The organism is Virgibacillus senegalensis, from assembly GCF_000821245.2.
In the GTDB taxonomy this organism is placed as follows: Bacteria; Bacillota; Bacilli; order Bacillales; family Amphibacillaceae; genus Sediminibacillus; species Sediminibacillus senegalensis.
The window spans coordinates 794,800-838,738 of the sequence record NZ_LN611425.1 but is presented as its reverse complement, the minus strand read 5'-3'; the positions used below and the strand labels follow the sequence as shown (position 1 = coordinate 838,738).

Below are 43,939 nucleotides of genomic sequence, written 5' to 3'. Positions count from 1 at the left end.
CACCTATCATCGATTTACGCAGACGGTTTGGATTAGACGAAGCCGAATTTACAGATAGCACCCGGATGATCATTGTCTATATGGATGAAATGGAAGTAGGATTGATCGTGGATGCAGCTTATGATGTAATCGATATACCTAAGGAAGCGGTCGAGCCTGCCCCGGAAGTAGTAGGCGCTGTTGACGTGGATTATATAGAAGGGGTTGCTAAACTGGAAGATCGATTGCTCATATTATTGAACTTGAATAATGTATTAACCGATGAAGAAGTTCAGACTTTGAAGACTGTAGAAGGATAATTTCCGATGTCTTTTATCGAAAAGCTATCAACTTATCAACTTGATACGTTAAAAGAAATCGGCAATATCGGGGCAGGGAATGCAGCAACAGCTTTGTCAAAGCTGCTTAACCGGAAAATTGAGATGCAGACGCCATCCGTTAGGATCGCCAGTTTTGATGAAACGATGGAAATAGTAGGAGGGGCAGAAAAAGTTATTGTTTCTGTTTTCCTGCGCATTGAAGGAGAAGCCCCTGGCAGTATGTTTTACTTGTTGTCTCCTGAGCAAGCAGAGCGATTTGTCCATCATATTACCGGTAGTGATGATTTCTCTTTTGCAAATCCTCCTTATCCAGAAATGGGGTTATCGATATTGCATGAAATTGGCAACATACTTTCCGGTTCCTATTTGACCGCCTTGTCTGATTTCACGCAGCTGAACATGCAGCCATCGGTTCCGTCCTTGTCGATGGATATGGCCGGGGCGATTATTTCGGAAGGGCTGATAGAACTATCGCGGGAAAGTGATTATGCCATCATAATCGATACGATGATACAGGTACCAGAAAGTGAAACAGAGGAAATAGAAGGGCATTTCTTTTTGCTTCCTGATCCGGAATCATTTGAAAAAATTTTTACGGTTTTGGGAGTAAATGATCAATGAATGCGACCAATCAAATTGTAAAAGTAGGCATTGCGGATTTGAAAATTGCCAGTGCGCCAGATTCCCTTCGGACTACCGGACTAGGGTCTTGTGTAGGGGTAGTCATCTATGACCCTTCACAAAGAATGGCGGGGATGGCACATGTCATGCTCCCCGATTCCACTATGGCCAGAAACGGTGAACTGAATAAGATGAAGTTTGCCGATACAGCAATCGACCTGCTGATGGAAGAGCTTTTGGACAGGGGGGCCCGCCGTTATGCCCTGAAATCAAAAATTGCTGGTGGTGCCCAAATGTTCACCTTCAGCACCTCTACCGATATGATGCGAGTTGGAGATCGCAACGTGGAAGCTGTCATCGGAAGGTTAAGAGATCACCGGGTACCAATAGCAGCCCAGGACGTCGGAGGAAACAATGGAAGGACGATAGAATTTTCTCCGGCAAACGGTATTTTGAAGATTAGAACCGTCAATTTGGGAGAATCAGAGATATAAGACACATTACAGTAATTCTTTCCGGAAATAGAATGATAATGTGAGGAGGATAACCATGTCCAAACAAACATCTCCTCTTGAAGAGCAATTGTGGGACACATGGATGAAAACAAAAAGTAACGAAACGGCAGACAAATTGATGAACAAATATATTTATCTGGTCAACTTCCATGTCAGCAGGATATCCACCCATCTACCAGGAAGTGTCAGCAAAGATGACTTGAAAAGCCTCGGTATGATGGGGCTGTTTGACGCCCTGAAAAAATTTGAACCTGATCGGGATTTAAAATTCGACACGTACGCTTCCTTCAGGATAAGAGGTGCGATACTGGATGGCTTGCGTAAAGAAGATTGGCTGCCGCGGTCGGTAAGGGATAAAGCAAAACAGGTTGAACAAGCCGCGCAGGTATTGGAGCAATCTCTTCAACGTCCGCCAAGTGCAGAGGAAATCGCTGATTATGTAGGGCTGTCTGTTCAGGAAGTGGAAGAATCGGTAAAAGACGCTTTGTTTGCAAATGTTTTATCCATGGAAGAAAAGCCGAAGGACGGTTCTAGCGATACCAAAGAAGGGATTGGCTACACATTGCCGGATAATCATTCATCCACTCCTGAACAGCACCTTATCCAACAGGAAGATTTCGGAGAATTGGAAGCCGGAATCAGCCAGTTAAACGAAAACGAACAAATGGTGATCAGCTTATTTTATAAGGAAGAATTAACTCTGACAGAAATCGGCCAGGTTCTTGGCTTGACCACTTCGAGAATCTCTCAGATTCACCGCAAGGCAATTTTTAAGTTAAAAAATTCCTTGAGCAAGCTTATGCAGTGAAACTAAAATGATATAGTCAGCTCTCTAAAGGGTTCGGTGGCAGGAATTTCTCCTTGAGAAGGAGAATAAGTAAATCGATGGTAATGACGATACCTGTCACCAATAAGCAATAATTGCCCGTAGAAAAAGTATCTTCCGGGAAAGCAAAGGGCAGGACAGGTTCGTTAGATCCCGGAAGAGGCTAAAGGATGCGGTGAGGATGAGCTGGAAATCTGTAGAGATGCAAGTGGCGCTTCCAAGAGTTCAGGATGCGGGGAAAATACAGGAACAATTACAACAGCGAGGTCAGCAAACGCAGGAAATGCTTGCGGCAGCACAACAAAGCCGGGAAGAAGTGAAGCGGAAGCAAGTCAATCAGTTCGAACACAAAGCGGACGTGCAAAACAAAGAGAAACGGGACACCGAGTATAATGCAAGGGATAGACAACAAAAGAAGAACAACGACGAGGGCAAGATGGAAAACGAACACCCTTACCTCGGTCGGAAAATCGATTTCAGTGGTTAGAAGGGATATACATGCTGACTTTTTTAATATTCATCAGTTTGCTATTACACATTGTTACATTCGTGGCCATCCGGTTATTGTTTCAACAAATGCAGCGAAACAGCGGCAATCAGGACTCCGGAGATTCACTTCGACAAACTGAGGAACTGCTCAGCGCTTATTTACAGGAGATAAGGGAAGAAAATGATCGCCTGCTGAAAGAATGGGACCATGCTACCCCGAAAAATGAGCAGGACGTCCAGAAGGAACAAAAAGAGGAGGAGGGGCTGGGGATGGTAAAGCCGGAACGGGTCAAACCATATGAACAAGAAGCCAATAGTCCCTCCCTAAACGAGACAGCCGGTGAATCAGGATACATGCCACCTCTTCCCCAGGTACAGCAGGATACCGTAGAGAAATCTATGACAGCAGAGGTATATTCCATGTATGATCAAGGGTATACAATAGATGAAATTGCCAAGAAGCTTGATAAAGGCAAAACTGAAGTCGAACTGATGATAAAATTTCATCGAAAAAACTGATATTATGCTTGATTGAAGAAAAACCATGTGGTATATTTACTTTTGGTGTTAATACACACGCTTGTAGATTTGAACGGGAGGTGCTGACCAATCGGTTAGTTCTTGTTCAAAGAGGATACGGGCGGAGGACCAAAAACCAATTAGGAGGAATTTTTCATGGCAGTTATTTCAATGAAACAACTACTTGAAGCTGGTGTACATTTTGGACATCAGACTCGCCGTTGGAACCCTAAGATGAAGAAATATATCTTCACAGAGCGCAACGGCATTTACATTATCGACTTGCAAAAAACCGTTAAAAAGGTCGATGAAGCATATCAATACGTAAAAGATATCGCTGCAGACGGCGGCTCTATTCTTTTTGTAGGTACAAAAAAACAAGCGCAAGAGTCTGTTCGCGACGAGGCTATTCGTTCTGGCATGTACTTTGTCAACCAACGTTGGTTGGGCGGCACACTGACTAACTTCCAGACTATCCGTAAACGGATCAATCGTCTGAAGGACATCGAACGTATGGAAGAAGACGGTACATTCGATGTACTTCCTAAAAAAGAAGTAGTCGGCTTGCTTAAAGAAAAAGAACGTTTGGTTAAATTCCTTGGTGGAATCAAAGAGATGAACAAACTTCCGGATGCTCTGTTCATTATTGACCCTCGCAAAGAGCGTATCGCTGTTGCAGAGGCTCATAAATTGAACATTCCTATTATCGGAATTGTTGATACAAACTGTGATCCTGATGAAATTGACTATGTTATTCCGGCTAACGATGATGCTATCCGTGCTGTGAAACTTTTAACTTCTAAAATGGCAGATGCTATTCTGGAAGCGAAGCAGGGAGAAGCTGAAGAAGAAGCGGAAGTAGAAACCGAAGAAACTGCAACAGAAGAAACTGAAGCAGTACAAGAGTAAGAAAAGGTTTGTTGGGTGATAAGGGGGGGACCTTTTATCACCTTTTTTTAAGAGTCTGGATAAATACCAGGGTTAGTTGAATCCTGGTCTATCATAAGGAGGAATTTGTAATGGCTGTAACTGCAAAAATGGTAAAAGAACTGCGCGAAAAAACTGGCGCAGGAATGATGGACTGTAAAAAAGCATTGCAGGAAACGGACGGCGATCTCGACAAAGCAGTTGATTACCTTCGTGAAAAAGGAATTTCCAAGGCTGCGAAAAAAGCTGACCGCATCGCTGCAGAAGGCTCTGCACATATTGAAGTACAAGGCAACCAGGCGGTAATTCTTGAAGTGAACTGTGAAACAGATTTTGTTACGAAGAATGATCAGTTTAAAAACATGCTCTCTGAGTTGGCGAAGCATCTATTGGAGCAAAAACCAGCTTCTGTTGAAGCTGCATTAGAGCAAAAATTACACGGAGAAGGCGAAACAGTTCAAGAATATATCAATTCCAATATCGCTAAAATTGGTGAAAAACTTTCCTTGCGTCGTTTTACAATAGCAGAGAAAACAGATAACGATGCCTTCGGTGCCTATTTGCATATGGGTGGAAGTATTGGTGTATTAGTAGTTGCTGAAGGAACTACTGATGATACAGTCGCTAAAGATGTAGCAATGCATATTGCAGCAGTAAACCCGCGTTATGTATCTAGAGACGAAGTTTCTGCTGAAGAAGTAGAAAAAGAGCGTGAAGTATTAAAGACACAAGCACTTAACGAAGGAAAACCAGAGCACATTGTGGAAAAAATGGTAGAAGGTCGTCTTGGAAAATTCTTCGAGGAAATCTGCCTGCTTGAACAAAGCTTTGTAAAAGATCCTGATCAAAAAGTGAAGCAATATGTCGAGAGTAAAGGTGCATCCGTTAAAGGATTTATCCGTTATCAAGTTGGCGAAGGTATGGAAAAACGTGAAGATAACTTTGCCGAAGAAGTTATGAGCCAAGTGAAAAAATAATGATGGAAGGGATGGGGGGACACATTGTGTTCCCTCTTTCCGCATCAGGTTTACAGGACATGTTTCTGTAACTTGCGCTGGGCGCTTGTTGCTTGTTTTCAAAAAACTTTCATTTTAAAATAAATACATATTACTGGAGGTAACTTATGACTACAGCTCGCTACCGTAGAATTGTTTTGAAACTAAGCGGAGAGGCTCTCAGCGGCGAACAAGGATACGGCATCGAACCAAAAATAATCCAATCCATTGCAGATCAAGTAAAAGAAGTCGCAGAACTTGGTGTGGAAGTTGCCGTTGTTGTCGGAGGAGGCAACATTTGGCGTGGCAAAGTAGGCAGCGAAATGGGAATGGACCGTGCAAATGCTGATTATATGGGAATGCTGGCCACTGTGATGAATTCTCTTGCATTACAGGACAGCCTGGAGAATTTCGGTATTCCGACGCGAGTTCAAACCTCCATCGAAATGAGGCAGGTAGCCGAACCGTATATCCGCAGAAAAGCTATTCGCCATCTTGAGAAAAAGCGGGTTGTCATTTTTGCTGCCGGTACAGGAAATCCATACTTCTCCACAGATACTACAGCTGCATTAAGAGCTGCTGAAGTAGAGGCGGATGTGATTTTAATGGCAAAAAACAATGTGGACGGAGTTTATACAGCCGATCCAAAAATTGATCAAACAGCACGTAAGTATGAAGAGCTTTCCTATTTAGAAATCCTTAATGAGGGATTGGCTGTGATGGATTCGACCGCCTCTACTCTGTGCATGGATAATGATATTCCGCTGCTGGTCTTTTCCATCATGGAAGAAGGCAATATCAAAAAAGCCGTACTAGGCGAAAAAATCGGAACGATTATAAGGGGGAAATAGCATGACACAAGCAATTATTAAAGACACAAATGATAAAATGACGCAAGCGGTTCAAGCATTTTCCAAGAACCTGGCGACTGTTCGGGCCGGTAGAGCAAATCCTTCTCTTTTGGACAGTGTCTATGTAGATTATTACGGAGCAAATACACCGCTCAACCAGCTTGCTACGATTTCGGCTCCTGAAGCCCGTCTGTTAGTGATTACACCTTTTGACAAATCTGCTACTGCCAATATCGAAAAAGGGATTCAGAAAGCAGATTTAGGTCTATCCCCTTCTAGTGACGGGAATGTCATCCGGATTAACATTCCTGCCTTGACGGAAGAACGCCGAAAAGATTTGGTAAAGGTTGTCGGAAAGTATAGCGAAGAGGCAAAGGTCCAGGTTCGAAACATACGCCGGGAATCCAATGACCAATTAAAGAAGGCTGAAAAGAATGGCGATTTAACGGAAGATGATTTAAGAGGCTTTCAGGATGAAGTGCAAAAGGCCACTGACAAACACATCGCTGACATTGACTCCCTTGCGAAGGAAAAAGAAAAAGAAATTATGGAAGTTTGATCGCATAACATGTAAAATAATAATTGAAAAGACCCTCTTTACTTAAGGGGGTTTTTGCTCGTTAAGGAAAATAAGAAGATACCTTATCGTCACTGCCCTGCCAGATAGGAGCAAAAAAGCAATGTAAGGCCATGATGGAGGATTACTATGCCAATCAAACTTCCTTTTTTAGGTAAAAAAAATAAACATAAACAAAAGCAACAAGATGCGTTGCAGAAAGAGGCATTGCCCAAACATGTAGCGATTATCATGGATGGTAATGGACGTTGGGCAAAAAAACGTGGGATGCCTAGAGTTGCCGGACATAAAGAAGGCATGAGCAATGTAAAAAAAATCGTGACAGCTGCTTCTGGTTATCAATTAGAGGCGTTGACGCTTTATGCTTTTTCTACAGAAAACTGGCGGCGTCCCAAAGCAGAAGTCGACTATTTGATGAAACTGCCGATGGAGTTTTTAAATACATACTTACCAGAGTTAGTGGAAAAAAATGTAAAGGTACAGACAATCGGCCGGTTTGACGGTCTGCCTAAACATACAAGAGATGCGGTTGAAAAAGCAAAGGACCGGACAAAGGGTAATACTGGATTAATCCTTAATATAGCTTTAAACTATGGTAGTAGAAATGAATTAATGGAAGCGATGAAAAGCTTCCTGAATGATGTTCAGGCAGGAAATAAGTCTGCGGAAGATTTGAACGAGGAATCTTTTTCTGAATACTTGTACACAAAAAATTTGCCAGACCCTGACCTGCTGATTCGCACTAGCGGCGAACAAAGGCTCAGTAATTTTCTGTTATGGCAGTCTGCATACACAGAGTTATGGTTTACAGATGTCCTGTGGCCCGATTTTGACGAGCAGCTGTTTGAAAAAGCTTTGAGTGATTATCAAAAGAGAAAACGCCGCTATGGTGGAATTTAAGGTGATGAGTGATAAATGAAATTAAGAATAATTACAGCAGTAATTGCAATCGTGCTATTTTTCCCTATTGTTTTTTACGGAGGCTGGCCATTTAAAGCCCTCGTTTATTTAATTGCTACCATCGGGTTGCTTGAACTGCTAAAAATGAGGATGACCACGAATTATATTATTCCTTTTGCGACAACTATTTTCCTTTTATGGGGATTGCTCATTCCTCTAACTGAACATGAGCTTTCGAATATGCTTTCCACTACTAAAGCCGAATTAACACTGATCGGAGTACTGCTTTTGCTGTCTTACACCGTATTGGTGAAAAACAAATTCACTTTTGAGGATTCAGGTTTTTTAGTGCTCTCCGCTATCTATATCGGGAGTGGTTTTTATTATTTCATGAATGCCAGAGAGGCAGGGGTGGAATTTATCTTTTATGGTATTATCGTTGTTTTGGCTACTGATACAGGCGCGTATTTTTTTGGACGAGCCTTCGGAAAGAAAAAACTCTGGCCGCAAATCAGTCCTAATAAAACCATCGAAGGGGCTATCGGGGGCATACTACTTGCCTGCCTGATTGCAACTATCTTCCACTGTTTTTTCCCGCTTCCGCATTCTTTGCCGATTATTATTTTGGTGACGGTCTTAGCATCCGTGGTTGGACAAATTGGAGACTTGGTAGAATCTGCGTTCAAACGTCATTACGATGTAAAGGATTCTGGAAAAATTCTGCCTGGTCACGGCGGGATACTCGACCGTTTTGACAGCTGGCTGTTTATCTTTCCGTTGCTGCATTTTATTCATTTTATTTCTTAGGGTTGAATAGATATAGGAGCGTGTCATATGAAAAAAATATCACTTTTAGGGGCAACTGGATCCATAGGACTTCAGACCCTTGATGTCATCAAAAAACATCCAGAAGCATTTTCTTTGTTTGCGATGGCTTTTGGTCAAAATATTAACAAGGCTTTGCCCATTATCAAAGAATTTCATCCGGAGGTTGTGGTTGTTGGAAATGACACGATCAAACAGCAGCTGCAGAGCCAATTCCCTCGATTAGAGGTTATATCCGGAAACAAAGGTTTGGAAGAAATCAGCACGGCTCCTGAAGTAGATGTAGTCGTTAATGCTGTAATGGGAAGCATCGGATTACAGGCTACATTAAAAGCAATTGAGCACCACAAACAGGTTGCTTTGGCCAATAAAGAGACCCTAGTTACAGCAGGGCATCTGGTTATGGAAAAAGCAAAAGAGCATGGGGTAGAGCTTCTTCCTGTTGATAGTGAGCATTCGGCTATTTTTCAATGTTTGAACGGGGAGAATAAAAAACAGTTGAGTAAGCTTATCTTGACAGCGTCTGGGGGGAGCTTCCGCGATAAGACAAGAGAAGATTTAATCGGCGTTACCCGGGAAGATGCGTTGAAACATCCGAATTGGAACATGGGGGCAAAAATCACGATCGATTCAGCAACCATGATGAACAAAGGGTTGGAGGTCATAGAAGCGCATTGGCTATTTGATGTACCTTATGATCAAATCGACGTGATGATGCATAAAGAAAGCGTCATTCATTCCATGGTCGAGTTTGCGGATAATAGTGTGATTGCCCAGTTAGGTACCCCGGATATGCGTGTGCCGATTCAATATGCTTTGAATTACCCGGACAGACTTGAATTATCAGGTGCAAAAAGGTTAGACTTGATGGAAATAGGCAAGCTGCATTTTGCAGAGTTGGATCAGGAAAGGTTCCCTTGCTTGAAAATGGCCTATGAAGCCGGAAAAGAAGGCGGAACAATGACCACGGTTCTGAACGCAGCCAATGAAGCTGCAGTACAATTGTTCTTGCAGGATAGGATTGCTTTTCTGCAAATAGAAGAATTGATCCAAAAAACGCTGGATGCACATCAATCCATTAAATGGCCAGATCTGCAAACTATTTTAGAAGTGGATCGCCAGACAAGATCACAGGTGTTATCCTATATAGATTAAAGGAAGGTGCATCATTTGAATACCATTATTGCATTCATTCTAATGTTTGGCCTGCTTGTGTTTATTCATGAGTTTGGACACTTTATTTTTGCCAAGCGCGCAGGAATGCTGGTGAGGGAATTTGCCATAGGATTCGGTCCGAAAGTATTTTCGCACAAAAAGAATGAAACCCTCTATACTATTCGGCTGCTGCCGATGGGGGGCTACGTACGTGTAGCGGGAGAAGACCCGGAAATCATCGAATTGAAACCAGGACAGCATATTGGGCTGGAATTCAATAAGAACGGTGCGGTAAGTAAAATTATCGTAAATAATAAATCGAAGCATCCGGATGCCAGAGTGATCGAGGTTGAACATGCTGACCTTGACCATCGCCTTGTGATTGAGGGATATGAGATCGATGAGGAGGAAAAGCTGTCCTTCCCAATCGATCCTCAGGCTGATTTTGTTATGGATGAAGTCGAAACACAAATCGCTCCATATGACCGACAGTTCGCTTCTAAGACAAAGGCACAACGGGCCATGCAATTGTTTGCTGGTCCGATGATGAACTTTCTTCTTGCGGCAGTTATCTTTTTCCTGTTGGGAATGCTCAACGGTGTACCAGCTGACAGGGCAATAATCGGAAACGTCGTATCCGACAGCCCGGCCGAGGAAGCAGGCTTTCAGGATGGTGATGAAGTAATCCAGATTGGTGATCGTTCCATATCTACCTGGGAGGAATTCACCGAAATCGTGCGGGCCCACCCGGAAGAAGAACTATCGATGAGAGTAGATAGAGGAAAAGAACAAGTAGAATTACAGGTAATTCCGAAGAGTAACGTAGCACAGGACGAAGAAATTGGACAAATTGGTGTCCAGGCGGCGACGGAGAAATCGGTGTTTAAAGCTGTCCCTTATAGTATTAACCAGACCTATGAGTGGACGAAATTAATACTTGTTAATTTAAGTATGTTGGTTACGGGTCAGTTTTCACTTGATATGCTTTCCGGTCCGGTCGGGATTTACGATGCTACGGATCAAGTTGTCCAAACAGGTATGTTAAATTTGCTAATGTGGACTTCCGCTTTAAGTATCAACCTTGGCATTATCAACCTTCTGCCTTTACCAGCACTTGATGGAGGAAGATTACTTTTTGTCGGTATCGAAGCGGTAAGAGGAAAACCGGTTGACCCGCAAAAAGAAGGTGTTGTCCACTTTGTCGGCTTTGCGTTATTGATGCTGGTGATGATTGTGGTAACCTGGAATGATATTCAGCGTTTGTTCTTGTAATAGCAATGTAACATGTTCAGAATAGCAAAGAAGTTTTTTAGATTTTATACTTTACAGCTTTTTTGAAGATGATCAAAAATAGGACCGAATGATTCTATTCCCTTACTTCTTTAATCCACGCGGTGAATATATATGGGACGCTGGTGAGACTCCTCAAGCTAACGCTGTGCGGGGTCTCACCAAATCCTTATTTTATGCAGGATCCTTTCGATCGGAAAAGCTGTCCAGCAATTAAAATATCAGAATGAAAGTTTTTGGCAGAGCCGCTAAGCCAAAATGATAACATACAGTCTTTCAATAAAGGCTGATCTTTTCTGTTTTTAGGGGCATTTCGTACAAAAAATGACTTAAGAAAATGAGGTGACATACATATGAGACAAAGTAACATGCTAATCCCGACACTTAAAGAAATACCTGCCGATGCTGAAATAAAAAGTCATCAATTGCTGGTGCGTGGTGGGTTCATCCGTCAGACGGCGTCTGGTGTGTATAGTTTTCTGCCGCTCGGAAAAAGAGTCCTTCGCAAGGTAGAAGCTATAATCAGAGAAGAGATGGATAATATTGGAGCCAACGAGATGATCATGCCAGCCATGCAGCCCGCTGAATTATGGAAGGAAACGGGAAGATGGAACAATTTTGGTCCTGAGTTAATGCGGCTGAATGATCGGCACGATCGCGAATTCGCTTTGGGTGCGACCCACGAAGAAGTTATCACCAGTATTATCAGGGACGAAATTAAAAGCTATAAGCGTTTGCCATTATCGGTTTATCAAATCCAGACAAAATTCAGAGATGAAAAACGCCCGAGATTCGGCTTGATGAGAGGCAGAGAATTTGTCATGAAGGATGCCTATTCATTCCATGATTCCTATGACAGTCTGGATCAGGGTTATCAAAAGATGTATCAGGCTTATGAAAACATTTTCCGTCGCTGTGGATTGGATTTTCGTCCTGTAATTGCTGATTCTGGCGCAATGGGCGGCAAAGATACGCATGAATTCATGGTATTATCTGAAGTGGGCGAGGATACAATCGCTTATTCCGATAGCTCTGACTATGCCGCCAACATTGAAATGGCACCTGTTCATGCTTCCTATCAAAAAGATCAGGCGGATTTAAAAGAATTACAGGAAGTGGCAACACCTGGTAAAAAAACGATGCAGGAGGTTGCCGACTTTTTAGGTCATCCGCTTGAAAAAGGATTAAAAGCATTGTTGTTCAAAGTGGATGAAAAATTGGTGCTCGTAGTTACAAGGGGCGATCACGAAGTAAATGATATTAAACTGAAAAATCTCTATCAAGCAGAAACCGTCGAACTTGCCTCAGAAGAAGAAACAAAAGCTGCTTTCGGTGCTGGATTCGGTTCTTTAGGCCCGATCGATCAACCAGAGGACATCGATGTCGTCGCCGATAACGCTGTTAAATATGCTGTCAATGTGTCTTGCGGGGCAAATAAAGATGGATATCATTTTATCAATGTTAACCCGGAACGCGACTTCATAGTTAATACCTATGCTGACCTCCGGTTTATACAAGAAGGAGATTCTTCTCCTGACGGAAAAGGCACCATTCAATTCGCACGCGGAATTGAAGTTGGGCACGTATTCAAGCTAGGCAGCATTTATGCTGAGCGGATGGGTGCTACTGTATTGGACGAGCAAGGTAAAGCGAAAACGGTTGTCATGGGCTGTTACGGAATTGGCGTTTCCAGAACACTGGCCGCTATTGTGGAGCAATATCATGACGATCGGGGAATAACCTGGCCGGCGCACCTGGCTCCTTTTCATGTACATCTGTTGGCAATGAACATGAAAAAACCCGAACAGAAGCAATTGGCTGAGAAGATTTACGACTCATTGAAGGCGGCAGGGGTTGAAGTATTGTTCGATGACCGTGCAGAGAGAGCCGGCGTCAAATTCGCCGATAGTGATCTAATCGGAATACCATTAAGGATTACAGTTGGTAAACGGGCAGATGAAGGAATTGTCGAGCTAAAACAACGAGACACAGGTGAACAGTCCGAAGTTCACGAAGCTGAGTTGCTCGGAAAATTGAATAACTTGGTCTGATTGGTAATCAAAACCCTTGTCTCATTTCTAATGACAAGGGTTTTCTAAAGTAGTAAACTTGTTAAAAGAAAATAGTTTTCCCGGAGCCTGTGTCCAGACAGGAGTTGGTGTGTATTCATCAATTACGGGAGGAAGATATGCGTGTGAACGGGGAGGAAGAAAAATGGACATATCAGGTAAAGAGAAGCTTGGATTATTGTTGAAGCAAATCGATATGCCCGATGAGTTGATAGAACAACATTTTCAGGACAGTTATTTAGGGAAGCTTGAAGTTCATACAAAAGCGAAGCTATGGCATTTTCATATTAACGTTACACAGATTCTGCCGCCATCTGTCTACCAGTTATTCACTACAAAGCTCCAAGAGGCTTTCTCTAAAATCGCCGAGGTGAATTGGACGATTTACGCAGAAAACAAAACATTGTCGGATACAGATTTATGTACCTATTGGAAGTATTTTGTCCATTCACTGACAGACTTGTCTCCAGCTTATCGTGATTTGGTTCATGAACAAGTTCCTAAAGTGAACGGTAATAAGATTATGTTAACCTCTCGTAATGAAGCCGAAGCCAATGCCCTTCGCAAACGGTTGGAGCCAGGCTTTAAAAGCTACTGTCAGACTATCGGTGCGATGACTTATTTGTTGTCAGTAGAAGTCGGTGATGAGAAGGAAAATATCCAAAAATTCAGAGAGCAAAAAGCACTGGAAGACCAACAGCTAGTTCAGAAGGCTGTGAAAGATAAGCAGGAAAGGGAAAAGCAAAAAGCGGAAGGTGCTTTCGAAGGCCCGCTCATGATCGGGTACAAAATCCAGGATGAAATCGTTCCGATGGAAAACATCGTAGAAGAAGAACGGAGAATGTCCGTTCAAGGATATGTATTCAGCTCTGAAGTCAGGGAATTGCGTTCCGGAAGGCATTTGTTGATTGCGAAAGTGACCGATTATACAGACTCGTTCCAATTGAAGATGTTTTCAAAAGGGGACCAGGATGCCGAAAAATTCTCGAAGCTGAAAGAAGGCATGTGGATCAGAGCACGGGGAAGCATTCAAACAGACAACTTCACCAACGAATTGACCATGATGGTGCAAGATATAAATGAAGTGAAAGCAGAGAACAGAACGGATAAAGCGCCTGAAGGGGAAAAGCGAGTCGAACTTCATGCACATACAGCCATGAGTCAGATGGACGCTGTAGTTTCTGCCGGAAGACTTGTGCAACAAGCTGCAAAGTGGAATCATCCAGCAGTCGCCATAACCGATCATGCGGTCGTCCAATCCTATCCTGAAGCCTATGCAGCAGGTAAGAAGCATGGTGTTAAAGTAATTTACGGATTGGAGGCAAATATCGTAGACGACGGGGTTCCGATAGCATACAACGAAACCGATTTGGAACTGGAGGATGCAGTTTATGTCGTTTTCGACGTGGAAACAACTGGTCTGTCTGCCGTTTATGATACGATTATTGAGCTAGCAGCAGTTAAAGTCAAAGGCGGGGAAATCATCGACCGGTTTGAAGCATTTGCCAATCCTCATCATCCTTTATCACAAACCACGATTGATTTGACCGGAATCACGGATGATATGGTGAAAGATGCCCCCGAAGTAGGAGAGGTATTGAAAGACTTTCACGAATGGATGGGGGATGCCGTTTTAGTTGCTCATAATGCAAGCTTCGACATGGGCTTTTTAAATGAAGGGCTGAAAAAAATAGGCTATGAAAAAGCCGGGAATCCTGTAATTGACACTCTCGAGCTTGCTCGTTTTCTATATCCATCTTTAAAAAACCACCGTTTGAATACATTATGTAAAATGCTCGATATCGAACTGACCCAGCACCATCGGGCCATTTACGACGCAGAGGCAACGGGTTATCTGCTTTGGAAATTAATAAAACAAGCTTTTCAAAAAGATATCGTCAATCACAAACAATTCAATCAACATATGGGTGAAGGAAATGCCTATCAGCGCTCAAGACCATTTCACTGTACGTTGCTGGCACAAAATCCTACGGGCTTGAAAAATATCTATAAACTGGTATCGATGTCCCATGTTGACTATTTTTACCGAGTGCCGCGAATTCCCCGTTCCCAACTCCAGAAGCTTCGAGAAGGGATACTTGTAGGCTCGGGCTGTGACAAAGGGGAAGTATTTGAAACGATGATGCAAAAATCCAAGGAAGAAGCGGAAAAAGCTGCTGATTTCTATGATTTTATTGAAATTCAGCCACCGTCGAATTACTACCACCTGATTGAAAAAGAGTTGGTAGGGAATGAAGCACAGTTATATGATATTTTGAAGAATTTAGTCGAACTTGCCGATGGCATGGGAAAGAAAGCTGTCGCAACTGGTAATACGCATTATATCGAACCGCATGAAAAACTTTACCGGCAAATACTGATCTCATCACAAAACGGGAATCCGTTAAGCAGGCAAACGCTGCCTGACGTTCATTTCCGGACAACAGACGAAATGATTGATTGTTTTTCTTTCCTTGGAGAGGAAAAGGCGAAGGAAGTAGTGGTCGCCAATAGTCAATATATCAGTGATTCGATTGAAGAAGTTTCCCCTGTTAAGGAAGACTTGTACACCCCGAATATCGATGGGGCAGAAGAGGAAATCAGGGAAATGAGTTATAGCATGGCCAAAAGTATTTATGGAGAAGATCTTCCGGATATCGTTGTGAAACGAATGGAAAAAGAACTGGATAGCATTATCGGTCATGGCTTTGCCGTTATCTATTTGATTTCCCACAAGCTTGTGAAAAAATCCCTGGACGATGGATATCTGGTCGGCTCCAGGGGATCGGTAGGTTCTTCCTTAATTGCGACGTTGACGGAAATTACAGAAGTAAACCCATTGCCTCCGCATTATGTTTGTCCGACTTGTAAATACAATGAGTTTTTCAATGATGGTTCAGTCGGCAGTGGCTTTGATTTGCCGGATAAAGATTGTCCGTCTTGCGGAATTCCGCTGAAAAAAGATGGACAGGATATCCCGTTTGAAACATTCTTAGGCTTTAAAGGGGATAAAGTCCCTGATATCGACTTGAACTTCTCTGGAGAATATCAGCCACAGGCACATAACTATACGAAAGTTTTGTTCGGAGAGGACAATGTGTACCGCGCCGGTACGATCGGTACGGTAGCAGAAAAGACAGCCTATGGTTATGTGAAAGGCTATGCGAGTGATCATCAGCTCCAATACAAAAATGCGGAAATCGACCGCCTTGTCCAGGGGTGTACGGGAGTCAAACGGACGACAGGGCAGCATCCAGGCGGTATCATTGTTGTTCCAGACGATAAAGAAATTTATGATTTCACACCAATACAGTATCCGGCAGATGATCGAAACTCGGAATGGAAAACGACGCACTTTGACTTCCATTCCATACACGATAACTTGTTGAAACTGGATATTCTCGGGCACGATGATCCTACTGTCATCCGCATGCTGCAGGATTTAAGCGGCATCGATCCAAAAACGATTCCGACCGATGATCCGGAAGTGATGAAAATTTTCTCAGGACCCGAATCATTGGGGGTTACAGCAGAAGAAATAAACTGCAAAACAGGGACATTAGGGGTGCCGGAGTTCGGAACGAAGTTTGTGCGCCAAATGCTTGAGGACACGAATCCAAAAACATTTGCGGAATTAGTGATCATTTCCGGACTGTCACATGGTACGGATGTTTGGCTGGGTAATGCCCAGCAGTTGATCAATGACGGTATTTGTGAGCTTCCAGATGTTATCGGCTGCCGGGATGATATCATGGTTTACTTGATGCATAAAGGTTTGGATGCCTCGCTAGCATTTAAAATCATGGAATTCGTCCGTAAAGGGAAAGGTCTGCAGGATGAATGGATAGAAGAAATGAAAAAACACAATGTCCCTGATTGGTATATTGAATCCTGTAAGAAAATTAAGTATATGTTCCCGAAAGCCCACGCGGCAGCATACGTACTTATGGCTGTACGTATTGCCTATTTTAAAGTCCATTACCCTATTTTCTTTTATTCTGCTTACTTTACGGTGCGGGCCGGTGATTTTGAACTAGAAACAATGATCAAGGGATCGGACGCCATCAGAAAAAGAATTCAGGAAATTACGGTTAAAGGAAATGACGCGTCTCCTAAAGAGAAAAGTTTGCTAACAGTACTGGAAATTGCTTTGGAAATGAATGCCAGGGGTTTTTCCTTCCAGAAAGTGGACTTATACAAATCAAGTGCCACTGACTTTCTTGTTGATGGAAATACGTTGATTCCGCCTTTTAATGCGGTGGATGGCTTAGGCACAAACGCAGCGCTGAACATCGTCAAAGCACGAGAAGAGGGCGAATTTTTATCGAAGGAAGATTTGCGCGAACGAAGCAGAATCTCCAAAACTGTTCTAGAATACCTGGATAACCATGGTTGTCTGGAAGGGATGGCTGACGCCAACCAGCTTTCTTTGTTCTGATTAAACCAAGCTGTAAAGGCCTAATCTTGCATTAAATTGTTAGTTATGGTATATTTTCTATGGTAAGCATTGATACGCAAGAAGAAAGAGTGGGTGAAGCCCACTCTTTCTTCATACCATTTTCTTTTTTTCTGCAATGGAACGATTGTTGACTGAACAGGATGCGGGCATAGTACTGATTCGTTTCTGTCTAATGTAACAGCTGCCGGTATTTGTTTATCACATTGCTTAAGGCCTCTGTTTCTCGCTTTTTTGTTTACACAGTAATAGGTTGGAAGCTGATGAGTTCCCTTGTCAATTACTTTAAATGACAAGGGTTTTGTAATGATGAAGCCGGAAGCGGCCAAGTAATTCCGTTCAAATGAAACAGCAGCTAATTGAGTATACTACCATTAACCGACAGGATAGTTTATGTGGAAAAAGGAGGGTGCCAATTGAGTGCAAAAGTAACCGAAACAACTGAAAAACTGGTTCAGCCAATATTGCAAGAAATGAATTTGGAACTCGTGGATATCGAATTTGAAAAAGAAGGGAAAAATTGGTTCCTGCGTGTGTTCGTAGATAAGGAAGGCGGCGTCGATATTGAAGAATGCGGCCAAGTATCGGAACAGCTCAGTGAAAAACTGGATGAGGAAGACCCAGTTACCACACCTTATTTTTTGGAGGTATCTTCGCCGGGAGCCGAACGGCCGTTAAAGAAACCGCGGGACTTCGAGGCGAATATTAACAATAATATTCATGTGAAGCTGTACGAACCGTTCCAAGGAGAAAAAGAGTATGAAGGAATTCTAAAGGCTTTTCATGAAGATACGATCACGCTAGAAGTGAAAGTGAAGACCCGCAAACAAGAGATACAATTACCGTTTGATAAAGTTGCAAAAGCGCGCTTAGCGGTATCATTTAACTAAAGGGGGAAAAAAACGGTGAGCAGCGAGCTGTTTGATGCAATCGACTATTTGGAGAAAGAAAAAGGTATTGACAAAGATATCCTGATGGAAGCCCTCGAGGCAGCTCTTATCTCCGCATATAAGAAGAACTTTAAATCCGCCACAAATGTCCGTGTGGATTTAAATGAAGAAACGGGAAGCATGCATGTGTATGCACGTAAGGATATTGTCGATGAAGTCGAAGATCCATTGCAGCAAATTTCCATTGAAGAAGCAAAGCAGAAGAACCCTAGTTATGAATTAGGGGACGTCATCGAGGAAGAGGTTACTCCGAAAGACTTCGGAAGAATCGCAGCGCAAGCAGCTAAGCAAGTTGTCACTCAGCGTGTACGGGAGGCAGAACGCGGAGTTATTTTTAGCGAGTATGCCGATCGGGAAGAAGATGTGATGACTGGAATTATCCAGCGAAAAGATCCACGTTTCATTTATGTGAATCTCGGTAAGATAGAAGCCAGGCTCCCTGAGAGCGAGCAAATGCCGACAGAACAATATGAAGTTCACGACCGTCTTAAAGTATTGGTCACAAAGGTGGAAAATACGAATAAAGGACCACAGATTTACGTATCCCGCACCCACCCAGGTTTATTGAAACGATTGTTTGAAATGGAAGTGCCGGAAATTTATGATGGTACCGTGGAGATTCGCTCCGTAGCCAGGGAAGCTGGCGACCGCTCTAAAATTTCTGTACATGCAGAGGATCCGGAAGTGGATCCGGTTGGATCATGTGTTGGTCAGCGCGGCCAGCGGGTTCAGACGATCGTCAATGAATTGAAGGGTGAAAAGATTGATATTGTAGAGTGGTCGGAGGATCCGGTCGTGTATGTTTCCAATGCTCTTAGCCCGTCCAAAGTAATAGAAGTGCTTGTCAATGAAGAAGAGAAAGCGACTACTGTCATTGTACCTGATTATCAATTATCACTAGCTATAGGAAAACGAGGACAAAATGCGCGGCTTGCAGCAAAACTGACTGGGTGGAAGATCGACATCAAGAGCGAGAGCGAAGCCCGTGAAGAAGGCTTGCTGGATCAATCAGAAGTTGAATCATCTGAAACAGATGAAGCTTATTCAGATATTGACGATAACTTGTTTGAATAAGGAGGGGGAAAAGGATGGCTGCAACCAGAAAAGTTCCTCTTAGAAAATGTGTCGTGACTCAGGAAATGAAGCCAAAAAAAGAATTGATCCGCATCGTCCGTAACAAAGAGGGCGAAGTGTTTGTGGATGAAACAGGTAAGAAAAACGGCAGGGGAGCATATTTGACAAGAAGTCTCGAAGTCGTGGAAACTGCAGAAAAAAGCGGTATATTGAACCGGCATTTGAATACGGAAATTGATTCGTCGGTTTACGAACAATTAAAAACAGTTATTGAGGGTAAGAAAATTGAGTAAAGATTATCTGAATTTATTGGGCCTTGCTTTTCGAGCGGGGAAACTCACATTGGGAGAAGAGGCCATTATACGCGATATTCAGAAGCGGAAGGCGAAACTAGTTCTTTTAGCAAGTGATACAGGTGTACAGACAAGAAAGAAGATAACGGATAAATGTACGTATTACCAAATCCCTTTCTTTGTAACGGACGATCGAGAGACCCTTTCACAAGCTATTGGAAAGTCAGGAAGAGTTGCTGTAGCAATTCTCGACTCAGGATTCGCCGCTAAAATGACATCGTTGCTCGATGAATCTATTCGGGGGTGAACGTATGAGTAAAACAAGAGTTTACGAATATGCAAAAAAACACAATCTATCCAGTAAAGTGGTCATAGATAAATTAAAAGAAATGAATGTTGAAGTATCCAACCATATGTCGACCATTTCAGAAGATACGATACAATCGCTTGATAAAGCAATCAAAGGCGGTAATCAGGCTGGAAACAAGCAAGAAAAGACGAAGGCGGTCAGTGGTGATAGTTCGGCTAATAAAACCAATGCCAGACCGGATCATAATAAAAGAAATAACAACAAGAATCAACAAAACGGAAAGAAATCAAACAATAGGAATAATAAAAACAACAAAAGGAATAACCAAAATTCCGGCCAGGGAAAACAAAACCAGAAACAGAAACAAGCAACTCCTGAAAAAATCACGTACACCGGTTCACTGACAGTAAGTGAATTGGCGGACAAACTAAACAAAGACGCTTCGGAGATCATCAAAAAATTGATGGCGTTAGGTGTTATGGCAACCAAAAACCAAGATTTGGATCAGGATTCCATCGAATTGATTTGCGAGGAATACGGGGTAACGGTCGAACAGGTTGTCGAAGTAGATGAAACGGATTTGGAAAACTTTAAGCCAGAAGAAAAAGAAGAAGACTTGGTCGAACGCCCGGCTGTTGTTACGATTATGGGACACGTTGACCATGGTAAGACAACTTTATTGGACTCCATCCGTGATACAAAAGTGACCGAAGGCGAAGCTGGTGGTATTACGCAGCATATCGGTGCTTATCAAGTCGAGGAAAATGGCAAAAAGGTAACGTTTCTTGACACACCAGGACACGCTGCTTTTACCAGCATGCGGTCCCGCGGTGCCCAGGTAACGGACATTGCGATATTAGTGGTTGCTGCTGATGATGGTGTTATGCCTCAAACAGTGGAAGCTATCAACCATGCTAAAGCTGCAGAAGTACCTATCATCGTTGCTGTCAATAAAATGGATAAAGAAGGTGCCAACCCGGACCGTGTCATGCAGGAGTTGACGGAACATGAGTTGATTCCGGAAGATTGGGGTGGCGACACCATCTTTGTTCAGCTTTCTGCAATCAAGCGGGAGGGTATCGATGATTTGCTGGAAATGATTTTACTTGTTTCCGAAGTTGAGGAACTAAAAGCAAATCCAAACAGCAATGCCAGCGGTACGGTAATCGAAGCCCAGTTGGATAAAGGTCGCGGATCGGTAGCGACGCTTCTCGTGCAAAATGGTACCTTACACGTCGGAGATCCAATTGTTGTCGGTAATACGTATGGAAGAGTGCGGGCGATGGTCAACGATCTTGGACGTCGTGTGAAATATGCCGAGCCGTCTACTCCAGTTGAAATCACTGGATTGAATGATGTTCCGCAGGCAGGAGATCAATTTGTCGTCTTTTCTGATGAGAAAAAAGCACGGCAAGTCGGGGAAGCGCGCCAGCAAAAACAAATAGAAGAAAAGCGGAGTGACAAGGCTAGAGTTAGTCTTGACGACTTGTTTGAACAAATCAAACAAGGGGAAGTCAAGGATATAAACTTGGTATTGAAAGCGGATGTCCAAGGCTCAGTAGAAGCATTAGCTTCTTCCCTGAGAAAGATTGATGTCGAAGGCGTAAAAGTAAACATTATTCATACGGGCGTAGGTGCTATCGCTGAATCTGACATCATCCTTGCCTCAGCATCCAATGCGATTGTCATCGGTTTTAACGTGAGACCAGACAATAATGCCAAAAAAGCTGCAGAGACAGAAAATGTAGACGTTCGATTACATCGGATCATTTACAAAGTAATCGAAGAAATTGAGTCGGCCATGAAAGGAATGCTCGATCCTGAATACGAAGAAAAAGTTATCGGTCAAGCGGAAGTTCGTGAAATCTTCAAAGTTTCCAGAATCGGTACAATTGCCGGAAGCTATGTGACCGATGGAAAACTCACAAGGGATGCAGGTGTCCGGGTCATCCGTGACGGCATTGTCATATATGAAGGCGAAATAGACACACTCAAGCGCTTTAAGGACGATGTGAAAGAAGTCGCACAAAACTATGAGTGTGGTATTACAGTGAAAAACTTCAACGACATAAAAGAAGGCGATGTTTTTGAAGCATATGTCATGGAGGAAATCGAGCGTGCATGATTTTATACGCTGAAGTAGAATGTTTTATTTACGAACCGAATTCGTTAAAACAAAAGCGTTCTGTGGTGAAAAGCCTAATAACTAGGTTGAAAAATGATTATAATATTGCTGTAAGCGAGATTGATCACCAGGAGTTATGGCAAAGAACCAAACTTGGCCTGGTGACAGTCTCGGCTGACAAAATCCAGGCGGAAAGAGTGATCGACCAGGCATTAAAGCTTGTCGATTCTTTCCCGGAACTGGAACGAACCACTACCAACTTTGAATGGCTATAAAAGAAATTACTTTCCCTCCACATAATAGAGGTGATAGAAAATGAATGAATTACGCGCAAATCGTGTAGGGGAACAAATGAAGAAGGAACTTGGAGATATCATCGGCCGGAAAATCAAAGATCCTCGGGTAGGCTTTGTAACAGTTACCGATGTAGAAGTTTCCGGTGATTTACAACAAGCAAAAGTATTTATTTCGGTGCTTGGGGATGAAAAGCAAAGGCACGATACACTTGTCGGACTAGCCAAGGCAAAAGGATTTATCCGTTCAGAGATCGGCAAAAGGATTCGTTTGCGTAAAACTCCGGAACTATATTTTGAATTTGATGAAGCGATTGAAAAAGGCAACAGAATTGAGCATATACTTCGCCAGTTAAATGATGAAGATTGATTGGCTATTTTTCTGAAGGATAAAAACCCTTGTCATCCAACAAGGGTTTTATCTTTATATAGAAGTGAAGATCAATTCCTAGCTGGAAAAATGGAAAGAGGCGGAGGATAGAATATGGATGGAATTCTTCCTTTATGGAAGCCGAAGGGGTGGACATCGCATGATTGTGTCGCGAAAATCAGGCGGTTATATGGCACCAAAAAGGTCGGCCATACTGGTACACTGGATCCTGAAGTGGAAGGAGTCCTGCCTATATGTATCGGGCAGGCAACAAAGCTGGTCCCATACTTAACGGAAACGAAGAAAACGTATATTGCCGAGGTGACACTGGGTTCTGCAACCGAAACAGAGGACAGCCATGGTGCTGCAATTGAAGAGAAACCGGTAGATGAAACATTTTCAGTCGAACGGGTAAAAGAGGTTTTGGACGATTTTGTCGGCGAAAGTGTTCAAATCCCTCCAATGTACTCAGCTGTAAAGGTTAACGGGAAAAGACTTTATGAGTACGCCCGACAAGGGGTTTCGGTAGATCGTCCGGAACGGACTATCCATATTGACCAGATAAAACTACTTTCCGATATTGAGAAGGATGATCAACGAGTTCGTTTTTCTTTTCTTGTAGAGTGTGGCAAAGGTACGTATGTCCGTACCTTATGTGTGGATATCGGTGCCAAGCTTGGTTACCCGGCGCATATGTCCGAGCTGGTAAGGACAAAAACGGGTCCTTTTGACAAAGGAAATACTTATACCATACAAGAAATCCAGCAGGCAAAAGAAAGAAATGACCATCTAGCGTTACTTCTTCCTATATCAGCCGGGGTAACCCACCTGGAAAAAATCGATGCAGATACAGTAATGGCGGAGAAAGTATTTCATGGCAAGAAAATGAAAATGCCTGAAGACGTCACCGGGGAAAACTTGTTCCGGATTCAGCGAGGGGAAAAACTCCTGGCTATTTATCAGCCGCACCCTTCAGAACCCGGCATTGCAAAGCCTGCCAAGGTATTTCATTATGAGCAATCATAAGTGAAAAAATGTTAAGTTTCCGTTTGTATGTTTTGTGCTTAAAACTGCATCTTTGAAAAAGAGTAATCAAAAAATGGCTCTCTAATTAAAAAATGCGCATATATTGAAGAGATTTTGTATTATTACTTGCAATTTATCAATAAAAGCGTTAATCTAAAATACGGAAACCATCCCTTGGCAACGCGATACTCCGACGCTTGCTGGGAGATTGGGGTTTTACAATTTATAGGAGGTGAATAGGATGGCTATCACTCAAGAGCGTAAAAATGAAATCATCAATGATTTCAAAACACACGATAATGACACTGGTTCTCCAGAAGTTCAAATCGCTGTCCTGACAGAAGAAATTACAAATTTGAACGAGCATTTGCGTGTTCATAAAAAAGATCACCATTCACGTCGTGGTCTATTGAAAATGGTAGGTAAACGCCGTAACTTGTTGAACTACCTTCGCGCTAAAGACGTTACACGTTATCGCGAGTTAATACAAAGACTTGGCCTTCGTCGCTAAGTTTTTCAGGGAAAGCGGGAGAATTCCCGCTTTTTCTGTACTTATAAACGATTACATAAAGCATTTTTTATGGGCTGAATCGGCAGCAGCCGCTTTGCTGAGCAAGCTGTATTGTTCGCTTTCGCCCCTGATGCATTATAAAGTAATACCCATCCTTTGAGACAGGGTATGCAATCTGTTTATTCGGCAAAGACTGACATTATAACAGTCATACGAGAAAGGTTTATTTGTCGAGGTTGATTTTTATTGAGAGGAGTTATAATAGATGGCAGATAAGAAAACATTTTCTACGGAAATCTCCGGCCAGCCGTTTACGGTAGAAGTAGGAGAGTTAGCCAAGCAGGCCAATGGCGCTTGCATGGTTCAATATGGAGACACCTCTGTCCTGACAGCAGCGACAGCATCAAACGAACCAAAAGATTTGCCGTTCTTTCCATTGACTGTTAATTACGAAGAACGGTTATATGCGGTCGGTAAAATCCCTGGAGGATTTATCAAAAGAGAGGGACGTCCAAGTGAAAAGGCTGTACTGGCTTCCCGCTTGATTGACCGTCCTATACGTCCGTTGTTCGCTGATGGTTTTCGTAATGAAGTACAAGTGATCAGCACTGTGATGAGTGTAGACCAAAATTGTTCTTCCGTGATAGCGGCAATGATCGGTTCTTCACTAGCCCTCGGTGTATCAGATATCCCATTTGGCGGACCGATTGCAGGAGCTATTGTAGGGCGTGTTGACGGAGAATTCATCATCAATCCGTCGGTCGAACAGTTGGAAAAAAGTGACATCAATTTGACTGTTGCCGGAACAAAAGATGCTGTCAATATGGTTGAAGCTGGTGCTCAAGAGGTACCGGAAGAAGTCATGCTGGAAGCAATCATGTTCGGACATGAAGAAATCAAACGTCTGGTTGCCTTCCAAGAAGAAGTAATTGCTGAAGTAGGCAAAGAAAAAATGGAAGTAAAGTTGTTTGAATTAGATGAGAGCGTGTCAGCAGAAGTAGAAGCAAAAGCGAAAGAATCCTTGGTACAAGCCATTCAGGTTCAGGAGAAGCATGCTCGTGAAGAAGCGATTGACGCTGCCAAAAAAGCTGTAGTGGAAGCTTATGAAGCCGAAGAGGCGGATGAAGATACCATCAAGCAGGTTAAAGCTGTTTTGGATAAACTGGTTAAAGCGGAAGTCCGTCGCTTGATTACCAAAGAAAAAGTACGTCCGGATGGGCGAAAAGTGGATGAAATCCGTCCATTGGCCTCCCGTATTGGTGTACTCCCACGCACACATGGATCAGGATTGTTTACCCGTGGTCAGACACAGGCGTTAAGTGTATGTACACTTGGTGCTTTAGGGGATGTGCAAATCCTTGATGGACTTGATTTGGAAGAGTCGAAGCGATTCATGCACCATTATAACTTCCCACAGTATAGCGTAGGGGAAACCGGCCCGATCAGGGGACCTGGTCGTCGTGAAATCGGCCATGGAGCTCTCGGGGAACGGGCACTGGAAGTAGTTGTTCCATCTGAAAAGGAATTTCCTTATACGATCCGACTTGTTTCTGAAGTGTTGGAATCGAATGGTTCCACTTCCCAGGCAAGTATCTGTGCAAGTACTTTAGCGATGATGGATGCTGGTGTTCCTATCAAGGCTCCTGTAGCAGGAATCGCGATGGGCTTAGTAAAACAAGATGAGGATTATACCATTCTCACTGACATACAAGGAATGGAAGACTTCCTTGGCGATATGGATTTCAAAGTTGCAGGTACTTCTAAAGGGGTAACGGCTTTGCAAATGGATATCAAGATTGAAGGACTATCCAGGGAAATCCTTGACGAAGCGCTTAGCCAGGCTAAAAAAGGCCGCATGCATATCCTTGAGCATATGATGGAAACAATCGGGGAACCGAAACAGGAACTTTCAGAGTATGCACCGAAGATTCTCACGATGGAAATCAATCCTGATAAGATTCGTGACGTAATCGGACCGAGCGGTAAACAAATTAACAAAATCATCGAAGATACTGGTGTGAAAATCGATATCGAACAGGATGGAAGAGTATTTATTTCCTCTACTGATTCGGCTATGAACCAAAAAGCTAAAAAGATCATTGAAGATTTGGTACGTGAAGTGGAAGTTGGCGAGATTTATCTCGGAACAGTTCGTCGTATCGAAAAGTTTGGTGCCTTTGTCGAACTGTTTAAAGGAAAAGACGGCCTTGTTCATATTTCCGAACTTGCTGAAGAGAGAGTTGGAAAAGTAGAAGATGTCGTTTCGATTGGCGATGAGATTATGGTCAAAGTTAAAGAAATCGATAATCAGGGCCGTGTTAATTTGTCTCGAAAAGCCGTGTTGAAAGAACAAAAACAACAAGAAGAAAAATAAGCGTAAAAACAAGAAGCTGGACTCCCAGTTTCTTTTTTTCTTTTGACTGTTTTCCGGCTTTATACAGAAAGGGAGTTTATTTCCTCGGTGGCTTACGTATAATCGTTACTTTTCCGGCTGAGTCTTCGGTGAGAATGTTTACACAACAAGGAAGCGATGCCTTACATCCCTTTTGTTCTACCTTGTCCCCCCTCCTCATAGATATAAAAGAGGAGGGATCAAAGTGAAACGGTTGATTATCCAGATAGGTGTTTGTCTATTATTGGCGGGCGCATTTTTCCCGGTGGCCGCTAATCCTTTTAAATATAATAACCTGGAGCTTCTTCCTGAAGCGATTCCAGTCAGTAATTCCGAAGAGGACAGATGGCAAAAAGAAATCCACGAGCAAGCACAACATTTGAACGAGAAAGCAGATAATGCAAAAATAGACAGGGTTTGGAAGAAAATGCCTGGCAGAAACGGATTACAGGTTAATGTGGAAGCATCTCTCTCTAAGATGAAGCAAGCTGGAAAGTTTGATAAATCACTGCTTGTTATGGAGCAAATCCCGCCCCGGATTACATTTGGGGATCTGCCGGCAGCTCCTGTATACAGGGGCCATCCAAAAAAGAACATGGTGACCTTGCTGATCAATGTTGCCTGGGGAACTGAAAATATTCCTAGCATCCTGAATACATTGCGGAAAAAGAACGTAAAAGCTAATTTTTTCATTGAGGGAAAGTGGGCAAGCCAACATTCCGATTTGGTAAAGATGATTCAGGAAGAAGGGCATACTATTGGGAATCATGCATATAACCACCCGGATATGAAAAGGTTAGCAGCTGCTGCAAACCGGGAACAGATAGAACAGACAAATGCAATTATCAAAGCCATAACAGGAGAGACACCAAAGTGGTTTGCTCCGCCGAGTGGCAGTTTTAATGACCAAGTTGTTCAAATTGCGGCCGAGCTTGATATGGAAACGGTGCTTTGGTCGGTGGATACTATTGATTGGCAAAAACCTACTGTCCCGGTTATGATAAAACGGGTAGAGGAAAAAGTGCATCCCGGCGCAATGATTTTAATGCACCCGACAGATGTAGTGAACAATGGTTTAGATGAGCTAATCGAGATGATTAAGCAGAAAGGCTATAAAATTGCTGCAATTGATCGATTGCTTAGCGAACAACGATAGACTGCAGTTGAGGAAGATATAGGAGGATTCAATTTGCTTAAAAAATATACTTGCGACAATGGATTAAGAGTAGTACTGGAAGATATCCCGTCAGTAAGATCTGTAACAGTAGGAATATGGATCAAGACGGGTTCACGTAATGAGTCATTGGCAAACAACGGAATCTCTCATTTCTTGGAGCATATGTTCTTCAAAGGAACGACTACCAGGTCTGCACGCGATATTGCTGAAGCGTTTGACGCAATCGGGGGCCAGGTTAACGCGTTTACTTCTAAAGAGTATACATGCTTCTATGCAAAAGTACTGGATTCTTATAAAGATTTTGCATTGGAGATATTGGCAGATATGTTTTTCCACTCCACTTTTGCTGAAGAAGAACTGGAACGGGAAAAGAAAGTCGTGTATGAAGAAATAAAAATGTCTGAAGATACACCAGATGATATTATCCACGATATGCTGTCCGAAGTTTCTTTCGGCAACCATCCGTTAGCTTTTCCTATCCTCGGTACCGAGCAAACCCTAGCATCGTTTACCCGGGAAGATTTGCAGCGATATAAAGATACCCACTACACCCCGGGCAATGTGGTGATATCTGTGGCTGGTAATGTTGATGAAAGTTATTTTAAACAAGTTGAAAAACTATTTGGAGGCTATCATACAACAAGCAATCGCTTTGAATATCAAGCCCCTTCTTTCATGGCGGAACACATAGAAAGAAAAAAAGATACCGAACAGGCGCATTTATGCCTTGGCTATCAAGGACTGCCAGTTGACGATCAATCGATCTATAGTTTGATTGTCATGAACAATGTGTTCGGCGGCAGTATGAGTTCCAGGTTGTTCCAGGAAGTGCGGGAGCAAAGAGGGCTTGCTTATTCAGTTTTTTCCTATCATAGTTCTTTTATAGATGACGGATTGCTTACCATCTATGCTGGCACGGGAAAAGATCAGCTGCCAGTACTGCAAGAAACAATCGAGGCAACGATTGATGAGTTGAAGAGAACCGGGTTGACTGATAAAGAGCTGCACAATAGTAAAGAACAGCTGAAAGCCAATTTAATGCTAAGTCTCGAAAGTACAAACAGCCGTATGAGCCGGAATGGCAAAAACGAATTGATACTAAATAGGCACCGAACGCTTGATGAGATGATAAAAGAAATCGATCAAGTGACACATGAGTCGACCAATCGCATGATCCATTCTCTTTTTGAGCGCAAGCATTCAAGTGCATTGATTTCGCCTTGATTTTTTAATCAGCTCCTACCTAAAATGTATCGTTTCTAATCATGTTTTTTGTAGTCCCACATACAATGAAAGACAAGAATATGTAAAGCTTAATTAACGTGGGAGGATGGGAAAAACATGCGATATAAGGATTTAAGTGGAAAAGAAATCGTGGATGTGGGTAGTGGGACAAGACTAGGTGTTTTGGGACACACCGATTTGGAGTTTAATGAAGAAACAGGTCAAATAGAATCCTTCATCCTGCCTAACTATAAATGGTTCGGAATGAAAAAAGAAGGGGAAAACGTAAGAATTAGATGGGAAGATATCAAAAAAATCGGTGAAGATATGATTATAATCGATTCCTGATTTTTTGATTTAGGATCACACACTTATATAGGCTTGCAGGGAAACCCTCGGTTTTTCTGTAAGCCTTTTTATTTTTGCTTTTCTAGGGAGAAATGGTTGTACTTATGGAACGGCAGGGTCTTATTTATTAAGGGGATTGGACACTGCTTCATATTCCTGGAGTAGTGTACAGTCACTAACCATGGCATATTTCATAGTATAAACAGAGACGCATTATCCCTACGCGAGGTGAAGTAATGGATACTAAAATGAATATCGCTATTATTGGCGGTGATGCAAGATATTTGGAATTAATCAGACACTTAACTAAAAACCCCAGCATGGAACTGACCATAATCGGCTTTGATCAGCTGAATCGAGGCTTTACAGGAGCTAAACAAGCAGAATTGGAAGAACTTGAACCAAATGAATTAGATGCTGTAATTATTCCTGTTCCCGGTACAGATCAACAGGGATATGTGGAAACGGTCTTTTCCGATAAACAAATTCAGCTGAAAAAAGAATGGTTTCAATCATTGAAAAAGGGCTGCATCGTATTTTCAGGTATTACTACTTCATTTTTAGATGAAGCGACAGGAGCGGCCGAATTACAATTGATTCCTTTATTCAACCGGGATGATGTCGCCATATATAATTCGATTCCCACGGTGGAAGGCACCATCATGATGGCCATCCAGCATACTGATTTCACTATCCATTCAAGCGAGGTCATCATTCTTGGATTAGGAAGGGTTGGGATGACACTTGCCAGCAAGTTTTCCGCACTTGGAGCCCGTGTTTCCGTCGGCTCTAAACATAAACCAGATCTCGCCAGGATCACAGAAATGGGATTGACCCCCTTTCCATTAGAGGAGCTGACAGCACATTCCCTCAATTGCGATTTACTCATTAATACCATACCTGCCATGGTAGTCACCAAAGAAGTGATCCAGCCGATGAAATCCCATGCTCTTATTATTGATTTAGCTTCCAAACCGGGCGGAACTGATTTTAAATTTGCCGAGCAGCGGGGCATCAAAGCTATGCCTGCACCGGGATTACCAGGTATTGTCGCTCCGAAAACCGCAGGTGCCATTTTAGGTAGAGTAGTGTCCCAAATTTTGACGGAATATATTTCGGAAGGGAGTAAGTGAGATGTCATTGGAAGGAAAAAGAATAGGTTTTGGGCTTACAGGTTCTCATTGTACCTATGAAGCAGTCTTCCCACAAATGGAAAAATTGGTCGAGGCAAAAGCCGAAGTTGTCCCAGTCGTCTCCTATACGGTCCAAAACACCGACACCAAGTTTGGGGAAGCAAAAGAACATCTGCAGAGAATAAAAGATATTACCGGGAAAGAATTGATTACGACCATACCGGAAGCTGAGCCACTTGGACCGAAATATCCTCTCGATTGTATGGTGATCGCCCCGCTTACAGGAAATTCAATGAGTAAACTTGCAAACGCTTTGACAGATTCTCCTGTTTTAATGGCCGCAAAAGCTACCATTCGCAACGGCAATCCCGTCGTCCTTGGGATCTCAACAAATGATGCGCTCGGATTGAATGGGGTCAATTTAATGCGACTGATGGCAACGAAGTTGATATATTTCGTCCCATATGGCCAGGATGACCCTTACAAAAAGCCGAATTCCCTGGTAGCAGAAATGAATTTGCTACAGGATACGGTGGAAAGTGCTCTCCAATTCAAACAATTGCAGCCGGTTCTGATTGTAAGAAAATAAGGACGCATACCCTTTCTATACCTTCCTGACTTCTATTATGTTAGAATAAAGCCTATGAGAAATTAAACTGAAAAACGTAACAGATACCGAATTTATCAGGGAGGAGATTTTTCATCATGCAAAACCAACAAGGATATCATGTTGCTGTAGTAGGGGCAACAGGAGCAGTAGGACAAAAAATGCTAGAGACACTCGAGAAAAAAGATTTTCCATTAGCCAGCTTGAAATTACTATCTTCCAGCCGTTCAGCTGGTAAAAAAATAATGTTTAAAGGTGAAGAATATACGGTAGAAGAAGCTACTCCAGAAAGTTTTGAAGGAGTACAAATCGCTTTGTTTTCGGCGGGAGGTTCCGTATCCAAAAGTCTTGCCCGCGAGGCAGTCGACAGAGGCGCAGTAGTCATTGACAATACAAGTGCTTTCCGTATGGATAAAGAAGTTCCGCTTGTGGTACCGGAAGTAAATGAAGAGGATCTTTCCAATCATAAAGGCATTATTGCCAATCCGAATTGTTCAACGATTCAAATGGTGGCTGCTCTTCAGCCGATAAAAGAAACCCATGGTATTTCCCGAGTAATCGTGTCTACTTATCAAGCAGTATCAGGCGCTGGGACTTCAGCAGCGGAAGAATTACGTGAACAATCACAAGCATTTTTGAACGGCGAGGAATTGGAAGCTGACATTCTCCCTGTAAAAGGAGATAAAAAACATTTTCCGATCGCATTTAATGCTCTTCCACAAATTGATACCTTCCAGGACAATGGGTACACATTTGAAGAAATGAAAATGATTAATGAAACGAAGAAAATCATGCATGCACCCAACCTGCCAGTTGCGGCAACATGTGTTCGGCTTCCATTTTTCACTTCTCATGCAGAAAGTGTATATATTGAGGTAGAAAAAGACGGACTTGAAGCAGCTGATATCCATGACGTATTGCGAGACGCGGATGGCATTACGCTAGAGGATGACCCATCAAACCAGGAATATCCAACGCCGCTGAGTGCAGCAGGCAAAAGTGATGTATTTGTCGGTAGAGTGAGAAAGGATCCTGATCATCCGAAAGGCTTTCACCTTTGGGTGGTATCTGATAATCTACTAAAAGGGGCAGCATGGAATTCTGTGCAAATTGCAGAAAGTCTTATTAAAAATAATTTGCTGTAACTTTGAGGTGTATGTATGAAAAAAATTCTTGTTCAAAAATTCGGTGGTACCTCTGTCCGGGATAAGGACAGCCGGGCAAGTGCCGCTGGACATATTAAAGATGCGATTGACGAAGGATATAAAGTGGTAGTAGTGGTTTCGGCAATGGGAAGATTTCCGGATCCCTATTCGACGGACGCCCTGCTCCAGCTTGTAAACTTTCCGCGTACGCAAATATCGAAACGGGAGCAGGATTTATTGTTATCCTGCGGAGAAACGATTGCTTCGGTCGTGTTTTCTAACGAATTAAAAGAGGCCGGGATTCATTCGATTTCTCTCACTGGTGCACAGGCTGGTTTCATTACAAATGGAGACTTTACAGAAGCAAAGATCAAGGAAATGAATCCGAACCGGGTCAAAAAGGAATTGGATACGTATGATGTCGTAGTTGTTGCAGGCTTCCAAGGGAAAACGGAAGATGGAGAAATCACAACGATCGGAAGAGGTGGAAGTGACACGTCGGCCGCTGCACTGGGTGCAGGGCTTGGTGCTGACTATATCGACATTTTCACCGACGTAGAAGGGATTATGACAGCAGATCCAAGGGTGGTAGAGTCTGCAAGAATATTGGATGTCGTCACGTACACAGAGATTTGCAATCTCGCATATCAAGGTGCAAAGGTTATCCATCCGCGTGCCGTGGAAATTGCGATGCAGGCAAAAGTTCCGATCAGAGTCCGGTCTACCCACTCAAAGGATACCGGAACTTTGGTTACCTCATCGCGGGAATCTGCACGAGGAAAAGATATTCCAGACAGGCTTATAACCGGAATTGCGCATATTTCTGATATTACCCAAGTAAGAGTAAATACGAACAGGGAACCTTACCGCTTGCATTCAGAAGTTTTTAAAGCAATGGCAGCTGCCGGAATTTCTGTCGATTTTATAAATATTTCTCCTACCGGTGTGGTATACACTATACCAGAGCGGTTTACAGACCAGGCTGTCGAATTGCTGCAAAGATTGGATTACGATCCGATCATCACGAAAGACTGTGCAAAAGTCTCCTTGGTAGGAGCTGGCATGACGGGAGTTCCAGGAGTGACAGCAAAAATAGTCCAGACGCTTACAGATGCAGGCGTTCATATCTTACAATCTGCAGACAGTCATACGACTATTTGGGTGCTAATCCATGAAGAAGACCTTGTAGCCGCGGTAAATGCACTTCATCATACTTTCGAGCTGGATATACAGCAGAATTAAATCTATTAGAAGATCAGCACACAAGCAGGTGGTTTACCACCTGCTACTCTTAACTAACCAAACAAACGCATGAAGTGAAGATGAAAGGAGTTCTTATTGACATGAATTTCGGCAAAGTGCTAACAGCAATGGTCACCCCCTTCGATAACCGGGGGAATATTGACTTGGGGAAAACAACAGAATTGGTGAATTATCTGGTGGAGAACGGTTCGGATGGACTGGTAGTAGCTGGGACGACAGGTGAATCACCGACCCTTACAAAGGAAGAAAAATTAGCGGTTTTTAAGCATGTTGTCCAAGATGTTGCTAATCGAGTACCTGTTATTGCGGGTACTGGAAGCAATAACACGTATGAGACAATTGAATTTTCTAAAAAGGCCGAGTCAGTGGGTGTGGATGCGTTATTGCTCGTCGTACCTTACTACAATAAACCGAATCAGAAGGGGATCTATGAACACTTTGCTTCCATCGCCAAAGAAACTACTTTGCCGATCATGCTGTATAATATTCCTGGTCGCTCGGTTGTAAGAATGACTCCGGAAACCGTAATCGAACTGGCAAAAATACCGAACATTGTTTCCATTAAAGATTCGACCGGCGATTTGGATGCTATCTCGACTATTATACAAAATACTGGTGATCAATTCACTGTATATAGTGGGGATGACAGCTTGACACTTCCGATTACCGCAATAGGAGGAAATGGTGTGGTGTCGGTTTCTTCTCATGTTATTGGAAACGAAATGCAGGAAATGCTGGCAGCATATGAAGCAGGTGATACTGGCAAGGCTTCCCGCCTTCATCGAGAGCTGCTTCCTATCATGAAAGGAGTATTTATGGCACCCTCTCCGGCCCCTGTAAAGACAGCGTTACAGATCAAAGGCATGGATGTTGGAGGTGTCCGCCTGCCGCTTGTTCCATTGACGGGAGAGGAAAGAAATCAATTAATACAACTATTGGCGAGTAAGCAATAGTTTTCCTTTAAGAGGTCAGGACAAAAGTATGACTACCAAAAAAACGAACGAATTCTTTTGACAATCGAATTCGTTTGTTTTTTATTGTTATTCCTTATCCTTAGATAGACCTCTTTTTATGCTGTTGTTTGATTCGTGCTTTGAATCACTCCGGCAAGATACTACGCTTTCTAAGACTTCACCTTCCTCAGTAAGCCAAAAAAGTTTACTTGCGGGATTTTCACCAAGGCTTCCTTCCTGACAGCAAGGCTGCTCAAAGATAAATCGTAAGTCATGTTGTATTTTCGATAGCCCGTGGGTAATTTCTTCCCTTCATCGGTGTGTATGTAAGTAGTGGCACTGTTACATACTAGGTACATGCCTTTGAAAAGGAGCGTAGGTTAATAATGGGAAAAGATACATCCAAACAAAATAATCAGGATCAGAATAACCAATCATCACTTGTGCAAAAAATCCAGCAGCTGGGTCAGTCTACAGTACCACAGGCACCTGATTCGAATATTCATGTATTGCCAATCATCGGTCAGATTGAAGGCCATGTTCAGCTGCCTCCCCAAAATAAGACAACGAAGTATGAACATTTGATTCCGCAAATTGTCGCCATCGAGCAAAATCCGAAAATTGAAGGCTTGATGGTATTGTTGAATACTGTAGGCGGAGACGTAGAAGCCGGTTTGGCATTATCGGAGATGATCGCTTCTCTATCTAAACCGACTGTTTCAATCGTACTGGGAGGCGGACATTCCATCGGAGTTCCGATAGCGGTTTCGACCGATTATTCTTTTATCGTCCCCACGGCAACCATGACCATCCACCCGATCCGATTGACAGGATTGGTAATCGGTGTACCTCAGACCTTTGAGTACCTGGATAAAATGCAGGAGCGGGTTATCAATTTTGTCAAACAACATTCAGAAATCGATGAGGAGAAATTTAAGGATCTGATGTTTGCAAAAGGAAATCTAACCAGGGATATCGGGACAAACGTTGTTGGAGCCGATGCAGTGGATTTCGGATTGATTGATGGGGTAGGTGGTGTCATGGAAGCCATGAAAAAGCTGAATGAGTTGATAGAAGAGAAAAAACAGTCGGGAGAGATCCTGCAATGATTTTATACACTCCGTTGTCTGAAGCTGACATATTCGGAATCGATCAAGAGGCATATGCCAACCGGCAATTCCTTACGATAAATGGAAGAACTGTACACGCAGAGCGAAATAAGGATGGGTCTTTCAGGGTTCTGCAATTGATTTCGACAAACCCTCAAGACTACCTTAATGAAACATATGCCCCGGGAGCGATTATTTCCCATCATTAAAAACATTTCTATCGATTTCATTGCGCATACTCTGTGCTATAATAACAGTAGAGGCCAGTGGGTAATCTTGCCAATAATTATCAACCCTTGTCATCGAATGGCAAGGGTTTAACTACATAGGGCGACTGACGGTTATTTAGGAGTACAGAGGTGAATCAAATGGCAAAAAAGAAAAAAAACAAAAAAAAGAAAGCACAATTAAAAACACAAGTTAAATTAGAGCTAATTGGAATTTTGTTCGTGTTCTTGGCCGTTTTGGGCAGCGGCGCGAGCGCTATTAGCGACGGAGCGATACCGGCAGGCCTGGAAAACATCTTTCGGTTTTTCTTTGGAATCTGGTATTTCGCAGCTTCCCTATTTTTAATGGTAACCGGAATCCTGATGATTATTAAACGAAGAGTGCCTTATTTGCTTCATAAGCGAATGATAGGGTTATATATCATTTTTTCCAGTGTTCTATTGATCACGCATATACAAACCTTTGAATCACTATTACAGGAATCGTTGAATACATCGATCATTGTGACGACATGGGATAACATTCTTTCGTATATAGGGGGAGATGTACCATCTGCCAATTTGGGAGGCGGTATGGTCGGTGCTTTATTGTTTGCTTTTGGTTATTTCTTATTCTCAGCGGCAGGAGCTAAAATAGTAGCAGTGTTCGGTATGGTGATAGGCGTTCTTTTTCTTACGGAGCTTTCAATCGGTGAGATACTCGATAAAGCGTGGCAGGGTACAGCCGATTTCTTCAACAGTCAGTGGAAGCAAATGAAAAAGCTGCATCAAAAAAAGCAGTCTGTTCCAAAGAAGAAGAAACAGTCTGCTCCTTCAGAAGATGTTGCCGACAATTCATTGGAAGATGCCAAAGAGTCCTCTGTAGAGGAACCGGTAATCCAGGATTTTACCGATATTGCTTATTCGGCTGATATACAGTCGGCAGAAGCAGCTAATCAATCGGAAACGGAGAAGGAATCCTCTGCACAAGCAAATGAAGTAGATGAAGGAGAAATAGCTGAATCCCTCCCAATGACAGAAGCGGAAAACTTTGATTACAAACTGCCGTCCATGTCGTTGTTGGCTGAACCTGAACATAATACCCAACAGCAGGAAAGGTCTCAGATTCAGGCAGTGGTTAGAAAACTAGAGAAAACGTTCCAAAGCTTCGGTGTCAAAGCAAAAGTCACGAAAGTACATGTAGGACCTGCTGTGACAAAATATGAAGTATATCCTGATGTCGGGGTGAAAGTTAGTAAGATTGTCAATCTTCATGATGATCTGGCGTTAGCTTTAGCGGCTAAAGATATCCGTATCGAAGCACCGATCCCTGGTAAGTCTGCTGTTGGAATAGAAGTTCCAAATAGTGAAGTTGCCACGGTTTCCCTTCGTGAGGTATTGGAAACAAAGCAGGCACAACAGGGGTCTAAGCTCTCGTTCGTACTTGGAAGGGATATCTCGGGAGATGCAGTCATGGGCGAGCTGAACAAGATGCCCCACTTGCTTGTGGCAGGCGCAACTGGAAGCGGGAAAAGTGTTTGTATCAATGGTATTATCACGAGTATACTCATGCGTGCCAAACCGCATGAAGTAAAAATGATGATGATTGATCCGAAAAAAGTTGAGCTGAATGTTTATAACGGGATCCCTCACTTGTTGTCGCCGGTAGTTACAGATCCTAAAAAAGCTTCACGCGCCTTAAAAAAAGTCGTTTCCGAGATGGAACGCCGATACGAATTATTTTCCGATACTGGAACAAGAAATATCGAAGGATATAACGAATTTATCAAGAAACATAATCAATCGGATGGCGACAACCAGCCACTTTTACCTTATATTGTGGTGCTGGTGGACGAGCTTGCAGATCTAATGATGGTTGCATCCAACGACGTAGAAGACGCTATAACCCGTTTGGCACAAATGGCCCGCGCTGCCGGTATTCATTTAATTATTGCGACACAGCGTCCTTCTGTAGACGTTATTACAGGAGTAATAAAAGCCAATATACCTTCAAGGATTGCTTTTAGTGTATCTTCTGCAACTGATTCACGGACAATCCTGGACTCCGGTGGAGCGGAGAAATTGCTAGGGCGCGGCGATATGCTGTTCATTCCAGTAGGAGCATCCAAATCTACCCGAATCCAGGGTGCTTTTCTTTCAGATGAAGAAGTGGAGCGGATTGTGGATCATTGTATAGATCAGCAAAAAGCGCAATATCAGGAAGAAATGATACCGGATGAGGAAGCAGAAGTTAATGAAGAAGTAGATGATGAATTATTCGATGATGCTGTTCAAATGATTTTAGAGATGCAAAGTGCGAGTGTTTCGATGCTTCAGCGACGATTCCGTATTGGTTATACTAGAGCGGCACGGTTGATTGATGCAATGGAAGCTAGAGGAATTGTCGGACCGTATGAGGGAAGCAAACCAAGAACCGTGTTAATTTCACAACAAGAGGAAGAAAAAACTTCATAGAACTCTTTTTTAATCTCCCCCTTGCGAAGAGAAGGGGGAGATTTTCTTATGTTTTAGGTCTTTACATTTCGAAACCTTATATGGCTCTATAGTGAAGGTAATAGTATCCCTTTTGGTGATAGTAGTTCGTAAAGTGTGCCAAAAATTACACGAGCACATTTCATGGAGAACTAATTATAGAGACGCAATTGGGCATAAATCCAAGAATTAATTGCAAGAAAATTAGTATGGTTACCAAAATTGATATAAAACTAAAAAATTCTGTCGTTTTTTGTCCAATTCCTGTTTATTTACTAGATCAAAAGTGTTATATTTATTTCGAACAAAGAATGACTTGTCAGAGGTCAGTTCTCTGACATCCTATTAATATAGGATTTTTTCTATCATTATCGTTATTACTATTTACCTAGATGTTTCCTGCATAAAAATAGGAACTATCACCGGAGGGTACGATTATGACCATTAAAGCAGATTCTCGCCATTTATACCTTCAAGTAATCGATCAATTGAAACAGGACATAGAGAATGGAAGGTATAAGGAGAAAGAAAAATTACCTTCCGAATTTGAGTTGTCTAAGCGTCTCGGGGTTTCCAGAGCGACGTTAAGAGAAGCGCTCCGTCTGTTGGAGGAAGAAAACATCGTGACCAGACGCCATGGTGTAGGTACTTTCGTAAACCCAAAACCTGTTTTCTCAGCAGGCATCGAGCATTTAACAAGTGTGACTGAAATGATTGCCTCATCCGGAAAAACGCCGGGGACCCAGTACCTATCGACCGAATTGGTGGAGGCTTCTGAAGAAGATAAAAACAGATTTTCACCGATCGAAATTGAAACGTTGGCTAAAATCGAACGGGTCCGGACTGCCGATGGTGAACCTGTCGTATACTGTATCGATAGTATTTTAGAACACTTGATTCCTATAGAAAAAATACATAATCAAGATTCCATTTTTCAAGTGTTGGAAGACTATGGCAGCAAACATGTCAGTTATACGGTAACCCATATTGAACCTGTAGGTTATCATGAGGTGATATCTCCTGTTCTTGGCTGCCAGCCCGATCAGCCAATGCTGCTTTTGAAGCAGATGCATTATACAGAAACAGATGAACCTGTGTTGTACTCTTGTAACTATTTCAGGGCAGACGTATTCAGTTTCTATGTGATTAGAAAGCGCTTTTAATTATAGGGGAAGCCACTTAGGGGGGTGATGTGCCGGCACTGTTTAGCAGGTGAGTTTATGCAATACTAGATAAAAACTAACATGATGGGGGTAGGAATGTTGAAAACAAATCGTTTGCTATTATTGATTGCTTTGCTATTTACAGCTGGAATTGTCCTAAGCGCATGCGGCGGCTCTTCCGAAGAAAGCGGTGGAGAATCTTCTGATTCTGGGGAAAGCCAGGAGGGTGGAGAATCTTCTGACTTTAAAGTTGCTATGGTCACGGATGTTGGCGGGGTTGATGATAAATCGTTTAACCAATCCGCATGGGAAGGTCTCAAGGCTTTTGGTGATGAAAACGGACTAGAGGAAGGCGAAGGGTACGATTATGCCCAGTCTGAAAGTGATGCAGACTTTATGCCGAACTTGAACGGTTTAGTAAGAGCAGACTATGATTTGATTTTTGGTATTGGTTTTAAACTGACTGATGCTTTGAATACAGTTGCCGAGCAGAATCCAGATAAACAATTTGCATTGGTGGATGCTGTCGCGGAAGCCGATAACATTGCAAACATTACGTTTAAGGAACATCAAGGTTCTTTCTTAGTCGGAGTGGCTGCAGCCATGAAGACAGAATCGGATAAAGTAGGTTTTGTCGGCGGTGAAAACAGTGAATTGATCAAGAAATTTGAATCAGGCTTCCGGGCCGGCGTCGCCGCTGTCAATCCAGATATTGAAGTAGACGTCCAATATGCGGAATCATTTGGTGCTCCTGATAAAGGAAAAGTCATAGCTTCCAATATGTATAACAGTGGAGTGGACGTGATTTACCATTCTTCCGGAGCTACAGGGAATGGAGTATTTGCTCAAGCCAAAGACATTAAGAAAAACGATCCTTCCAAAAACGTTTGGGTAATCGGAGTAGACCGTGACCAACATGAAGAAGGAGCAATCGGGGATGACAATGTCACCCTAACCTCTATGGTAAAACGTGTGGATATAGCCGTACAGGAAGTAGCTGGTCAGGCTATGAACGGCGATTTCCCTGGCGGAGAAATTCTTGAGTTCGGCTTGGAGGATGATGGTGTATCTGTTGCGAAGTCGAATGAAGAAGCAATGACGGAAGAAATGATCGGGGAAATTGACAATTGGAAACAAAAAATTATTGATGGTGAAGTGGAAGTTCCAAGTACAGAAGAAGATTTAGAAACCTATTTGGAATCTCTGTAAAAAGGCAGGAAAGTGGATAGAAAAAGGCTAGAAATATCTAGCCTTTTTCTTCTGAAAACAGAAAGGTTGAACTCGACCGCATGTTAGGGAGTGAAATACACTTGGAGAATTATGTTGTAGAAATGCTTAACATACGCAAGGAGTTTCCTGGAATTGTTGCAAATGATAATATTACGATTCAGGTTCAGGAAGGGGAAATCCATGCCTTGCTGGGGGAAAACGGAGCAGGAAAATCAACGCTGATGAACGTTTTGTTCGGTTTGTACCAGCCCGAGAAGGGAGAAATCCGCGTAAACGGCAAAACTGTCAAAATAACAGATCCAAACGTAGCGAACAGTTTGGGAATCGGAATGGTACACCAGCACTTTATGCTTGTTGATACGTTTACCGTAACTCAAAATATTATTCTTGGCAGTGAGCCGAAAAAAGGTGGCAGGATCGATTTAAAGAAAGCGGAACAGGAAGTGGCAGAGCTTTCGGATAAATATGGTTTGAAGGTAGATCCCAGGGCCAGGATAAAAGACATTTCCGTCGGAATGCAACAACGTGTTGAAATTCTGAAAACGTTATATCGAGGAGCCGAGGTACTGATATTAGACGAGCCTACTGCTGTTCTTACGCCACAAGAAATCAAAGAATTGATTGAAATCATGAAATCTTTGATCAAGGAAGGGAAATCAATCATTCTGATTACACATAAATTAAAGGAAATCATGGAAGTATGCGATAGATGTACCGTCGTCCGGAAAGGACAGGGTATCGGTACGGTCAATGTCAATGAAACAAGCCCTGATGAGCTCGCATCTCTTATGGTAGGAAGAGAAATTAGTTTTACGACGGAGAAGACGGAAGCCTCGCCTAAGGATCACATTCTTTCCATAAAAGATTTACACGTTCAGGACAGTCGCAAAGTGGAAATGGTAAAAGGGCTCGATTTGAATGTGAGAGCAGGGGAAATTGTCGGTATCGCAGGTGTTGATGGAAATGGGCAATCAGAGTTAATCGAGGCGATTACAGGGCTTCGCAAAGCCGAAGCAGGCTCTATCTTTCTGAATGGAAAAGCGATTACCAATCTGCCGCCTAGAAAAGTGACAGAGTCAGGTGTTTCACATATACCACAGGATCGGCATAAATTTGGACTGGTGCTCGATTTTCCAATTGGTGAAAACATGGTCCTGCAAACCTATTATAAGAAGCCTTTTGCCAAGAAAAGCCTATTGTCCTATAAAAACATCTATTCACACGCCAAAAGGTTGATTGAAGAATATGATGTAAGGACACCGAATGAGTACACGAAAGCCCGTTCCTTGTCAGGTGGTAATCAGCAAAAAGCGATTATCGGGCGTGAAGTGGACAGGTCCCCGGATTTGTTGATAGCTGCTCAGCCGACTCGCGGGCTGGATGTCGGTGCGATTGAATTCATTCATAAAAAATTGATTGAGGAACGTGACAAAGGCCGGGCAGTATTGCTGTTATCCTTTGAACTCGATGAAATTCTCAATGTCAGTGACCGGATTGCTGTCATGTTCGACGGCAAGATTGTGGCGAACGTAAAGCCTTCCGAAACGAATGAACAGAAATTAGGATTGCTTATGGCTGGAAGTTCTGTAGAGAAAGAAGGTGGGCGCTAGTGTTTACTAACCGTATGTTCAATATTCTTGTACCTGTCATTTCGGTGTTATTGGGCTTACTGGCTGGCGCTATTATCATGGCTGCTTTCGGTTACAACCCATTTTTTGGCTATCAAGCCTTATGGGATGGATCCTTTGGAGATGTTTATTACATCGGCGAGACAATCCGTCAGGTAACTCCATACATATTTACGGGGCTTGCAGTTGCATTCGCTTTTCGGAGTGGGTTGTTCAATATTGGTGCTGAAGGCCAAGTAATCGTCGGCTGGCTCGCTTCCGTTTGGGTAGGGGCGGCTTTTGATGCACCATTGGTCATCCATCTGCCTTTGGCAATTTTGGCAGCAGCTCTAGCCGGAGCAATTTGGGGATTTATTCCTGGATTGCTTAAAGCGAAGCTAGGTGTTCATGAAGTAATCATTACGATTATGATGAACTATATTGCGCTTCATGTTTCCAATGCGCTTATCCGGACCGTGCTTAGTGAGAAGCAGGATACTTCAGATCCTATCAAGGATACCGCTTCCCTTGCATCCAATTGGCTGATGGAAATAACAAGCTATTCACGTATCCATTACGGGATATTGCTTGCTCTGGCTGCGGCCGTCGTGATGTGGTTTTTACTTGAAAAGACTACTGCAGGCTTTGAACTACGTTCTGTCGGATACAATCAGCATGCTTCCGAATATGCCGGCATGAATGTGGGGAAAAACATCATCCTTGCCATGGTTATTTCTGGTGCCTTTGCAGGACTGGGCGGTGCCATGGAAGGTCTTGGAACTTTCGGTTACATGCCAACACATTCCGCTTTTACGAATCTTGGCTTTGATGGAATCGCGGTTGCACTTCTTGGAGGCAATCACGCTTTCGGTGTCGTTTTAGCGGCACTATTGTTTGGAACGTTGAAAATCGGGGCGCTTAACATGCCTACGGCAGCAGATGTTCCTTCAGAGCTGGTTGAAATCGTCATTGCCCTGATTATCTTTTTTGTTGCATCAAGTTATATCATTCGTTGGGTATTGCTTCGTTTTAAGAAGGAGGGAAAATAAGTGGGTATCTTAGATATTTTGCAATCGATCATTCCTCCTGCAATGTTCTTTTCTGCTCCACTGATTTTCACAGCTCTTGGCGGCGTATTTAGTGAGCGATCCGGTGTCGTGAATATCGGACTGGAAGGTCTAATGGTCATGGGGGCTTTTGTAGGGGTAGTGTTCAATCTTGCTTTTGCCGATGTACTAGGTGCCGCGACACCATGGATTTCCATTTTGGTGGCGATGGTCGTTTCGGCCGTTTTTTCGCTTATCCATGCTCTTGCTTCAGTCACTTTCAGAGCTGATCAGGTTGTTAGCGGAGTAGCAATTAACTTTCTAGCTTTGGGACTTGGTGTATTTCTTACCAAGCAGTGGTACGGCAAAGGACAAACGGACATGGTTTCTCAACCTTTTTATACTAGGGATATCCCAGTTCTTGGAGACATCCCGGTCTTGGGTCCGCTATTCTTTCAGGATATGTATCTGACATCCTATCTGGCGATTATACTGGCAGTAATCGGTTGGTATGTTTTATACAAAACCCCTTTTGGTTTGCGTTTGCGTTCAGTCG

At 42.9% G+C, this 43,939-nt stretch carries 42 protein-coding genes (1 of these 42 cut by a window edge); all 42 read left to right on the top strand.

Translation table 11 applies throughout. The features are described from left to right. On the top strand, positions 1 to 299 hold a 299-nt coding region (locus BN1067_RS15000; protein ID WP_199868539.1), incomplete at its 5' end, for a chemotaxis protein CheW. 6 nt (positions 300 to 305) lie between these two features. Beyond that, the gene (locus tag BN1067_RS14995) at positions 306 to 941 is read left to right on the top strand and encodes a chemotaxis protein CheC (RefSeq protein WP_053219638.1); all 636 of its coding nucleotides are present in this window, start codon (positions 306 to 308) and stop codon (positions 939 to 941) included. Next, a complete protein-coding gene (locus tag BN1067_RS14990) occupies positions 938 to 1,435 on the top strand; it encodes a chemotaxis protein CheD (RefSeq protein WP_053219637.1) in 498 nt (165 codons plus the stop codon). The genes BN1067_RS14995 and BN1067_RS14990 overlap by 4 nt, the downstream gene beginning before the upstream one ends. A 55-nt stretch (positions 1,436 to 1,490) precedes the next feature. Further along, positions 1,491 to 2,264, top strand: coding sequence for a FliA/WhiG family RNA polymerase sigma factor (locus tag BN1067_RS14985; RefSeq protein WP_053219636.1), 774 nt, complete (start codon positions 1,491 to 1,493; stop codon positions 2,262 to 2,264). Between the two features lie 199 nt (positions 2,265 to 2,463). Beyond that, a complete protein-coding gene (locus BN1067_RS14980) occupies positions 2,464 to 2,769 on the top strand; it encodes a hypothetical protein (protein WP_053219635.1) in 306 nt (101 codons plus the stop codon). A gap of 11 nt (positions 2,770 to 2,780) precedes the next feature. Beyond that, complete coding sequence (locus BN1067_RS14975; protein WP_053219634.1) at positions 2,781 to 3,290, top strand: DUF6115 domain-containing protein; 510 nt, start codon at positions 2,781 to 2,783, stop codon at positions 3,288 to 3,290. Between the two features lie 156 nt (positions 3,291 to 3,446). Continuing rightward, on the top strand, positions 3,447 to 4,199 hold the full coding sequence (gene rpsB, locus BN1067_RS14970) for a 30S ribosomal protein S2 (RefSeq protein WP_053219633.1): 753 nt from the start codon (positions 3,447 to 3,449) through the stop codon (positions 4,197 to 4,199). 110 nt (positions 4,200 to 4,309) lie between these two features. Next, entirely contained in the window at positions 4,310 to 5,194 is an 885-nt protein-coding gene (gene tsf / locus BN1067_RS14965; protein ID WP_053219632.1) for a translation elongation factor Ts, read from the top strand. Positions 5,195 to 5,340: 146 nt separating this feature from the next. After that, positions 5,341 to 6,063 carry a UMP kinase gene (gene pyrH / locus BN1067_RS14960; RefSeq protein ID WP_053219631.1) on the top strand — a complete coding sequence of 241 codons (723 nt, stop codon included), beginning with the start codon at positions 5,341 to 5,343 and terminating at the stop codon, positions 6,061 to 6,063. A 1-nt stretch (position 6,064) separates the two neighbouring features. After that, positions 6,065 to 6,622 carry a ribosome recycling factor gene (gene frr / locus BN1067_RS14955; RefSeq protein ID WP_053219630.1) on the top strand — a complete coding sequence of 186 codons (558 nt, stop codon included), beginning with the start codon at positions 6,065 to 6,067 and terminating at the stop codon, positions 6,620 to 6,622. 147 nt (positions 6,623 to 6,769) lie between these two features. After that, on the top strand, positions 6,770 to 7,540 hold the full coding sequence (locus tag BN1067_RS14950) for an isoprenyl transferase (protein ID WP_053219629.1): 771 nt from the start codon (positions 6,770 to 6,772) through the stop codon (positions 7,538 to 7,540). Positions 7,541 to 7,555: 15 nt separating this feature from the next. After that, entirely contained in the window at positions 7,556 to 8,347 is a 792-nt protein-coding gene (locus tag BN1067_RS14945) for a phosphatidate cytidylyltransferase (protein WP_053219628.1), read from the top strand. A gap of 27 nt (positions 8,348 to 8,374) precedes the next feature. Then, positions 8,375 to 9,520, top strand: a complete 1,146-nt coding sequence (locus BN1067_RS14940) for a 1-deoxy-D-xylulose-5-phosphate reductoisomerase (protein WP_053219627.1) — start codon at positions 8,375 to 8,377, stop codon at positions 9,518 to 9,520. A 15-nt stretch (positions 9,521 to 9,535) separates the two neighbouring features. Further along, the gene (gene rseP, locus BN1067_RS14935; protein WP_053219626.1) at positions 9,536 to 10,792 is read left to right on the top strand and encodes an RIP metalloprotease RseP; all 1,257 of its coding nucleotides are present in this window, start codon (positions 9,536 to 9,538) and stop codon (positions 10,790 to 10,792) included. A 371-nt stretch (positions 10,793 to 11,163) separates the two neighbouring features. Continuing rightward, the gene (locus tag BN1067_RS14930; protein WP_053219625.1) at positions 11,164 to 12,861 is read left to right on the top strand and encodes a proline--tRNA ligase; all 1,698 of its coding nucleotides are present in this window, start codon (positions 11,164 to 11,166) and stop codon (positions 12,859 to 12,861) included. A gap of 163 nt (positions 12,862 to 13,024) precedes the next feature. Continuing rightward, positions 13,025 to 17,317: a PolC-type DNA polymerase III gene (locus BN1067_RS14925; protein WP_053219624.1), complete on the top strand. Its 4,293-nt coding sequence runs from the start codon at positions 13,025 to 13,027 to the stop codon at positions 17,315 to 17,317. Between the two features lie 434 nt (positions 17,318 to 17,751). Then, a complete protein-coding gene (gene rimP / locus BN1067_RS14920; protein ID WP_053219623.1) occupies positions 17,752 to 18,225 on the top strand; it encodes a ribosome maturation factor RimP in 474 nt (157 codons plus the stop codon). A 15-nt stretch (positions 18,226 to 18,240) separates the two neighbouring features. Further along, positions 18,241 to 19,359 (top strand): transcription termination factor NusA, encoded by a 1,119-nt coding sequence (gene nusA / locus BN1067_RS14915; protein ID WP_053219622.1) that lies wholly within the window; start codon positions 18,241 to 18,243, stop codon positions 19,357 to 19,359. Between the two features lie 14 nt (positions 19,360 to 19,373). Beyond that, entirely contained in the window at positions 19,374 to 19,652 is a 279-nt protein-coding gene (gene rnpM / locus BN1067_RS14910) for an RNase P modulator RnpM (RefSeq protein ID WP_053219621.1), read from the top strand. Then, positions 19,645 to 19,959 carry a YlxQ family RNA-binding protein gene (locus BN1067_RS14905; RefSeq protein ID WP_053219620.1) on the top strand — a complete coding sequence of 105 codons (315 nt, stop codon included), beginning with the start codon at positions 19,645 to 19,647 and terminating at the stop codon, positions 19,957 to 19,959. The genes rnpM and BN1067_RS14905 overlap by 8 nt, the downstream gene beginning before the upstream one ends. 4 nt (positions 19,960 to 19,963) lie before the next feature. Further along, positions 19,964 to 22,087 carry a translation initiation factor IF-2 gene (gene infB / locus BN1067_RS14900; protein WP_053219619.1) on the top strand — a complete coding sequence of 708 codons (2,124 nt, stop codon included), beginning with the start codon at positions 19,964 to 19,966 and terminating at the stop codon, positions 22,085 to 22,087. Further along, positions 22,084 to 22,362 (top strand): DUF503 domain-containing protein, encoded by a 279-nt coding sequence (locus BN1067_RS14895; protein WP_053219618.1) that lies wholly within the window; start codon positions 22,084 to 22,086, stop codon positions 22,360 to 22,362. Before infB ends, BN1067_RS14895 begins: the two co-directional genes overlap by 4 nt. Before the next feature lie 40 nt (positions 22,363 to 22,402). Then, the gene (gene rbfA, locus BN1067_RS14890) at positions 22,403 to 22,750 is read left to right on the top strand and encodes a 30S ribosome-binding factor RbfA (protein ID WP_053219617.1); all 348 of its coding nucleotides are present in this window, start codon (positions 22,403 to 22,405) and stop codon (positions 22,748 to 22,750) included. Between the two features lie 114 nt (positions 22,751 to 22,864). Then, positions 22,865 to 23,776 carry a tRNA pseudouridine(55) synthase TruB gene (truB, locus tag BN1067_RS14885; RefSeq protein ID WP_053219616.1) on the top strand — a complete coding sequence of 304 codons (912 nt, stop codon included), beginning with the start codon at positions 22,865 to 22,867 and terminating at the stop codon, positions 23,774 to 23,776. 241 nt (positions 23,777 to 24,017) lie between these two features. Further along, positions 24,018 to 24,287: a 30S ribosomal protein S15 gene (gene rpsO / locus BN1067_RS14880; RefSeq protein WP_026570321.1), complete on the top strand. Its 270-nt coding sequence runs from the start codon at positions 24,018 to 24,020 to the stop codon at positions 24,285 to 24,287. A gap of 265 nt (positions 24,288 to 24,552) precedes the next feature. Next, the gene (gene pnp / locus BN1067_RS14875; protein ID WP_053219615.1) at positions 24,553 to 26,661 is read left to right on the top strand and encodes a polyribonucleotide nucleotidyltransferase; all 2,109 of its coding nucleotides are present in this window, start codon (positions 24,553 to 24,555) and stop codon (positions 26,659 to 26,661) included. Positions 26,662 to 26,884: 223 nt separating this feature from the next. Then, positions 26,885 to 27,835, top strand: coding sequence for a polysaccharide deacetylase family protein (locus tag BN1067_RS14870; RefSeq protein ID WP_110943513.1), 951 nt, complete (start codon positions 26,885 to 26,887; stop codon positions 27,833 to 27,835). Between the two features lie 33 nt (positions 27,836 to 27,868). Then, positions 27,869 to 29,080, top strand: a complete 1,212-nt coding sequence (locus BN1067_RS14865) for a M16 family metallopeptidase (RefSeq protein ID WP_053219614.1) — start codon at positions 27,869 to 27,871, stop codon at positions 29,078 to 29,080. 117 nt (positions 29,081 to 29,197) lie between these two features. Continuing rightward, positions 29,198 to 29,428 (top strand): YlmC/YmxH family sporulation protein, encoded by a 231-nt coding sequence (locus BN1067_RS14860; protein ID WP_053219613.1) that lies wholly within the window; start codon positions 29,198 to 29,200, stop codon positions 29,426 to 29,428. 236 nt (positions 29,429 to 29,664) lie between these two features. Beyond that, complete coding sequence (dpaA, locus tag BN1067_RS14855) at positions 29,665 to 30,561, top strand: dipicolinic acid synthetase subunit A (RefSeq protein WP_199868538.1); 897 nt, start codon at positions 29,665 to 29,667, stop codon at positions 30,559 to 30,561. A 1-nt stretch (position 30,562) separates the two neighbouring features. Continuing rightward, the gene (dpaB, locus tag BN1067_RS14850) at positions 30,563 to 31,150 is read left to right on the top strand and encodes a dipicolinate synthase subunit B (protein WP_053219612.1); all 588 of its coding nucleotides are present in this window, start codon (positions 30,563 to 30,565) and stop codon (positions 31,148 to 31,150) included. Between the two features lie 116 nt (positions 31,151 to 31,266). Beyond that, positions 31,267 to 32,313 (top strand): aspartate-semialdehyde dehydrogenase, encoded by a 1,047-nt coding sequence (gene asd, locus BN1067_RS14845; protein ID WP_053219611.1) that lies wholly within the window; start codon positions 31,267 to 31,269, stop codon positions 32,311 to 32,313. A gap of 15 nt (positions 32,314 to 32,328) precedes the next feature. Further along, positions 32,329 to 33,555, top strand: coding sequence for an aspartate kinase (gene dapG, locus BN1067_RS14840; RefSeq protein ID WP_053219610.1), 1,227 nt, complete (start codon positions 32,329 to 32,331; stop codon positions 33,553 to 33,555). Positions 33,556 to 33,656: 101 nt separating this feature from the next. Next, the gene (dapA, locus tag BN1067_RS14835; protein ID WP_234400711.1) at positions 33,657 to 34,529 is read left to right on the top strand and encodes a 4-hydroxy-tetrahydrodipicolinate synthase; all 873 of its coding nucleotides are present in this window, start codon (positions 33,657 to 33,659) and stop codon (positions 34,527 to 34,529) included. 386 nt (positions 34,530 to 34,915) lie between these two features. After that, complete coding sequence (locus tag BN1067_RS14830; protein ID WP_053219608.1) at positions 34,916 to 35,638, top strand: ClpP family protease; 723 nt, start codon at positions 34,916 to 34,918, stop codon at positions 35,636 to 35,638. Then, entirely contained in the window at positions 35,635 to 35,847 is a 213-nt protein-coding gene (locus BN1067_RS14825) for a YlzJ-like family protein (protein WP_053219607.1), read from the top strand. Before BN1067_RS14830 ends, BN1067_RS14825 begins: the two co-directional genes overlap by 4 nt. A 159-nt stretch (positions 35,848 to 36,006) precedes the next feature. Next, entirely contained in the window at positions 36,007 to 38,319 is a 2,313-nt protein-coding gene (locus BN1067_RS14820; protein ID WP_053219645.1) for an FtsK/SpoIIIE family DNA translocase, read from the top strand. Positions 38,320 to 38,774: 455 nt separating this feature from the next. Further along, positions 38,775 to 39,500 carry a GntR family transcriptional regulator gene (locus tag BN1067_RS14815; RefSeq protein ID WP_053219606.1) on the top strand — a complete coding sequence of 242 codons (726 nt, stop codon included), beginning with the start codon at positions 38,775 to 38,777 and terminating at the stop codon, positions 39,498 to 39,500. Positions 39,501 to 39,596: 96 nt separating this feature from the next. Further along, positions 39,597 to 40,709, top strand: a complete 1,113-nt coding sequence (locus BN1067_RS14810; protein WP_053219605.1) for a BMP family lipoprotein — start codon at positions 39,597 to 39,599, stop codon at positions 40,707 to 40,709. A gap of 122 nt (positions 40,710 to 40,831) precedes the next feature. After that, the gene (locus BN1067_RS14805) at positions 40,832 to 42,340 is read left to right on the top strand and encodes an ABC transporter ATP-binding protein (protein ID WP_234400744.1); all 1,509 of its coding nucleotides are present in this window, start codon (positions 40,832 to 40,834) and stop codon (positions 42,338 to 42,340) included. 14 nt (positions 42,341 to 42,354) lie between these two features. Further along, complete coding sequence (locus BN1067_RS14800; RefSeq protein ID WP_053219644.1) at positions 42,355 to 43,386, top strand: ABC transporter permease; 1,032 nt, start codon at positions 42,355 to 42,357, stop codon at positions 43,384 to 43,386. A gap of 6 nt (positions 43,387 to 43,392) precedes the next feature. Next, positions 43,393 to 43,939: the 5' portion of an ABC transporter permease gene (locus tag BN1067_RS14795; RefSeq protein WP_053219643.1), read on the top strand. 407 nt of this gene lie beyond the right edge of the window; only the first 547 of its 954 coding nucleotides appear in the window; it begins with the start codon at positions 43,393 to 43,395; its stop codon lies off the right edge, out of view.

Excerpts from the sequence above, each read along its gene's own strand:
- BN1067_RS14950 (WP_053219629.1), top strand. The coding sequence starts at position 6,770 with ATGCCAATCAAACTTCCTTTTTTAGGTAAAAAAAATAAACATAAACAA.
- truB (WP_053219616.1), top strand. The coding sequence starts at position 22,865 with ATGGATGGAATTCTTCCTTTATGGAAGCCGAAGGGGTGGACATCGCAT.
- BN1067_RS14945 (WP_053219628.1), top strand. The coding sequence starts at position 7,556 with ATGAAATTAAGAATAATTACAGCAGTAATTGCAATCGTGCTATTTTTC.
- dpaA (WP_199868538.1), top strand. The coding sequence starts at position 29,665 with ATGGATACTAAAATGAATATCGCTATTATTGGCGGTGATGCAAGATAT.
- BN1067_RS14895 (WP_053219618.1), top strand. The coding sequence starts at position 22,084 with ATGATTTTATACGCTGAAGTAGAATGTTTTATTTACGAACCGAATTCG.
- BN1067_RS14925 (WP_053219624.1), top strand. The coding sequence starts at position 13,025 with ATGGACATATCAGGTAAAGAGAAGCTTGGATTATTGTTGAAGCAAATC.
- dpaB (WP_053219612.1), top strand. The coding sequence starts at position 30,563 with ATGTCATTGGAAGGAAAAAGAATAGGTTTTGGGCTTACAGGTTCTCAT.
- BN1067_RS14825 (WP_053219607.1), top strand. The coding sequence starts at position 35,635 with ATGATTTTATACACTCCGTTGTCTGAAGCTGACATATTCGGAATCGAT.
- BN1067_RS14940 (WP_053219627.1), top strand. The coding sequence starts at position 8,375 with ATGAAAAAAATATCACTTTTAGGGGCAACTGGATCCATAGGACTTCAG.
- dapG (WP_053219610.1), top strand. The coding sequence starts at position 32,329 with ATGAAAAAAATTCTTGTTCAAAAATTCGGTGGTACCTCTGTCCGGGAT.
- dapA (WP_234400711.1), top strand. The coding sequence starts at position 33,657 with ATGAATTTCGGCAAAGTGCTAACAGCAATGGTCACCCCCTTCGATAAC.
- BN1067_RS14820 (WP_053219645.1), top strand. The coding sequence starts at position 36,007 with ATGGCAAAAAAGAAAAAAAACAAAAAAAAGAAAGCACAATTAAAAACA.
- BN1067_RS14995 (WP_053219638.1), top strand. The coding sequence starts at position 306 with ATGTCTTTTATCGAAAAGCTATCAACTTATCAACTTGATACGTTAAAA.
- infB (WP_053219619.1), top strand. The coding sequence starts at position 19,964 with ATGAGTAAAACAAGAGTTTACGAATATGCAAAAAAACACAATCTATCC.
- pnp (WP_053219615.1), top strand. The coding sequence starts at position 24,553 with ATGGCAGATAAGAAAACATTTTCTACGGAAATCTCCGGCCAGCCGTTT.
- rpsB (WP_053219633.1), top strand. The coding sequence starts at position 3,447 with ATGGCAGTTATTTCAATGAAACAACTACTTGAAGCTGGTGTACATTTT.
- BN1067_RS14860 (WP_053219613.1), top strand. The coding sequence starts at position 29,198 with ATGCGATATAAGGATTTAAGTGGAAAAGAAATCGTGGATGTGGGTAGT.
- tsf (WP_053219632.1), top strand. The coding sequence starts at position 4,310 with ATGGCTGTAACTGCAAAAATGGTAAAAGAACTGCGCGAAAAAACTGGC.
- BN1067_RS14980 (WP_053219635.1), top strand. The coding sequence starts at position 2,464 with ATGAGCTGGAAATCTGTAGAGATGCAAGTGGCGCTTCCAAGAGTTCAG.
- rnpM (WP_053219621.1), top strand. The coding sequence starts at position 19,374 with ATGGCTGCAACCAGAAAAGTTCCTCTTAGAAAATGTGTCGTGACTCAG.
- rpsO (WP_026570321.1), top strand. The coding sequence starts at position 24,018 with ATGGCTATCACTCAAGAGCGTAAAAATGAAATCATCAATGATTTCAAA.
- BN1067_RS14805 (WP_234400744.1), top strand. The coding sequence starts at position 40,832 with ATGCTTAACATACGCAAGGAGTTTCCTGGAATTGTTGCAAATGATAAT.
- BN1067_RS14990 (WP_053219637.1), top strand. The coding sequence starts at position 938 with ATGAATGCGACCAATCAAATTGTAAAAGTAGGCATTGCGGATTTGAAA.
- BN1067_RS14830 (WP_053219608.1), top strand. The coding sequence starts at position 34,916 with ATGGGAAAAGATACATCCAAACAAAATAATCAGGATCAGAATAACCAA.
- rbfA (WP_053219617.1), top strand. The coding sequence starts at position 22,403 with ATGAATGAATTACGCGCAAATCGTGTAGGGGAACAAATGAAGAAGGAA.
- BN1067_RS14930 (WP_053219625.1), top strand. The coding sequence starts at position 11,164 with ATGAGACAAAGTAACATGCTAATCCCGACACTTAAAGAAATACCTGCC.
- BN1067_RS14985 (WP_053219636.1), top strand. The coding sequence starts at position 1,491 with ATGTCCAAACAAACATCTCCTCTTGAAGAGCAATTGTGGGACACATGG.
- BN1067_RS14815 (WP_053219606.1), top strand. The coding sequence starts at position 38,775 with ATGACCATTAAAGCAGATTCTCGCCATTTATACCTTCAAGTAATCGAT.
- BN1067_RS14810 (WP_053219605.1), top strand. The coding sequence starts at position 39,597 with ATGTTGAAAACAAATCGTTTGCTATTATTGATTGCTTTGCTATTTACA.
- pyrH (WP_053219631.1), top strand. The coding sequence starts at position 5,341 with ATGACTACAGCTCGCTACCGTAGAATTGTTTTGAAACTAAGCGGAGAG.
- BN1067_RS14800 (WP_053219644.1), top strand. The coding sequence starts at position 42,355 with ATGTTCAATATTCTTGTACCTGTCATTTCGGTGTTATTGGGCTTACTG.
- asd (WP_053219611.1), top strand. The coding sequence starts at position 31,267 with ATGCAAAACCAACAAGGATATCATGTTGCTGTAGTAGGGGCAACAGGA.
- BN1067_RS14975 (WP_053219634.1), top strand. The coding sequence starts at position 2,781 with ATGCTGACTTTTTTAATATTCATCAGTTTGCTATTACACATTGTTACA.
- frr (WP_053219630.1), top strand. The coding sequence starts at position 6,065 with ATGACACAAGCAATTATTAAAGACACAAATGATAAAATGACGCAAGCG.